Below are 49987 nucleotides of genomic sequence, written 5' to 3' on the forward strand. Positions count from 1 at the left end.
GCGGTGACGACGCCGGAGGTGGTGACGGTGCTGCCGACGAGCGGCGACGCGTCGCCGCTCGTCGGCAGCACCGTCACCACCTCCGGCGTCGTCACCGCGCGCTACCCGTCCGGCGGCTACAACGGCTACGTCATCCAGACCCCCGGCACCGGCGGCGAGAGCTCGCGCACGGCCTCCGACGCCGTCTTCGTCTTCTCCTCCGCCTCCGTCGGGTCGGTCGCGATCGGCGACCACCTGCGCATCACCGGCGTGGTGAGCGAGTACAACGGCCTGACCGAGCTCACCCCGACCTCGGCCGCGACCGTCGTGAAGCTCGACGACGCCGCCGCAGCGCCGGTCCCGGCCGCTGTCGCGCTCCCCCGCACCGCCGCCGAGCGCGAGGTGCTCGAGAGCATGCTGATCGCTCCGCAGGGCGCCTACACGGTCACCGACACCTTCGACCTGAACAGCTTCGGCTCGGTCGGCCTCGCCGCCGGCACGTCCCCGCTGCTCACGCCGACCGAGGTCGCCCGCCCCGGCTCGCCGGAGCTCGCGGCCGTCGTCGCCGACAACGCCGCCCGCGCGATCACCCTCGACGACGGCGCCTCGATCAACTTCCTCGGCGCCGCCGCGAACAAGGCGATCCCGCTGCCCTACCTCACCACCACCGCGCCGATCCGCGTGGGTGCTCCGGCGACCTTCACCCGCCCCGTCGTCCTCGACTACCGCAACGGCGGCTGGGCCTTCCAGCCCACCACGCAGCTGACCGTCGAGAACGCCGGCGACGTGCAGCCCGCGACCTTCGCGAACACCCGGACCGCGAAGCCCGAGGCCGTCGGCGGCGACCTCTCGATCGCGTCCTTCAACGTGCTCAACTACTTCTCCACCACCGGCGACTCGATCACCGGCTGCACCTTCTACACCGACCGCGACGGCGACCCCGTCACGGTCAACAGCGGCTGCGACGCCCGCGGAGCGGCGAACGCCGATGACCTCGAGCGCCAGCAGGCCAAGATCGTGACCGCGATCAACACCCTCGGCGCGGGCGTCGTCTCGCTCGAGGAGATCGAGAACTCGGCCAAGTTCGGCAAGCCGCGCGACGAGGCCCTCGCCAACCTGACCGCCGCGCTGAACACGGCGGCCGGCTCCGAGGTCTGGGCCTACGTACCCTCCCCCGCAGCGCTCCCCGCGCTCGCGGACGAGGACGTCATCCGCACCGCCTTCATCTACAAGAAGGCAGTCATCGAGCCGGTCGGCGAGTCCGTCGTGCTCAACGACACGGTGAACTTCTCGAACGCCCGCAAGCCCCTCGCCCAGGAGTTCCGCCTCCTCGGCGACAGCGCCAGCGAGTTCGTCGCGATCGTGAACCACTTCAAGTCGAAGGGCTCCGGATCCGGCGCCGACGCCGACCAGGGCGACGGCCAGGGCGCCTCGAACGCCTCGCGCGTGAAGCAGGCGACCGCCCTCGTCGCCTTCGCCGACCGCCTCCGCACCGAGAAGGCCACCGAGCTCGTCTACCTGCTGGGCGACTTCAACGCCTACTCGAAGGAGGACCCGGTGAAGGTGATCACCGACGCCGGCTACATCGACCAGGGTGCGAAGGACGGCAAGTACTCGTACTCGTTCGACGGCGCGGTCGGCTCGCTGGATCACGTCTTCGCCTCGCCCGCGGCCGACAGGACGGTCACCGGGGTCGACACCTGGAACATCAACAGCGGCGAGTCCGTGGCACTGGAGTACAGCCGCTACGACTACAACGCGACGATCTTCTACGACACCTCGGCGTACCGCTCCAGCGACCACGACCCGGTCGTCGTCGGCCTCGACCTGCCCGAGACCCAGACGGACCCGGAGCCCGAGCCCGTCACGGTCATCGACGTCGCGACCACCGCCTCCACCAAGCGCCTCGCCGTCGTGCGGACGCTGACGGTGTCGGCGGTGAACAACGGCGACGAGACGGTCTCGATCGAGATCACGACGGCGTACGGCAGCAAGACGAAGCAGACGGTCAAGCCCGGCCAGTCGTTCACGGTGAAGACCGTGACCGTCTTCACGCCCATCAAGGCCGGCACGGCGACCATCGAGGTCACCGCGCCCGACGGCACCGAGCGCGTCTACAAGCAGGCGTACCGCGGCGCCTGATCCCGCGCGACCCCTGACCTCGACGAGCTCCGGCTCCTAGAGTTCGGGGATGCCCGAGGGAGACAGTGTGCACCGTCTCGCCGCCCGCCTCAGGCGGGCGGCGGACGGTCGCACCGTCCTCGAGGGCGAGCTGCGCTCCGGGGACGCGGCCGGCACCTCCCTCGCCGGGCTGAGGATCCTCGAGCACGACACCCACGGCAAGCACCTCCTCACCCGCTTCTCCGGCGGAACGACCCTGCACACCCACCTGCGGATGCAGGGCTCCTGGACCGTGACCGCTCCCGGCCGAGCGGTCCCCCGCTCGGTGCAGAAGGACGTCCGCGTCCGCCTCCGCCTCGACGACGACTCGACCGTGTGGGGCATCGACCTCCCGGTCGTCGAGCTCCTCGCCACCCGCGACGAGCCGCGCGCCGTCGGGCACCTCGGGCCCGACCCGCTCCGCGCGGACTGGGACGCCGACGAGGCCGTCCGGCGCCTCTCCCGCCTCCCGGACCGGCCCGTCGTCGCCGCACTCCTCGACCAGCGCTGCCTCGCGGGCCTCGGCAACCTCTGGGCCAACGAGGCCTGCTTCCTCCGCGGGGTCTGGCCCTGGCGGCCGATCGGCTCCCTCGACGTCCGCGCCCTCGTGGCGACCGCGGCGAGAGGCCTCCGCGCCTCCGGCACGATCCCGGGGATGTTCCAGACCACCACCGGTGACACCCGCCGCGGCGAGCGGCACTGGGTCGCGGGGCGCGCCGGGCGCCCGTGCCTGCGCTGCGGCACGACGGTGCTCGTCCGCGACGAGGTCCGCGACGACCCCGAGCAGCGCCGCACCTGGTGGTGCCCGCACTGCCAGCCGGAGCAGGCGGCCGCCCCCTGAAGCCCGCGTACCGCTGCCGACGGCCCGTGCGTAGGCTGGCCGCATGACGAACGAGTGGGGAACTCCGGACCCGTCCGCCCGGCGAGACCGGTCCGCGGAGGTCGTCCCGGCGGACGCCTCCGGCGAGGAGGTGGAGACCGCCCGCGTCGAGGACGCCGAGCGCGCGCTCGCTGTGCGCGAGGTCAAGCGGCGCCGCGACTTCCTGGGATCGGTCGGCGGATGGGCGAGCGTCTCGGCGATCACGACCGCCGTCTGGGTCGGCACAGGGGCCGACGGCTACTTCTGGCCGATCTGGCCGATGATCGGGATCGGGATCGGCGTCGTCGGCCAGGCCGCGTCGATCTGGGGTCCCGCCCGCAAGGAGATCACCGAGGCGGACATCGCCGCCGAGATGCAGCGCCGGGAGAAGCGCGGCCGCTGATCAGTCCAGGCGGCCGACCGAGGTGACGCGGACGACGGCCGCACCCTGCTCGTCCGACTCGGCGAGGTCGACGGTCGCCGAGATCCCCCAGTCGTGGTCGCCGGCCGGATCGTCGAAGATCTGCCGCACGAGCCACTGCGTCGGCTCCTCCGTGACGAGCAGCATCTTCGGCCCCCGGGCGTCGGGCCCGATGCCGATGCTGTCGTGCTCGTCGTAGTAGTCGTCCAGCGCGGCGCCCCACGCGTCGGCGTCGAAGCCGGCGGCGGCGTCGAGCTCGCCGAGCGCCTCGTGGTCGTCGAGGGCGGCGAGGGTCACCCGGCGGAACATCTCGTTGCGCACCAGCACGCGGAAGGCGCGGTGGTTCGCGGTGAGGCGGCGCGGAGCGGGCGGCACGATCGCCTGGTCCGCCGCGTGGAGCGCCGGATTGACCAGCTCCTCCCACTCGTCGACCAGCGAGGAGTCGACCTGGCGCACGAGCTCGCCCAGCCACTCGATCAGGTCGTGCAGCTCCTCGTTCTTCAGCTCGTCGGGGATGGTCTGCCGGGCCGCGCGGAACGCGTCGGACAGGTAGCGCAGCACCAGTCCCTCCGAGCGGGAGAGCTTGTAGAAGGCGGTGTACTCGCCGAAGGACATCGCCCGCTCGTACATGTCGCGCACGACCGACTTCGGCGAGAGCTCGAAGTCCTTCACCCACGGCTGCGCCGCGGTGTAGGTCTCGAAGGTCGCGTCGAGGAGCTCCTCGAGCGGCTTGGGGTGCGTGACGGACTCGAGCAGCTCCATCCGCTCCTCGTACTCGATCCCGTCGGCCTTCATCGCGGCGACGGCCTCCCCGCGGGCCTGGAACTGCTGGGCCCCCAGGATCGGGCGCGGGTCGTCGAGGGTCGCCTCGAGCACCGAGATCACGTCGAGCGCGAAGCTCGGCGACTCCGGGTCGAGAACGTCGAACACGGCCAGCGCGAACGGCGAGAGCGGCTGGTTGAGCGCGAAGTTCGGCTGCAGATCGACGGTCAGGCGGATGCGGGTCACGCCGTCGGCGCCGACGCTCTGCTCGACCACTCCTGCCTCCCGCAGCGTCCGGTAGATACCGAGCGCCCGGCGGGCGAGCTGCAGCTGCCGCTTCCACGGCTCGTGGTTGTCGAAGATCAGGGCGTGCACGTTCGCGTAGGCGTCGCCGCCGCGGGCGATCACGTTCAGCAGCATCGCCGAGGTGATCGTCATGTGCGAGGTCAGCGTCTCGGGCTCCGCGTCGACGAGCTTGCGGAAGCTCGGCTCCCCCCAGCTGACGAAGCCCTGCGGCGCGCGCTTGGCGACCCACTTCCTCCGCTTCTTCGGGTCGTCGCCCATCTTGTCGAGAGCCTTCCGGTTCTCGGACTCGTGCTCGGGGGCCTGCACGACCACGGTCCCGGCGGTGTCGTACCCGGCGCGACCGGCGCGGCCGGCGATCTGGTGGAACTCGCGGGCCGAGAGCTGGCGGGTCCGGGTGCCGTCGTACTTGGTCAGCGCGGTGAGCAGCACGGTACGGATGGGGACGTTGATGCCGACGCCGAGGGTGTCCGTGCCGCAGATCACGCGCAGCATGCCCTGCTGGGCGAGCTGCTCGACCAGGCGGCGGTACTTCGGCAGCATGCCCGCGTGGTGCACGCCGATCCCCAGCCGGAGCAGCCGGGAGAGGGTCTTGCCGAACGCGGTGGTGAAGCGGAAGCCGCCGATCACCTCGGCGATGCGGTCGCGGTGCTCGCGGGTGGCGATGTTCGCGCTGGTGAGCGCCTGCGCGCGCTCGAGAGCGGCCGCCTGCGAGAAGTGCACGACGTAGACCGGCGACTGGTTCGTCGAGAGCAGCTCCTCGATGGAGTCGTGGATCGGCGCGATCTCGTAGAAGTAGTGCAGCGGCACCGGGCGCTCCACGCCGGTGACCCGGGCGGTCTCCCGGCCCGTACGGCGGCTGAGGTCGGCGGCGAGCGCCGTCACGTCGCCGAGGGTGGCCGACATCAGCACGAACTGCACGTGCGGGAGGGTGAGCAGCGGCACCTGCCAGGCCCAGCCGCGCGCCGGGTCCGCGTAGAAGTGGAACTCGTCCATCACGACCTGGTCGACCGGGGTGTCCTCGCCGTGCCGGAGCGCGAGGTTCGCGAGGATCTCGGCCGTGCAGCAGATGATCGGCGCGTCGGCGTTCACCGAGGAGTCGCCGGTGACCATCCCGACGTTGGAGGCGCCGAAGACGTCGACCAGCGCGAAGAACTTCTCGGAGACGAGCGCCTTGATCGGCGCCGTGTAGAAGCTGCGGCGTCCGGAGGCGAGCGCCGCGGCGTGCGCGCCGATCGCGACGAGCGACTTCCCGGTGCCGGTGGGCGTCGAGAGGATCAGGTTGGAGCCGGAGGCGATCTCGAGCATGGACTCGTCCTGCGCCGGGTAGAGCGGGAGGCCGCGCGACTCCGCCCACTCGGTGAAGGCCAGGTAGACCGCGTCGTCGTCGACGCGCCCGTCCGCGTCGGGCGTCGGCATGCGGTCGAGCAGCGTCGAGGTCATCCCCCCATCCTCCCAGCCCGCGGCCCGTCGCTCGGGTGCGATCCGTCACGGACGGCCCGTGCGCCCCCGCCTCACGGGCCGCGGGTGACGGATCGGTCCGCCGGAGCGAGGGCCCCGTCGACGAGTCCGACGACGCGGTCGGCGTCGGCCAGCACGGCGGGGTCGTGCGAGACGCAGACCACCGTCGCGCCGCGGTCCGCCTCCGCGCGCAGGACCGACCGGATCCGCTCCGCACTCGCCGAGTCGAGGCCGGTGGTGGGCTCGTCCAGGAGCAGCAGGCCGGCCCCGCGGGCGAGCTCCTGGGCGAGGAGCGCCCGCTGCCGCTGACCGCCGGAGAGCACCGCGAAGGGCTCCCGGGCGAGCGCGGCGATCTCCATCCGCTCGAGCGCGGTGGCGATCGCGTCCGCCGCGCGCGCGTCGCTGCGGCGGAGGCGGCCGAGCCGACCCCAGGTGCCCACCGCGACCACGTCGCGCACCGTCACCGGGAGGCGGTCCGGGATCGACGCCCGCTGCGGCACGAAGGCGATCGCTCCGGTGACGTCCCGCGTGCCGGACGTCAGTGGACGCACTCCCGCGATCACCTCCAGGAGCGTCGACTTGCCGGCGCCGTTCGGCCCGGCGATCACGGTCAGCGAGCGCGCGGCGACGTCGAGATCGACCCCCGCGAGAGCGCGGCGGGAGCCGAAGTCGACGTGAGCGCCTCGGAGGCGGACCGGGGGCTCGGGCAGGGGTGAGACGTCCATCCCGACGAGCGTACAGGTGTGATAACTGTTCTCATTATCGTGTACGGTCGGGCACCATGCCCAGCCTCCTCGCCGGAATCCTCGAGCCGTTCGCTCTCGACTTCCTCCAGCGCGCCCTCCTCGGCGGCGTCCTCGTCGCGGTCCTCTGCGGCGTCGTCGGCACCTGGGTGGTCCTCCGCGGGATGGCCTTCCTCGGCGAGGCGCTCGCCCACGGGATGCTCCCCGGCGTCGCCCTCGCGACGGTGCTCGGCGCGCCCGTCCTCGTGGGCGGCGCAGCCAGCGCGGTGCTGATGAGCCTCGGCATCGCGGCCCTGCAGCGGCGCGGACGACTGTCCTACGACACCAGCATCGGCCTGCTCTTCGTCGCCATGCTGGCGCTGGGGGTCATCGTGATCTCGCACTCGGGCAGCTTCGCCACGGACGCGACCTCGATCCTCTTCGGCGACATCCTCGCGATCACTCCCGTCGACATCGGGCTGCTCGCCGCCGCCGCCGGAGTCGGCCTCCTCGTCGCAGCGGCCTTCCACCGCCCGCTCGTCGCCCTGGCGCTGGATCCGCGCATCGCCGCGGTGCTCGGCCTCGGTCCGCGCTCGGCTCAGGCCGCGCTGGTCGGCCTGGTGACTCTCGCCGTCGTCGCCTCCTACCAGGCGGTCGGCTCGCTCCTCGTCGTCGGGCTCCTGCTGGCTCCCGCGGTGGCCGCCGGTCACTGGACCACGCGCATCCCGACCCGGATGCTGCTCGCGTCGATCCTCGGCGCGGCCTCCGTGCTCGTCGGCCTGCTCGTCTCCTGGCACGCGGCCACGGCGGCGGGCGCCTCGGTCGCCGGCACGGCCATCGCGGTCGCCGCGGTGTCCTGGGCGGTCCGCTCGGCCGCGTCGGCCCTCGCGTCCCGGTCGGGCCCTCAGCCGGTCGCCGCATGAGGCCCTGCCGGCACCGCTCCTCCCCCGCTCACCCTCGAAAGGACTCCGTGCACTCCCGAACCACCGCCTCCACCGTCCTCCTGGGCGCTCTCGCGCTGGGCCTGGCCGCCTGCTCGACCGATGCCTCCGCGCCGGCCGCGGACGACACGGGTTCCGGCCACGGCGCCGTCGCGAATGCCGCCGAGCTCGCCGAGCCGCGCCTGGGGCTGACGTCGATCGACCCGTCGGGCGCCGTGTCGCACCTCGACCTCCTCGACGAGACGGTCACCGGCCTCGGCACCATCGGCGCACCCAGCGCGATGACGACCGACGGCCGCTACCTCTTCGCCCAGACCGATGCGGGCGTCGAGATCGTCGACAGCGGCGTGTGGACCTGGGACCACGTCGACCACTTCCACTACTACCGCGCGGACCCCCGCCTGATCGGCACGGTCGAGGGCTCCGGGACGGCCGTCGTCGCCACGACGAACCTCTCGACCACCGGCGGAACCGGACTCTTCTTCCCCGACACCGGCGAGGCGGTCCTCCTCGACACCGAGGCGCTGTCGAAGGGCGCGATCGTCGAGCGGTTCCGGAAGGACGTCGAGCCCGGACCCGGGATGGTCGTGCCCGTCGGCTCGTGCGCACTGGTGACCGAGGGGTCCGGATCCGGAGCGGCCGTCGCCGGCTACGACTCGGACGGCGAGCCGACGGGCCTCCGCGAGGCCTGCCCCGACCCCGCCGGGACGATCACCACCCGCGTCGGCGCCGTCATCGGCTGCTCCGACGGCGCACTCCTGGCGTCGATCGAGGACGAGGAGCTCATCGTCGAGCGGATCCCCTACCCCGCCGGCACCACCGCGCCACCCGCCGCCTCCTTCGACAACCGTGAGGGCCGCCCCACGGTCGCCGGCCTCGCCGGGGACGCGGGCATCTGGCTCCTCGACACCCGGGAGCGCTCCTGGAGCCTCCTCCCCTCTCCCGCCCCGCTGGCGCAGGTCACCGCGGTGGACGACGCGGACGAGACCGTCCTCGCCCTCGCCGCCGACGGCCGCGTGCTGGTGCTCGACGGCTCCGACGGCGCGGTCCTCGCCGAGACCGCGCCCCTCGTCGCGGACACGACCGCGGACGGCTCGCGGCCCGTCCTGATCGCCGACCAGCAGCGGGCCTACCTCAGCGCGCCCGCCGAGCGGAAGCTGCACGAGATCGACTACGCGGACGGCGCGCGCCTCGCCCGCACCTTCGAGACCGCCACCGAGCCGGCCTTCATGGCGGAGACGGGCCGATGAGGCGCGGCTGGGCCCTCGCCTCCGCCGCGGCGGTCCTGTTCCTGTCGGGCTGCACGTCCGCGGAGGAGGACGAGAGGCCCCTCGTCATCGTCTCCACCAACATCCTCGGCGACGTCGTGGGCGAGCTCGTCGGCGACGAGGCGCAGGTCGTCACGCTGATGAAGCCCGACGCCGACCCGCACTCCTTCGAGATCTCGGCGCAGGAGGCGGCGCGCCTGCGCTCCGCCGACCTCGTCGTCTCGAACGGGCTCGGACTCGAGGAGGGCCTGCAGCAGCACCTCGACGAGGCCTCCGGTGAGGACGTCCCCGCGTTCGTCGCCGGCGACGCCGTCGACGTCCTCGACTACAGCGAGGGCGACGCGGAGGGGAGCCCGGACTCGCACTTCTGGACGGACCCCGGCCGGATGATCGACGTCGTCGACTCCCTCGGGCCCGTGCTCGCCGCGCTCGACGGCGTCGATCCGGCCGCCGTCCGGGACCGGACGGCCGGCTACCGCGCCGAGCTCGAGCGGCTCGACTCCGAGATGGCCGCGGCGTTCGCCGCGATCCCCGCCGAGCGCCGCGCCCTCGTCACCAACCACCACGTCTTCGGGTACCTCGCCGACCGCTTCGACTTCGACGTCGTCGGCGCCGTCATCCCCGGAGGCACGACCCTCGCGGCGCCGTCCGCCTCCGACCTCGCCGATCTCGTCGACGCGGTCGAGCAGACCGGCGTCCCCACGATCTTCGCGGAGTCCTCGTCTCCCGACCGCCTGGTCCAGGCGCTCGCGAGCGAGGCCGACATCCGCGTGGAGGTGGTCGAGCTGTTCACGGAGTCCCTGACGGCGCCCGAGGGCGGCGCTCCCGACTACCTCGCCATGATGCGCGTCAACACACAGCGCATCGCCACCGGGCTCTCCCCGTGAGCCCTCCGATCCACCACCAGGAAGAAGAAGCACCCATGCAGAATCCCCACGTCCGGCGGGCGGGCCTCGGCCTGATCGCCGCCTGCTCGATCACGGTCCTCGCGGCCTGCTCGTCGAGCTCGACCCCGGCCGCCGAGTCCTCGGCGTCCACCGCACCGGCCACCGAGGCCGCGGCGGCCGCCGGCGCCCGCGTCGCCGTCGCCTACGAGGGCGGCATCCTCGTCCTCGACGGCGAGACCCTCGAGACCGTCGCGGACATGGACTCCGAGGAGTTCACCCGCCTCAACCCCGCCGGCGACGACCGCCACGTCATGGTCACCATGAGCGAGGGGTTCCAGCTCCTCGACACCGCCGCCGGCACCAGCGGCGAGCCGGAGCTGACGGACATCGTCTTCCCCGCGGACACCCCGGGCCACGTCGTCCGGCACGCCGGGAAGACCGTCCTCTACGCCGACGGCACGAGCGACACGACCGTCCTCGAGACCGCCGACCTGGCGTCCTCGGACGGGATGCCCGAGACCGAGACCATCCCGGGCGTCGAGGCGCACCACGGCGTCTCGATCGTCCTCGAGGACGGCACCTTCCTCACCACGGTCGGTGACGCCGACGGGCGCAAGGGCATCGAGGTGCGCGACGCCTCCGGCGCCGTGACGGCCACGAACGACCAGTGCCCCGGTGTCCACGGAGAGGGCACGGCCGAGAACGAGGTCGTCGTCTTCGGCTGCGAGAACGGCGCCCTGGTCTACGACGGCGGCGAGATCACGAAGCTCGAGGCGCCGGACCAGCCGTACGGCCGCATGGGCAACGCCTGGGTCAGCGAGACCAGCCCGATCATCGTCGGCGACTACAAGGACGACCGCGACGCCGAGGGCTACCTCCTGCACCGCGTGGCGCTGATCGACACCGAGGCGAAGACCCTCGACGTCGTCGACCTGCCCGAGGGCGTCGAGTACACCTTCCGCGGCGTCGCCCGCGGCCCCGACGACCTGGCGTACATGATCGCCTCGGACGGCGCGATCCACGTCCTCGACCCCGGGACCGGCGAGCTGACCGCCTCCTACCCCGTCGTCGACGCCTGGGAGAGCCCGGTCGAGTGGCAGGACCCGCACCCCGCGATCACGGTCGCCGGAGACATCGCCTACGTGACCGACCCGGCCGCCGACAGCATCCACGCCGTCGACCTCACCACGGGAGAGGTCGTCGCCACGGGCGAGCTCGACGTCACGCCGAACGAGATCGCCGTCGCCGCGAGCTGACCATCGGCACGGAGGAGGGGCGCGGGGCCGTGGGCTCCGCGCCCCTCCTGTTCACCTGGAGGGGCCAGGATCTCCGCATGACGACCGACTTCGATCTCGACCAGGTGGTGCGCGACGTGACCGCGAACGTGCGCAAGAAGTTCCCCGACCACTCCGAGGAGCAGGTCGCGCCGCTCGTGCGCGAGGAGCTCGCGGACCTGCAGGACCGGCCCGTGCAGGACTACCTGACGGTGCTGACGGAGCGAGCGGTCAAGCGCCGCCTCAAGCGCGAGGCGCGCGGGGAGTAGACCGGGTCAGGCGAGCGCCCGCTCGATCGACGCCCGCAGCGCCGGAGCCGGCCGGAGCGCACCCGCCTCCTCCGCTTCGAGGAGCGCCTGCGCGTCCGCCGGGCTGTGCTCGCGGTACCAGCGGTCGACCGGGACGCCGTGCCCGGGCCGGCTCAGCACCTCGACGGCGTCGCCCGCCTCCACCGATCCGCGGTGCAGCACCCGCAGGTACGCGCCGGTACGCCCCTCGTCGGCGAAGCGCTTCACCCACTGGGGCTCTCCGAGGGCCCGCTGGAACGTCGCACACGGCGTCCGCGGCATCGTCACCTCGACCTCGACCGCCTCGCCGATCCGCCAGCGCTCGCCGATCACGGCTCCGCTCACGTCGAGGCCCGCGATCCGCAGGTTCTCGCCGAACATCCCCGCGGCCACCGGCCGCCCCAGGCGCTCCGCCCACCAGACCGCGTCCTCGTCGGAGTAGGCGTAGAGCGCCTTGTCGAGGCCGCCGTGGTGCGCGCGATCGGCCTGCACGTCGCCGTAGAGGCCCAGGTCGCGCACTCCGACGGGACCCTCGACCGGCCGCTTGTCGATCGCGGTCACGCCGACCGTGCCGGAGTCGGGCAGGAGGCGGGCGACGCGGCACACGGCGAGCAGGCGGGGCATGCCGCCATGGTGCCAGCACTAGGCTCGCCGCGTGCGCGACGCGACCGCTCCTCCCCGGCTCGACCCCCTCCTCCTCGACGGCCTCGCCGAGGGGTACGCCGGGGACACGGGCGCCCGGGAGCACGCCGAAGGGCTGCGCTTCGCCGGCACCGACCTCACCGGCGCCGATCTCACCGCGGCCTCCTTCAGCGAGTGCGTGCTGGAGGGAGTGGTCCTGGACGGCGCCCAGCTGCGGGCCGCGTCGATCGCGGAGTCGCGGCTCGAGCGGCTGGACGTCCCCGGGCTCTCGGCGCCGCGGAGCCGGCTCCGATCCGTCGAGCTGCTCGCCTCGCGGCTGGGCTCGGCCGAGCTCTACGAGAGCACCTGGGAGCAGGTGCGCGTGGCCGACTGCAAGCTCGGCTACCTGAACCTCCGCGGAGCCGCGGTGCGCGACGTGCTGCTCGAGCGCTGCACGATCGACGAGCTCGACCTGGCGGGTGCGACCGGCACGCGGCTGCGCCTGGTCGACTGCGACGTCCGCTCCCTCGATCTCTCCCGGGCCCGGATCGAGCACCTCGATCTGCGCGGCGCCGAGCTGCACGTGCTCACCGGGCTGGACGGCCTCCGCGGCGCCACCCTCTCCGAGCTGCAGCTCAGCCTCCTGCTGCCGCTGTTCGCGGAGCACTTCGGGGTGCGGGTGGGCTGAGCCGCCGGTCCGCCTAGCGCCGGCGGGCGATCAGCCGCGTCAGAGCGCGGCGGCCGAGGAGGAACACGGCCAGCACGACGGCCGTCACGATCACGAAGCTCCACTGCACGCCCTGCCCGGAGGCGATCCGCAGGAGCATCCCGCCCGCGACGGTCACCGCCCAGACGACGAGCCCGGCGGGCACGATCCGGTCCGGGGAGCGCCACGAGCGCGTGACGACCCAGCCGAGCAGGAGCGCCGCCAGGAACGGCCAGAGCGTGGTGAGCAGGCCGATCAGCGCCGACCCCTCGTCGTGGCTCCCGCGGCCGATCAGCACGAAGACCAGGACGAGCACGGCGTCGAGGGCGAGGCCGAGCCCCGCGTGCCGGGTCATGCGGGCTCCGTCACGAAGTCGATGAGCTGCTCGACCCGGCCCAGCAGCGCCGGCTCCAGGTCCTGGAAGGTGCGCACCCGGCCGAGGATGCGCTGCCAGGCGCGCGCGATGTCGGCCTGCTCCTCGTGCGGCCAGCCGAGCGCCTCGCAGATCCCGTGCTTCCACTCGGTGCCGCGCGGGATCTCGGGCCAGCGCTCCAGGCCGATCCGGCCGGGCTTCACGGCCTGCCAGACGTCGATGTAGGGGTGGCCGACGACGAGGACGTGGGCGCCGTGCGGACCGGCGGCGACCTGCTCGGCGATCCGCGACTCCTTCGAGCCGCGCACCAGGTGGTCGACGAGCACGCCGATGCGGCGGCCCGGACCGGGCCGGAACCCGCGCACCAGCTCGTCGAGGTTGTCGACGCCCTCGATGTACTCGACGACGACGCCCTCGACCCGCAGGTCGTGGCCCCAGACCTTCTCGACCAGCTCGGCGTCGTGCCGGCCCTCGACGTAGATGCGGCTGGGCAGGGCGACCCGCGCCTTCGCGTCGGCGACGTGGAAGGAGCCGGAGGCGGAGCGCGCGCGACCGAGGCCGGCGTCGCGCTTCAGCCCGGGCGCCTTGAGCGACACGGGCTTCCCCTCGAGGAGGAACCCGGGCCCCAGCGGGAACACGCGGACCTTGCCGAACCGGTCCTCCAGCCGCACCATCCGCAGCTCCACGCCGAGCACGGCGCCCACGAAGCCGGAGGCGACCTCCTCGACCACCAGATCGCGCTCGGCCTCGACCACCGCCACCTCGACCCTGCCGCGGGCGCGCCAGTCGCCGGCGAGCACGTCCTGCCCGTACCTGTCCTCGTCCATCGCACCGAGGGTAGTCGGAGGCGCGCGGGGCGCCGCGCGGACACGGCGCATGCACCTCTGCTTACATGAGCAGATGACCGAGGACCTCGAACCCGCCGCCGAGCTCTTCAAGGTGCTGTCCTCCTCCTCCCGGCTGCGCCTGCTCCGGGCCCTCGCCGAGGAGACGTCGACGGTCGGGCGGCTGGCCGAGGTGACCGGGCTCTCGCAGCCGCTGGTCTCGCAGCACCTGCGGATGCTCCGCACCGCCGGGCTGGTCGCGGTCGAGCGCGTAGGCCGTGAGGCGCACTACTCCGTCGCCGACACCCACGTCACGCACATCGTCGACGACGCTGTCCGGCACGCCCTGGAGGGGTGACCTCCGTCCCTGTCGGGAACGATGATCGCTCTCGATTAGGCGCATCCATTGCAATGCGTTTATGGATCTGGTCGACTGGAGCCCGTCGCGTCCGCGGCCCCCGCATCCGGAAAGGCAGCACCATGAGCACCACCGATCTCCACGCCGAGCACCCCGTCACCGAGCACGAGCACGGCGAGGGCTGCGGCCACCCGGCCGTGCAGCACGAGGACCACGTCGACTACGTCCACGGCACGCACCACCACGCCCTGCACGGCGACCACTACGACGAGCACGAGTCGGAGGCCGAGCACTCGACCGCCGACCACGAGCACGGCGACGCCTGCGGCCACGAGACCGTGCAGCACGACGACCACGTGGACTTCGTCCACGACGGCCACAAGCACGCCGCTCACGCCGGCCACTACGACGAGCACTGAGGCCGTGCGCGACGGGAGGGCTCGCACCCTCCCGTCGGCGCTCAGCCCTGACGGGCCTTGAAGCGCGGGTTCAGCTTGTTGATCACGAAGACGCGGCCCCGGCGGCGGACCACCTGCGAGCCGGGCTGCGCCTTCATCGACCTGAGGGAGTTGCGGACCTTCACGGATGCTCCTGTCGTTAATGAGAACTGTTATCGATAGAGTAGCGGTCCATGGAGCCCCACCACCCCGCACCCCCCGTCCTCGCCGTCACCCTCGTCAGCGCGACCGACCCCCGGGACGCCGGGCGGACCGCCGCGCTCCTCGCCGGCAGGCCCGAGTCCCGGATCGCCTTCGAGGTCGATCCGCCCGGCGCCGACGGTCCCGCTCTCGCCGAGGAGCTCCACCGGCGCCTCGCGGCCGACGCCGACGACGGCCACCGCGGTCACACGGTCGTCGCCCTCGATGGCCAGGCCGACCCGCTCGAGATCGGACTCGTGCTCGAGCACCTCTGCGCGCAGCGGCATCCCGCCGACACCCGCATCGCGATCCTCGACGTGGTCGCCGTGACGTCGACGGAGGAGATCCTGCGCGTGCTCTGCGGCGGCGCGGGCCCCTCCTTCGACTCGGCGGAGCGCCTCGCCGCCCGCCTGGAGTTCTCGAGCCTCATCGCCCTCGCCGAGCCCCTCTCCGAGAGCGACCCCGAGCGGACCGCACTCGTCCGCGACCTCCTGCGAGCACTCGCCCCCACCGCCGATCTCCTCCCCGCCGGTGAGCTCCCGGCGGCGCCACGGAGGCTCCACCCCCGGCGCGCGCACGCGATCGCCTCCTCGATGGGCTGGCAGTGCGCCCTCAACGGGACCTCGCGGCGCCGCGCCTCGGGCACGACCGTCGAGGAGTTCGTGTTCCGCGATCCGCTGCCCTTCCACCCCGGCCGCCTGAGCACGGCGGTCCACGGGGAGCTGGTGGCGGAGAAGGTGGGCCGCATCCTCCGCTCCCGCGGCCTGGTGCGCCTGGCGACGCGCGCCGACCGGGTCGGCTCGTGGTCCGTCGCCGGCGACGTGCTGACGCTGGACCCGACCAGCCTGCTCAGCTGGGACGAGGACGCGCCTCTCGGCCAGGAGCTCGCCTTCTTCGGGACGGGCCTGGACACCGGGAGGCTGACCGCCGTCCTGCAGAGCTGCCTGCTCACCCCCGAGGAGCTGCTGGCCGGCCCCGCCGCCTGGGCGGAGTACGCGGACCCCTTCCCGCGCTGGGTGGACGAGCACCGGCACTGAGCCGAGCGCCCTCCGCCGCGCGGGACTCGACGAGCGCGACCCGCCAAGGACACCATTAGGCGAATGGTCCTCCGAACGCGCCATCGGACTTCTGGAACCCGCCCGATCATTGATGATCTGCGATAACCCTGCAATTGTGACTGGTGTCAAAGATGACGTTGAGAGAAGGAGATGTTCTTGCCAGGCACCAGAAGATCGGTTCGAGCGCTGCTCATGGGCACCGTACTTGCTTTCACTTCATTGGTCGCGACACCTGCGACGGCCGATCCGGGAGTCGTCACAGCGACCCGAACAGCAGAATCGACAATGCAATCTTTCGGCTTGCTCACGCCTATCGCCGCCTCCAGTGAACGCGCCGCTCGACTAAGCTCCGAATAAGAGCACCTGGAGCCGAGCGGCTCCCTCTCGACGAAGTCCGGCCTCACGGTCGAATACAGGAACCACAGCGTCGGCATCACTCCAGGAACCGCTGTCCGATCGGCGAGCGTCGGGCCTTCAGGCGCGCTCGTCTACAACATGAGCGACTCCTACGATTACGCGTTCACAGGGGCAGGCCATGTTCTCAATGCGGGCTTTGCTCTCATCAAGGACCAGGCAGCCCCATCTGATTACAGATTCGACGTGACCGTGGATGGAGAACCCGCCATCCTTGAGTTCATCGACCACTCGGTTACGGTGAAGGATTCACACGGACGGACCGTCAACTTCATAAATCCGGCCTGGGCCTCAGATTCCACCGGCGCTCCTGTCAGGACCAGTTTCTCGATCGACGGCGGCACGCTGGTGCAGAGAGTGCATCACACGGGCGCATCCTATCCCGTGGTCGCCGACCCCAGCCTCGCCTGTGACATCGCATTCTGTACAATCATGATCAACAGAACCGAGACGAAAACCGCGTCGCAATCTACCGCAGCAGCGGCAGGATTACTGTGCGGATCAATGACGGCCGCATTCGCCCCCCTCGGAGCGGTGTGCGGCGCTTACGGCGCCGTATTCCACGTCGCCGCAGTTCAAGCGAACAACTCTGGCCAGTGCCTCGGCGCACGCTACCTCACTATAGGTGGCTCTCTGCACCCGGTCATCCAGCGCTGTTAGAGCGCGCGAAGAACAGCGAAGGAGATTCAATGGCCTCTGATCACGATCTCAGTCGGGCGATGCGCCGAGAATTGCGCAATCCCATCCTTGGAGGATTGGCGCTTCTGCTGTTCGGCGGTACAGCGGTTCTATTGCTTCTGTTTTGGTTCACCGATGCACGCGCCGTTCTCACGCCCTTCGTCGGGCCTGGAACGGGACTGGTCCTCACTGCTTTTACCGTGGAGGTAGCTCGACGCGCTAGGAGGCGCATGCGCGCGGAGGAGCGGGAGAGCTGACCTCGGAGCCTCGATCGACGGAGATTCTCGTCGCGCCATTGAGCGGCGAAAATCTCCGTCTCCGGTGGAGGACATTCCGTGTCTGACCAGCCCGGCCGGTATACGCCAACCGGAGTCGAACGATCGGACTATCCAATTTGGGATGCAACCGACATCTACGGCAAACGAAGAGTGATCGACGGAGGGGACGCAGCGCGGCCGTCCACCGTGCGGAGACGACGGGCGACCGCAGCGCCGACGGGCTCCGGGACGCACGGAGCCGACCGTGCGCCGGGAGTGTGACGCGCGGAGGCTCCCGCCGGGCGGCGGGTGGGTAGGCTGACCGGACAGCACGTGCTCCGGGGTCGGTGGGAATTCCGAACCGGCGGTCACAGTCCGCGAGCCGCAGCCCCTCGAGAGGGGCGGCGGTTGACCTGGTGGAACTCCAGGACCGACGGTGAAAGTCCGGAGGAGAGGCAGCACGAGCGTCGCGCATCACCGCGCGATGCTGAGCGACGGTGCCCGCGCACCGTCGATCGAGACCCCGGAGTTCGGCGACGAACGGAAGAACCGGGAATGACGATCGACTACGAGCACGCGATGCGCCGGGCGCTGGCGCTCGCCGAGCGCGGGCCCGCCCGCGGACCCAACCCGCGCGTGGGCTGCGTGATCCTCGCGCCCGACGGCACCGTCCTCGGCGAGGGCTGGCACCACGGAGCCGGCACCGCGCACGCCGAGGTCGACGCCCTGTCGCACGTCGCGGCGGGCGCCGCCGAGGGCGCGACGGCCGTCGTCTCGCTCGAGCCGTGCGACCACACCGGGCGCACGGGTCCCTGCAGCCGCGCCCTGATCGAGGCGGGCGTCTCCCGCGTCGTCTACGCCGTGCCGGACCCGGGCGAGCGCTCGGCCGGCGGCGGTCGCACCCTCCGCGAGGCCGGCGTCGAGGTGATCGAGGGCGTGCTCGCCGAGGAGGGAGAGCAGTTCCTCCACCCGTGGCTCACCGCGACCCGCCTGCACCGCCCCTTCGTCACACTCAAGTGGGCCTCGACCCTCGACGGCCGCACCGCGGCGGCGGACGGCAGCAGCCGCTGGATCACCGGAGCGGCGGCCCGGCAGCGCGTGCACGAGCAGCGTGCCGCGCACGACGCGATCCTCGTCGGCACCGGGACCGTCCTCGCCGACGATCCCGCGCTCACCGCCCGCGGCGACGGAGGCGAGCTCCTCGCCCACCAGCCGGTGCCCGTCGTCGTCGGCACGCGCCCCGTGCCGCCGGGCGCCCGCCTGCACGAGCACCCCCGCGCCGTCGTGGTCGAGCGCACCCGCGACCTCGCCGCGGTCCTCGCGCACCTCTACTCCGCCGAGATCCGCAGCGTCTACGTCGAGGCCGGACCGACCCTCGCCTCCGCGCTCGTCGCCGCCGGACTGGTCGACGAGTACCTCGTGTTCCTCGCGCCCGCGCTCCTCGGCGGCCCCCGCCTCGCGCTCGGCGACCTCGGCGTGGAGAGCATCGGCGGGGCCCGGCGCCTCTCCCTCCGCTCGGTCGAGATCCTCGGCGACGACCTCCTCGTGACCGCGCGCCCCGACGTCCTCCCCGCGGGCGGTGCCGGCACCCCGGCCCGCCTCCCCCACGCCCTGCAGATGGAGACCCACTGATGTTCACCGGAATCATCGAGGAGAAGGGCGTCGTGACCGCCGTCGAGGCGGGCGCCGACGCGATCCGCCTCAGCATCCGCGGGCCCCTCGCCGTCGAGGGCGTGCGGCACGGCGACTCGATCGCGGTCTCGGGCGTCTGCCTCACCGTGGTCGAGCACACCGACCAGGGCTTCACCGCCGACGTCATGGCGCAGACCCTGCGGATGTCGACCCTCGACACCGTGGGCGTCGGCGACCCCGTGAACCTCGAGCGCGCCGCGCTGGTCGGCGACCGGCTCGGCGGCCACATCGTCCAGGGCCACATCGACGGCACGGCGACGCTGCTCGCCATCGCACCGGGCGAGGCGTGGCGGGTGCTGCGGTTCTCGCTGCCGACCGGCATCGCTCCGCTCGTCGTCGACAAGGGCTCGATCGCGGTGGACGGCGTCTCGCTGACCGTCTCGGCGATCAGCCCCGCCGCCGAGCCGGAGCAGTGGTTCGAGGTCTCGCTGATCCCCGAGACGCTCGCCGTCACCACGCTGGGCGCGCGCGCGATCGGCGATCAGGTCAACATCGAGACCGACGTCCTGGCCCGCCACGTCGAGCGGATGCTCGCGCTGCGCTCGATCGCGGAGGCCCGCTCATGAGCCTCGCCACCATCCCCGAGGCCGTCGAGGCGCTGCGCGCCGGGCGCCCGATCATCGTCGCGGACGACGAGGGCCGCGAGAACGAGGGCGACGTCATCGTCTCGGCCCAGCTCGCCAGCCAGGAGACGATCGCCTGGATGGTCCGCCACTCCTCCGGGTTCATCTGCGCGCCGATGACCAACGAGATCGCCGACCGCCTCGCCCTGCCGCTGATGGTGGTCGAGAACGAGGACCCGCGCGGCACCGCCTACACGCTGTCCGTCGACGCGGCCGACCGGCTCTCCACCGGCATCAGCGCCTCCGACCGCGCGCACACCCTCCGCGTGCTGGCCGACCCCGAGGCGACCCCGTCCCGCCTGAACCGCCCCGGCCACATCCTGCCGCTGCGCGCCGTCGACGGCGGCGTGCGCGAGCGCGACGGGCACACGGAGGCGGCGGTCGACCTGATGAAGCTCGCCGGCCTGTACCCCGTGGGCGCGATCTCCGAGATCGTCGCCGAGGACGGCGAGATGATGCGGCTGCCCGGACTGATCGCTCTCGGCGAGCGCGAGGGCGTGCCGGTGACCACGGTCGCGGCCCTCATCGCGTACCTGCAGGAGTTCCACTGCGACGCGGAGGTGCCCGTCACGGTCGCGGTCCCGGAGAGCGCGCGGGTGAGCTTCGAGGTCGAGACCACGGTGCCGACCACCCACGGCCCGTTCCGCATCCGCGCCTACCGCGACCGGCAGACCGGAGCGGATCACGTCGCGATCCTCGCGGGAGAGGTCGCCGCGGGGCGGCCCGCACTGGTGCGCGTGCACTCCGAGTGCCTGACCGGCGAGGCGTTCGGCTCGCTGAAGTGCGAGTGCGGACCCCAGCTCGACGCCGCCCTCGACACGATCCAGCGGGACGGCGGCGTCGTCGTCTACCTCCGCGGGCACGAGGGCCGGGGCATCGGCCTGATCAACAAGCTGCGCGCTTACCGCCTGCAGGAGGACGGACTCGACACCCTCGACGCGAACCTCGCCCTCGGGCTCCCCGCCGACGCGCGGGACTACGGAGCGGCGGTCGGGATCCTCGAGGACCTCGGCCTCACCGAGGTGCGCCTGCTCACCAACAACCCCGAGAAGGTCCGCCAGCTCACCGACCGCGGCATCGTCGTCGCCGAGCGCGTGCCGCTCGTCGTCGGGGTCGGCGCCTTCAACGAGGGCTACCTCGAGACCAAGCGCGACCGCATGGGCCACACCCTCGACAGCGTCCTCGACCACGACCCCCTCGACGCCGGGATCTCCGGCCTCGCCCTCGACGCCGGGATCGCCGGCGCCACCACGAAGGAGTAGCAATGGCCGGTAGCGGCGCCCCCACCACCTCCCCTCTCGACGGCGCGGGACTGCGCGTCGTCGTCATCGCGGGCACCTGGCACGAGCAGATCAGCGACGGCCTGATCGCCGGAGCGAGCCGAGCCCTCGACGAGGCCGGAGCATCCTGGTCGCTCGTGCGCGTGCCCGGCTCGTTCGAGCTGCCCGTCGCCTCGAAGGCGGCCCTGGAGGCGGGGGCCGACGCGGTCGTCGCCCTCGGCGTGATCATCCGCGGCGGCACCCCGCACTTCGAGTACGTCTCGGACGCCGCCACCTCCGGGCTCACCACCGTCTCGATCCTGACGGGCAAGCCGGTCGGCTTCGGCGTGCTCACCCTCGACACCGAGCAGCAGGGCATCGATCGCGCGGGCCTTCCCGGCTCGAAGGAGGACAAGGGGCGCGAGGCGGCCGAGGCGGCGGTCTCGACCGCTCTGCTCCTCCGCTCGCTGCGCAGCTGAACCACTGCGGGCGGCCCCCGTCCTGGGGCCGCCCGCACACGAACCTGGGAGAACACGGAGTAAAGTGGTCGGGTCGTCACGAGCGACCCCTCTCTCCTCCCCCTCGCCCCAGCGGTCCGCGACGCCCGATCGACGCCCCGCCCCGCCGGCTCGGGGGGAGTCGCCGTCCACACGGAGCCCCTCCCTCATGTCTTCTCCCGCCGTCTCCGACGCGCCAGCAGCCGCCCCGCAGAACTCCCGCGGCCGCGTCATCCTCGCCAGCCTCATCGGCACCTCGATCGAGTTCTACGACTTCTACGCCTACGCGACCGCCGCCGTCCTGGTCTTCCCGTCGCTCTTCTTCGTCAACGAGGACCCGGCCACGGCCCTCCTCGCCTCCTTCGCCGTCTTCGGCGTCGCGTTCATCGCGCGCCCGATCGGGTCGATCATCTTCGGCCACTTCGGCGACCGCGTCGGCCGCAAGGGCACCCTCGTCGCCTCACTGCTCACCATGGGCGTCGCGACCTTCCTGATCGGCTGCCTGCCCACCGCGCTCACGCCCGGCTGGGAGTTCCTCGCTCCGTTCCTGCTCGTGGTGATGCGCTTCTGCCAGGGCCTCGGCCTCGGCGGCGAGTGGTCCGGAGCCGCGCTGCTCGCGACCGAGAACGCACCGGCCGGCAAGCGCGCCATCTACGGCACCTTCCCGCAGCTGGGCGCACCGATCGGCTTCATCGTCGCCAACGTCCTGTTCCTGGTGCTCGCGAGCACGATGAGCGACGAGACGTTCGCGGCCTGGGGCTGGCGCGTGCCGTTCCTGGCGAGCGCCGTGCTCGTGATCATCGGGCTCTACGTGCGGTTCAAGCTCGTCGAGACGCCCGCGTTCCAGAAGGTCGTCGAGAAGGGCGAGGTCGCCAAGCTGCCCCTCGCCCGCGTCTTCGTCACCAGCTGGCGCCCGCTCATCCTGGGCACCTTCATCATGCTGGCGACCTACGTGCTCTTCTACCTCATGACCACGTTCACGCTGACCTACGGCACCTCGCCCGTCGACGGCGCGGTCCCGGGCCTCGGCTACACGCGCAACGACTTCCTCGTCATGCTGATCGTCGGCGTCGTGTTCTTCGGGATCTTCACGCTCGTCTCCGGCCCGCTCGCGGAGCGCTTCGGCCGCCGGCGGACGCTGCTCGTGGTGACCGCGGCGATCCTCGTGTTCGGCCTGCTCTTCGTGCCCCTGTTCAGCGCCGGCTTCGCGGGCGTCATGGCGGTCCTGATCCTCGGCTTCACGCTGATGGGCCTGACCTTCGGCCCGATGGGCGCCGTCCTCCCCGAGCTGTTCCCGACCAACGTCCGCTACACCGGCTCGGCGATGGCGTACAACCTCGCGTCGATCCTCGGAGCGGCCCTCGCGCCGATCATCGCGGTCGCGCTCTGGAGGGCGGCGGGCGGCAGCACCGTGCTGGTCGGCCTCTACCTCAGCGCCGCGGCCGTGCTGACGCTGATCGCGCTCCTGCTCTCCAAGGAGACGAAGAACGCGTCGTACCACGACAACGTCTCGTAGGACTCCCTGCGGAGGACGGCCCGTCGGGATCCCCCGGCGGGCCGTCCGCGTCTCCGCTGCCTCCCTGAGCACCGGGCCCGCCCTCTGGCGGCCTGCTCGCAGCGACGACGGGGCAGAATGGACGGCGATGAGCACCACCACCTCCCGGCGCGGCGGACGACGACCCTCCCGCGACGACGGACCCCGCGCCTCCTTCTCGCAGCTCGTGCCCTACCTGCTCGAGCACCGCGGCATCCTCTCGGTCGTCGTGGTCCTCAGCCTGTTCGGAGCGGCGGCGAGCCTCGGCCAGCCCCTGCTCGTCGGCCAGGTCATCACCCGGGTCCAGTCCGGTCTCGATCTCGGCCCGCTCGTGTGGGCCCTCGTCGGCCTGGTCGTGGCCTCCGGGCTCATCTCGGGCTTCGCGCACTACCTGCTCCAGCGCACCGGCGAGGGGATCGTGCTCTCGAGCCGCCGCCGCATCGTCGCGCGGCTGCTGCGCCTCCCCATCCGGGAGTTCGACGCCCGCCGCACCGGCGACCTCGTCTCGCGCGTCGGCTCCGACTCCACGCTCCTGCGCGCCGTGCTGACCCAGGGGCTCGTCGACTCGATCGCGGGCTCCCTCGTCTTCGTCGGCGCGATCATCGCGATGGCCGTCATCGACTGGGTGCTGCTGCTGATCATCGTGGCGGTGGTGGCGGTGGCCCTCGGGCTCGCGCTGGCCCTCGGCCGCGGCATCCGCACCGCCAGCCGCAAGGCCCAGGAGAAGGTCGGCGATCTGGCCGCGGCAGTCGAGCGCGCCATCAGTGCCGTCCGGACGATCCGTGCCGCCGGAGCCACCGACCGCGAGATCGCGGTCGTCGACCAGCACGCGACGGAGGCGTACCGCCTCGGGATCCGCGTCGCACACGTCTCGGCCCTCGTGGTGCCGGTGGCCGGGATCGCCATGCAGGTCGCCTTCCTCGCCGTCCTCGGCGTCGGCGGCTACCGCGTCGCGTCCGGCGCGATCGACATCGCCCAGCTGGTCTCGTTCATCCTCTTCCTCTTCATGATGGTGATGCCGCTCGGCAACTTCATCGGCGCCATCACCTCGGTGAACTCGGCGCTGGGCGCCCTCGGCCGCATCCAGGAGATCATCGACCTGCCGATCGAGGGCGACGGCGACGCCTCCGCGGGCGGCCTCGGCGCCGGCGTGGCGGAGGAGGCCATCTCCTTCGAGGACGTGGTGTTCTCCTACGAGGAGGGCGCCGTGCCCGACGCGGCGGCCGTGGCGGACGAGCGCGACCGCACTGTCCTGCGCGGCGTCTCCTTCACCGTGCCGCGCGGCAAGCGCACCGCCCTGGTCGGGCCGTCGGGAGCGGGCAAGAGCACGATCCTCGCCCTCATCGAGCGGTTCTACGACCCGGAGGCCGGCGTCGTCCGACTCGGCGGTGTCGACATCACGGCCATCGACCGCGACGCGCTCCGCGCGCAGATCGGCTACGTCGAGCAGGACGCCCCGGTCCTGGCCGGCACCATCCGCGAGAACCTCGTCCTCGGCCGCCCCGACGCCGACGACGCCGACTGCCTCCGGGTGCTCGAGGCGGTGAACCTGACCGACGTGCTCGAGCGCAACCCGCTCGGCCTGCACTCGCCGGTGGGCGAGAGCGGAGTGATGCTCTCGGGCGGTGAGCGTCAGCGCCTCGCGATCGGCCGCGCGCTCCTGGCGGCCCCGCCGATCCTGCTGCTGGACGAGTCCACGTCGAGCCTCGACGGACTCAACGAGCAGCGCTTGCGCCTGGCGATCGACGCGGTCGCCGAGAACCGGACCCTGCTGGTGATCGCGCACCGCCTGTCGACCGTGGTCGACTCCGACCGCATCGTCGTGCTGCAGAAGGGCGAGGTCGTGGGAGTCGGCACCCACTCCGAGCTCGTCGAGTCGACGCCGCTCTACCGGGACCTCGCCAAGCACCAGCTGCTCGTCTGACGGACGCCGCAGCGGCGTCTCGCGACCGCCGCTGCCTCATGCCGGTCGACCAGCCGCGCAGCGGCGTGTCGAGACGCCCGCACGTCTCGACCGGCAGCCTGCGCCCGCTCGTCCCTCAGCGCGGCGGCAGCCGCAGAGCCCCGTCGAGCCGGATGGTCTCGCCGTTGATCATGGGGTTCTCGACGATGTGCCGCACCAGGGCCGCGAACTCCTCGGGGCGTCCGAGGCGAGCAGGATGCGGCGTCGCCGAGCCGAGCGCCTCGCGGGCCCTGTCCGGCAGCCCGGCGAGCAGGGGCGTGTCGAACGTGCCCGGTGCGATCGACACCACGCGCACGAGCCGGGCCGCGAGCTCGCGCGCGAGCGGCAGGGTCATCGCCGCCACGGCTCCCTTCGACGCGGCGTAGGCCGCCTGTCCGATCTGCCCCTCGAAGGCGGCGACGGAGGCGGTCGTGACCAGGACTCCCCGCTCCCCGTCGACCGGCTCCCGCTCGGCGATCGACGCCGCGGCGAGGCGCAGCACGTTGAGCGTCCCGGTCGTGTTGATCCGCAGCACCCGGTCGAACTGCTCGAGCGGCAGTGGCCCGTCGCGTCCGAGCAGCCGCCCGGGTGTGGCCACGCCCGCACAGCTCACGGCGACGCGCAGCTCCCCCGCCGCCTCCACGGCGCGCGAGACGGCGTCCGGATCGAGGACGTCCCCGGCGATCAGCTGCACGGAGGCGGGCAGACGCGCGGCCTCCACCGCGTGCGGCAGGTCGAGCACGACCACGTGCGCTCCTGCGGCGTCGAGCGCCGTCGCCGTCGCGGCTCCCAGTCCGGATGCTCCCCCCGCGATCAGCGCGGACGTCCCCTCGAGTCGCACGGTCAGCCCGCCGGAGCGGGGGTGGAGTCGGCGTCGGGCTCGTCGGTCGGCTCGCTGCCGGGCTCCCCCGTCGGATCACTGCTCGGCTCCCCGGACGCGAGCGCCTGCGCCGAGCAGTCGGTCAGGGTGGCGTCGTACGCGTCCCGGGCGCGCTGCGCCGCCAGGCGGACCTCCTCCTCCGCGAGCGGGCTCGCGAGCGGCGGCCGGTCGCTCAGGCCGTAGCGGGCGAGGCAGTCGCTGATCAGGCGGGTCATGCGCGCGCCGCTCTCGGGATCGGCTGTGCCGGTGGGCGCCGGGGCGGCGGTCGCGACGGAGCCGGAGTCGCGGACGGTCCCGTCCGGCACCTCCGCGGCGGGACCGGAGCAGGCGGTGAGGCTCAGTGCGAGCGCGACTCCGACGAGCAGCGCGACGGGCGGGCGGAGCGTCGTGCGCAGGAGCATGGACGACCTCGTTCGTGACGGCTGCGGGCAGGAGTGCGGCCACGGTAGCGCAGTCGATGCTTCCGGCGAGCGCTGGGCGCGCTCTCAGGTCTCAGTGGCACCCCCAACGGGGCACAGGCGCACCTCTCAGGAGGGCTCGGCGAGCGCCCACATCGCGACCGCCGACGCCGCAGCGACGTTGAGCGAGTCGATCCCGTGCCGCATCGGGATCTGGACGGCGACATCGGCGGCGGCGAGCGCTTCGGCGGTGAGACCCTGCCCCTCGGTGCCGAGCACGAGGGCGACGCGCTCCGGAGCGCGGGCGGCGAAGTCCCGCAGGGGCACCGCCTCCGGGGTCAGAGCCATCGCCGCGATCGTGAAGCCCGCTCCGCGCAGGAGCCGCTGCGTCGACGGCCAGTCGCCGACGCGCGTCCAGGGCACCTGGAGGACCGTTCCCATGCTCACGCGGATGGCGCGACGGTAGTACGGATCGGAGCAGCGCGGCGTCACCAGCACGGCATCGGCTCCGATGGCCCCGACGGAGCGGAAGATCGCGCCGACGTTGGTCGGGTCGACCACGTCCTCGAGCACGACGACGCGGCGCGCTCCCGCGAGCAGGCCGGCCGGGTCGGGCAGCACGGGCCGGTCCATCGCCGCGATCAGGCCGCGGTGCAGGGTGTACCCGGTGAGCTCGGCCAGGAGCTCACCCGGGCCCGTGAAGACGGGCACGTCGAAGCGGCCGACCAGGCGCTCGGCCTCGCCGGCCGAACCGCCGAGGGCGAGCACCGAGCGCGGCCGGTGCCCGGCGGCGATCGCGCGCTCGAGCACGAGCGCCGACTCCGCGATGTACAGGCCGTGCGGGCCGCGGGCGTTCTTCAGCGCGACGTCGGTCGCGTGCGCGTAGTCGCGCAGCCGCGGGTCGTCGAGCGCGGTGACCTCGATCCGCTCCACCGGATCAGGCGAAGGGGTCGGGGGTGAGCGTGTACTTGGTGCTGAGGTACTCGTGGATCCCCTCGAGTCCGCCCTCGCGGCCGAGGCCCGACTGCTTCACCCCGCCGAAGGGCGCCGCCGCGTTCGACACCACGCCGACGTTGAGGCCCATCATCCCGGTGGCGAGCCGCTCGATCATCCGCTGACCGCGGGCGAGATCGCGCGTGAAGACGTAGGACACCAGTCCGTACTCGGTGTCGTTGGCGAGCGCGACGGCGTCGTCCTCGTCGGTGAACGGCACGATCGCGAGGACCGGGCCGAAGATCTCGGTGCGCAGGATCTCGCTCTCCCGGTCGACCCCCGCGAGCACGGTCGGCCGGTAGAAGTGGCCGGCCCCCTCGATCCGATCGCCGCCGGTGAGCAGGCGCGCGCCGCGGGAGATTGCGTCCTCCACCAGCGCGGACGCCTTCTCGACCGCGCGCTCGTCGATCAGCGGGCCGATGGTCACTCCGTCCTCGGTGCCGCGGCCGACGCGCAGAGCGCGCACGCGCTCCACGATCCGCGCCGCGAACTCCTCGGCGATCGACTCGTGCACGAAGAAGCGGTTGGCGGCCGTGCAGGCCTGGCCGATGTTGCGGAACTTCGCGAGCATCGCGCCCTCGACCGCCCGGTCGAGGTCGGCGTCCTCGAACACGACGAAGGGCGCGTTGCCGCCCAGCTCCATCGAGGTCCGCAGCACGTTCTCGGAGGCCTGCTGCAGCAGCGTGCGCCCGACGGGAGTGGAGCCGGTGAAGGACACCTTCCGCAGGCGGGGATCCGACAGGATCGGAGCCGACACGGCTCCCGCCGAGGACGTGGTGACCACGTTGAGCACGCCGTCGGGGAGCCCCGCCTCGGCGAGCAGCGCCGCGAAGGCGAGCGTGGTGAGCGGAGTGAGCTCGGCCGGCTTCACGACGACGGTGCAGCCCGCCGCCAGCGCCGGAGCGATCTTCCGCGTCGCCATCGCGAGCGGGAAGTTCCAGGGGGTGATCAGGTAGCAGGGGCCCACCGGGTGCTGCGAGACGATCATCCGGCCACTGCCCTCGGGCGAGACGCCGTAGCGTCCGCTGATGCGCACCGCCTCCTCGCTGAACCAGCGGAGGAACTCGCCGCCGTACACGACCTCGCCCCTCGCCTCCGCGACCGGCTTGCCCATCTCGAGCGCCATCAGGAGCGCGAACTCCTCGGTGCGCTCCTGCAGGAGGTCGAACGCCCGCCGGAGGATCTCGCCCCGCTTCCGCGGCGCCGTCGCGGCCCACGACGGACCGGCGGCGACGGCGGCGTCGAGCGCCCGGACCCCGTCCTCCGGAGTCGCGTCGGCGATCGAGACCAGGACCGCTCCGGTGGCCGGGTCCTCGACGTCGATCGAGCCGCCGCCGGAGGCGTCCACCCACTCACCGCCGATCAGCAGCTGCGTGGGGATGCGGGCGAGCAGAGCGGTCTCGGCGGCGCGGGACGCGACGGAATCAGTCACAGGAGGGAACCACTTCTTCGGATCGGAGCGCGCAGACCGCGCCGGGAGGAGCTTCTCGTCCTCCCAGTGTAGGACGGGCGATCGCTCCGGGGGCGTGGTCGCCGGGAGCCGCGAGGACCTGCGCCTCCCTGAGCCCTGTGGAGGGACGAGCGCTCAGACGGACCGCTCGACGCGGACTCCCGCCTCCGTCAGCTCGCGCAGCGCCGCGGCACTCGCCTCCTCGGAGACGCCTGCGACCAGGTCCTGGAGCACGCGGACCTCGAGCCCCGCCCGTCGCGCGTCGAGCGCCGAGGCGCGCACGCAGTGGTCGGTCGCGAGTCCCACGACGTCGAGCGCAGTGACGCCCCGCTCCGCGAGCACGGCGCCGAGCTCCTCGCCCGCCTCCGTCGTGCCCTCGAAGGCCGAGTAGGAGGGGCGGCCCTGCCCCTTGAGGATCTGCACGTCGATCAGAGCGGTGTCCAGGGCCGGGTGGAACCGCGCGCCGTCCGTGCCGGCGACGCAGTGGACGGGCCAGCTGTCGACGAAGTCCGGCTCCACCGCGAAGTGGCCGCCGTTGTCGGAGTCGCCCTCGTGCCAGTCGCGGGAGGCCAGCACCGCGGAGTAGCGGTCGGCGTGCGCCGCCAGATGCGCGGTGATTCCCCGGGCGACGGCCGCGCCGCCTGTGACGGCGAGCGCGCCGCCCTCGGTGAAGTCGTTCTGCACGTCGACGATCAGGAGTGCGGTGGTCATCGTGGGCCTTCCGGGAGGAGGTGGCGAGGAGGAGCGGGAGGTCGACCCGCCCGGGTCAGGAGTCGGAGAGCGAGGATCCGCAGCGGTAGACACCCGTCACGAGAGTGTCGATCGCGGTCTTCGCCGAGTCGGAGACGTCGCCGAGAGCGTAGACCGCGAAGGTCAGCTCGGTGCCGTCCGCCGCGGTGACCACGCCGGCCAGTGTGTAGCCGGTGTCGATCCAGCCCGTCTTCGCGCGCACCGCGCCGTCGGCCGCGGCGTTGTCGCCGGCGAAGCGGTCGGAGTAGGAGAGCGAGCCCGTCCGGCCCGACACCGGCAGGCCGTCCAGGAGGATCCCCAGCTGCCCCTCGCGGGCCTGCACCTTCCGGAGCAGCTCGGTGAAGTACGCCGGCGCGACCGCGTTGTCGTCGCTCAGGCCGGAGCCGTCGACGATCGCGATCCCGGACGTGTCGACGCCGTAACCGGCGAGCCCCTGCAGCACACCGGCCTGCTCGGCAGCGAAGTCGCTGCCCGCGCCGGTGCGGATCGCGACGAGCCGCGCGAGCATCTCGGCGATCGCATTGTCGGAGACGAGCAGCATCTGCTGCACGAGCGTGCCGACCGGAGCCGACTCCACCGTGCCGAGAACCGCGGCGCCCGCGGGAGCGGTCCCGGTGGAGACCACGGGCGAGCCGTCCAACTCGTCGGCGAACGCCTCTCCGGCCCGGCCGACCGGATCCGTGCCGCGCTCGGACGTCGAGGCCGTGGGGTCCTCGCGATCGCCGTCCACCTGGAGCGCCGTGATCTCGGGCATGTAGCCGTCGACCTGCTCCTTGCGGTTCCAGCTCGGCTGCCAGGTCTCGCCCGAGTAGAGGGAGGAGTCGAGCACCAGCGACGTGATCGGCGTCCCGGCGGTGGACGGGTCCGCCTCCCAGGCGCTCTCGACCTGCGCCGCGAGGTCGTCGAGGTGGGCCGCTCCGGCGTAGGTCGACTCCCGGCCGGTCGGGAGCCGGGTCAGGGTGAGGTCTCCCCCGCCGACGAGGACGACGCTTCCGGGCTCGCTCCCGCGGACCACGGTGGTGGCGATGCGCGTGTCCGGGCCGAGGACCGCGAGCGCCGACGCGGCCGTGAGGATCTTGAGGGCGGAGGCGGTGCGGGACGCGGTCCCGCCCCCGCGGTCGAACAGGACCTCGCCCGTCGCGGCGTCGACCACACGCGCCTGCATCGAGCCCAGGCGCGGGTCGGCGGCGAGCCCCGCCACCGAGCAGGTGCGGAGCGCCTCGGCCGCCGCTTCGGCGATGGGCCGCGCCGTGGCCGTCGGCGTCGGTGTGGGAGTCGCGGTGGCGGTCGGTGTCGAGACGACGGGCAGCGCCCCGGGCTCCGCGGCGCTGCCGAGGGCCGTCCCCACGCCGAAGGCGCCGCCACCGAGCACGGCGGCCACCAGCACCGCGGCGACCACGAGAGTGCGGCGACGGGGAGAAGGCGTGTCGGTCATCCGCAACAGGGTAGCGACGCGAGTTCGACGCGACCTGGACGCCGCGGATCCGGCCGGGAACTCACGGATCCGGCTTGGACGTCGAGGATGACGGGAGAGGGAGCCGCCTGTGGGAATCGAACCCACGACCTTCTCATTACGAGTGAGACGCTCTGCCGACTGAGCTAAGGCGGCGTGCACGCGGGGCCTGAGCCCCCGACACGATTACACAGCATAGCCTGCTCGCGCCCCCGGGCGTGAATCAGGACGGCGCGGTCGAGCAGAGGCTCCGCGACGGCGGCGTCGACCGCCGCGCTCGGCTCAGGCGAGCGCGCCGCGGAGCTCCTCGAAGGAGCGGGCGATGCGTCCGGGCAGGGCCTCCCGGCCGTCGTGATCGACCCAGGCCGCCCAGGCGTGGCGGACGGCGGCGAGCCCGAGGAGCGTCAGCATCCGCGCCCGGCTGCGCACCCGCTCCGCGTCGTCGTCCTCCTGGCCGAGACGCTCGGCGACGAGCCCCTCGACCGCGAGCTCGAACTCGCGCATGCCCGCGATCTTCAGACCGACCAGATGCGGGTGCTCGCGGAAGAGCGCGCGGCGGAGGACGTGCAGCTCCCGATCCTCCTCGAGCGGCTCCTCCATCGCGGCGACGAAGACCCGCTGCAGGTCCTCGAGCACGGCGCCCCGGCCCGCGACGAACGCCGCCGCCGTCTCGTCGGCGATGACCGGGAGCCCGCCGACCAGCGCGTCCTCCTTCGAGGCGAAGTAGTTGAAGAAGGTGCGCGTGGAGACGTCGGCGGCGCGCGAGACGTCGTCGATGGTCACGCGCTCCGGCCCGCGCTCGCTAGCGAGGCGGAGGACGGCGATCTCGATCGCCCGCCGCGTGGCCAGGCGCTTGCGCTCGCGGAGCCCGGGCTGCTGCTCGCGGGACCGCTCCTGCTCGGTCAGCACTTCGGGTCCACCTCCGGGACGGTCCCCTCGAGCAGGTACGCGTCGACCGCGTCGTTCACGCAGGACGTCGACTTGTTGTAGGCCGTGTGGCCCTCGCCGTCGTAGGTGACCAGGTGACCGGCGGAGAGCTCGCCCGCGAGCGCCTGCGCCCACACGTAGGGCGTCGCGGGATCGTTCGTGGTGCCCACGACCAGGATGGGCGCCGAGCCCTCCGCGGTGATCGGCTCGCGGGAGCCCTCGAACGCCGCCGGCCACTCGCTGCAGAGGATGTCGCCGTAGGCCATGTAGCGGCCGATCGTCGGCGCGGCCTGCTCGAGAGCGGCCTCGTCGGCGCGCATTGAGGCGGTGTCGGCGTCGTAGGAGTAGTCGACGCAGTTGATCGCGAGGAACGCCTCGGTGGTGTTGTCCGCGTACCGGCCGTCCGCGTCGCGCCCGTTGTAGGCGTCCGCGTACTGGAACGCGACCGCGGGGTCGCCCCGGCGGACGTCGGCCAGCATCTCGCTCAGCGCTCCCCACGCCGTGGCGTCGTAGAGCGGATAGACGATCGCGGTGAACAGCGTGCTCGCGCCGAGCTCACGGCCATCGGCGGCCCGGATCGGCGAGGCGTCCACGTCCTCGAGCATGCGCTTCAGCTGGGCCATCCCCGCGTCGACGGTGCCGGTGAACGGGCAGTCGTCCGAGCGGAGGCAGTCGGCGAGGTAGGCGCGCAGTGCGCTCTCGAACCCCTTCGCCTGCTCGCGCACCACGTCGAACGAGGTGGCCGCCGGATCGATCGCGCCGTCGAGGACGAGGCGGCCGACCCGGTCCGGGAACAGCCCGGCGTAGGTCGCTCCGAGGAACGTGCCGTAGGAGTAGCCGAGGTAGTGCAGCGTCTCGTCGCCGAGCGCCGCGCGCAGCACGTCGAGATCACGGGCGGCGCTCGGGGTGCCGACCTCGGGCAGCAGCGGCCCGCTGCGCTCCTGGCAGGCGGCGGCGAACGCAGCGGCGGACGTGCGCTGCGCCTGGATCCACTCGTCGCTGCCCCGCTCCCCGGGCGTGATGTCGTAGAGGTAGGAGTCGAGGCCCGCGGCGTCGAGACAGGAGACCGCGGTGGAGGCGCCCACTCCGCGCGGATCGAAGCCGACGACGTCGTACCGGGCGGCGAGCGCGGAGTCGACCGCGTAGTCGGCGCTGTCGCGGATGAAGTCGACGCCCGACGCTCCCGGCCCGCCCGGATTCACGAGCAGGGACCCGATCGCCGGGCCCTTCGTCGCGGGTCGGCGCACCAGAGCGATCGACGCGGTCTCCCCCGAGGGGTCGTCCCAGTCGAGCGGGACGGTCGCGTCGGTGCAGAGAGCGCCGTCACCGCAGTCGTCCCAGACCAGCACCTGCGAGTAGTAGCGCTCCAGGGAGTCGTCGACGGTCTGCGGGTAGGGGGTGGAGGTCCGGTCGACGCTCGGGCCGGGCGCGAAGCAGCCGGTCAGGAGGGACGCGGCCGCGACGAGCGCGAGGACGACGGCCGTCCGGCGCCCCCGCCTCACGCGGCCACCGGACGGCGCGCCGCGACGACGAGCAGCGCCTCGAGAGCGAGGACCGGGGAGACGTTCGCGTCGATCCGCTGCCGGGCGGTCGCGATCGCGTCGAGGACGGCGAGCGTGCGGTCGGGCGGAGTCGCGTCGGCGAGCGCGGTCATCTCGGTCCGGACCTCCTCGTTGATGACGCCTCCGGGCGCTCCGAGCTGGAGGCGCACCACGTCGCGGTAGAGGGAGAGCAGGTCGACGAGGATCCGGTCGAGGCCGTCGCGGAGGCTCCGCGTCGCGCGTCGCTTCTGGTCCTCCTCGAGCGCCCGCAGCTGCGAGCGGAGCTGCGCGGGCACGGTGCCCCCGGGCTCGACGCCGAGCGAGCGCAGCGCCTGCTGCCGCTCGGCCTCGTCGCGCTCGAGGGTGATCGCCTTGGCGTCCTCGGTCGCGACCTCGATCATCCGCGCAGCGCCGAGCACCGCGTCCGAGACGCCGCGGAGGCGCAGGGCGATGCGGAGCGTCTCCTCGCGCCGCTCGCGCGCGTTCGCGTCGGTCGCCAGGCGGTGCGCCATCCCGATGTGGCTCTGAGCCTGGCGGGCGGCGCGCTCGGCGGTCTCGGGGTCGACCCCGTCGCGGCGCTCGAGGAGACCGGCGACGTCCTCGACGCTCGGCACGCGGAGCCGCACGGAGCGGACGCGGGAGCGAATGGTGGGGAGCAGATCGGCCTCGCTCGGGGCGCACAGGATCCAGACCGTGCGCTCCGGCGGCTCCTCGAGCGCCTTCAGCAGCACGTTGGACGTGCGCTCGCTCATCCGGTCGGCGTCCTCGATGACCATGACGCGGTAGCGCGACACCGAGGGCGAGTACTGCGAGCTGCTGACCAGCCGCCGCACCTCGTCGATCGAGATGATCACGCGCTCGGTCGTCAGCACGGCGAGGTCGGGATGGGAGCGGGCGGCGACCTGGCGGCAGTCGGGGCACTCCCCGCAGCCGCCGCGGCGGCAGAGCAGTGCGGAGGCGAACGCGTAGGCGAGGTTCGAGCGGCCGGACCCGGGAGGGCCGGTGATGAGCCAGGAGTGCGTCATCGACGACGATTCCCGGCCACGGTCGTCACGGGGCGTCGAGGCGTCCTGCAGGGCGCCGATGGCGTGCTCCTGCCCGACGAGCTGGCTCCAGACGGTCATGCCACCAGGCTAACCGCGAGCACCGACAGCCGACGCGCCGTCGAGGAGGACGGCGACCCGCTCCCGCACCGCGGCCGCGATCTCCTCGACGGGGAGAGCGGCGTCCACGACGAGGAAGCGCTCGGCGTCCGTCTCGGCGATCGCCAGGAACGCCTCGCGCACGCGCCCGTGGAACTCCGCCTTCTCGGCCTCCAGCCGGTCGAAGCGGGTGCGGGCCGCGTCGAGCCGGCCCCGCGCGACGGCGGGGTCGAGGTCGAGCAGGACGGTGAGGTCTGGCCTCAGGTCGTGGGTGGCCCACTCCGAGAGCCGCCGGACCTCGACGGCGTCGAGGACCCGCCCGGCTCCCTGGTAGGCGACGGAGGAGTCGATGTAGCGGTCCTGCACGACGACCTCGCCGCGCTCGAGCGCCGGTCGCACGAGCGTCCCGATGTGCTGGGCGCGGTCCGCCGCGTAGAGCAGGGCCTCGGCCCGCGGGTCGATCTCGCCGCGGTGGTGCAGAACGATCTCGCGGATCTGCAGGCCCACCTCGGTGCCTCCGGGCTCGCGGGTGCGGACGACGGTCTCGCCCCGCGTGCCCAGCCACTCCTCGAGCAGCCGGGCCTGCGTGGTCTTGCCCGCGCCGTCCCCGCCCTCGAGGGTGACGAACAGCCCGGTCACGACTCCGTCGCGTCCGACGTCTCGGCGGCGGCCGCCTCGGCCGCGCGGCTCGCGGCGGTGGCGCGGGGCGCGGCGGGCTTCTTCGCTGCGGTCGTCTTCTTGGCGGCCGCGGCCGTCTTAGCCGCCGTCGTCTTAGCCGCCGTCGTCTTAGCCGCTGTCGTCTTGGCCGCCGTCGTCTTGGCCGCCGTGGTCTTCGCCGCGGGCTTCTTGGCCGGCGCGCGCTTGGCCGGAGCCTTCTTGGCCGGGCCCTTCGCGCGCTTGTCGGCGAGCATCTGGACCGCCTGCTCGAAGTCGATCTCCTCGATCGTGAGGCCCTTGGAGATCGTGACGTTGGTCTCGCCGTCGGTCACATAGGCGCCGAAGCGTCCGTCGCGGATCCGGATCGGCTTGCCGCTGACGGGGTCCGCCTCGAACTCCTTCAGCGCGCTCGACGCGCGTCGCGCCCCGTACTTCGGCTGAGCGAAGATCTCGAGCGCCGTCGGCAGGTCGACCTCGAAGATCTGGTCCTCGCTGGTGAGCGACCGGCTGTCGGTGCCCTTCTTGATGTACGGGCCGTACCGGCCGTTCTGAGCCGTGATCGGCTCGCCGCTCTCGGGGTCGTCACCGACCGTGCGCGGCAGGTCGAGCAGGCGCAGCGCCGTCGCCAGGTCGATCGACGCGACGTCCATGGACTTGAAGAGGGAGGAGGTGCGCGGCTTCACGACAGCGGGCTTCTTCGCGCCGCGCTTCGCGGGCACGGGCTCGACGACCTCCCCGGTGGCGGGATCCGCCGCGGTTTCCGGCTCCGGATCGACCTCGGTCACGTAGGGGCCGAAGCGCCCGTCCTTGACGACGACGGTCTTGCCCGAGTCGGGGTTGCTTCCCAGCACGCGGTCGGTCTGCACCGGGGCGTCGACGAGCTCCTGCGCCTTGGCGGGCGTGAGCTCGTCGGGAGCCAGCTCGAGCGGCAGGTTGACGCGACGCGGCGTCTCCTGCCCCTCCTCCTGGGCCACCTCGAGGTAGGGGCCGTACTTGCCGATGCGCAGGGTGATGTCGTCCGTGATCCGGACGGAGTTGATGCTCTTCGCATCGATCTCGCCGAGGTTGTCCACGACGTGTCGGAGCCCGGGGTGCGTGCCTCCGCCGAAGTAGAAGCGGTTGAGCCAGGCGACGCGGTCCTCCTCGCCGCCGGCGATGCGGTCGAGGTCGCCCTCCATCTCGGCGGTGAAGTCGTACTCCACCAGGTCGGAGAAGAAGTCCTCGAGCAGCCGGACCACCGAGAAGGCGATCCAGTTGGGCACGAGGGCGGTCCCGCGCGGAGTGACGTAGCCGCGGTCGACGATGGTGGAGATGATCGACGCGTAGGTCGAGGGCCGGCCGATTCCGAGCTCCTCGAGCGCCTTGACCAGGCTCGCCTCCGTGTAGCGCGGGGGCGGCGAGGTCTCGTGGCCCTTGGCCTCGACCTCGGCGACGACCAGGCTCTGGCCGACCTCGAGCACCGGCAGCTTGGCGTCCTTCTCGTCGCGGGCGCCGTGACGCTCCTCGTCGCGCCCCTCCTCGTAGGCGAGCAGGAATCCGCGGAAGGTGATGACGGTTCCGGAGGCGGTGAACTCGGCGGTCTTCGCGACGTCGCCGGCCGGCTCGGCGAGCAGCGTCACGGTGGCGGTCGAGCCCTTGGCGTCGGCCATCTGCGAGGCGACGGTGCGCTTCCAGATGAGCTCGTAGAGGCGGAGGTCGTTGCCGCGGAGGGTGCCCGAGAGCTGGTCCGGGGTGCGGAAGGTCTCGCCCGCGGGCCGGATGGCCTCGTGCGCCTCCTGCGCGTTCTTGTTCTTGCCGGAGTACAGGCGGGGCTTGTCCGGGACGGTCTCGGCTCCGTAGAGGGACGCGGCCTGGGTGCGTGCCGCGTTCAGCGCCTGCTGCGAGAGCCCGGGCGAGTCGGTCCTCATGTAGGTGATGAAGCCGTTCTCGTAGAGCGACTGCGCGACGCTCATCGTCTGGCGCGCCGAGAAGCGGAGCTTGCGCGCCGCCTCCTGCTGGAGCGTGGACGTGGTGAACGGGGCGGCGGGGCGGCGCGAGTACGGCTTGGACTCGAGATTCGAGACCCGGACCGTGGTGGCGGGGTCGCGCAGCGCCTCGGCGAGGGCACCGGCGGTGGACTCGTCGAGGACGGTGACGTCGCCCTTCAGCTGACCGCGGTCGTCGAAGTCGCGGCCGCTTCCGATCCGCTTGCCGTCGAGCCGCGCCAGGCGGGCGTCGAAGCCCGCCGCGGCGTCCGACTCGGGTGCGAGCACGGTGGCGAGGTCCCAGTAGCTCGCCGACACGAACGCCAGGCGCTCCCGCTCGCGGTCGACCACCAGGCGGGTCGCGGCCGACTGCACCCGACCGGCCGAGAGCCCGGGGCCGACCTTGCGCCACAGCACGGGCGAGATCTCGTAGCCGTAGAGGCGGTCGAGGATGCGGCGGGTCTCCTGGGCGTCGACCAGGGAGGTGTCGATGTCCCGGGTGTTGTCGCGCGCCTTCTGGATCGCGTCCTTCGTGATCTCGTGGAAGACCATGCGGTGCACGGGGACCTTGGGCTTGAGCTCCTCGAGGAGGTGCCACGCGATGGCCTCGCCCTCGCGGTCCTCATCAGTGGCGAGGTAGAGCTCGTCGGCGTTCTTCAGCGCGCGCTTGAGGTCGGCGACCGTCTTCTTCTTCTGGTCGGACACGACGTAGTAGGGCTCGAAGCCGTTGTCGACGTCGACGGAGAACTTGCCCAGCGGGCCCTTCTTCAGCTCCGGGGGGAGGTTCTTCGGCTCGATGAGGTCGCGGATGTGCCCGACGGAGGCGAGCACCTCGTAGCCGTCGCCCAGGTACTGGGCGATGGTCTTGGCTTTCGCCGGCGACTCGACGATCACCAGCTTCTTCGTGCCGGACACAGTTCTCCTCGATTGGTGCTGTCGGGTCGGACGACCAGTGGTCCGACGTCCCCTGCTGCGGGGAGACGGTGCGCGGCGACGTGGTGCGGGGAACGGCGACGCGTCCCCATCGGCGGGGGCGCCCGACAGGCACACCATACACACTGACCCCGGACGTCCTGCCCCCTCCCGAGGACACGGGGACCTCGGGAGGACGCTGGACACGGCCTCGGAGCCGCCTGCCCGGCCTGCCGTCGGCGGGGGTGACGCGCGGCGCCGATCGGCGCATGATGAGGCATGGCAACGACGCACACCACCACGACTTCCGCCTACACGGCCAAGCTCCTCGACGGACCGCTGGAGGGCAAGACCCTCCGCCGGGGATACGGCGACGATCAGGCCCCCGCCGCACGCCTCGAGATCCCCGGGGCGAGGGCGGGCTCCCGCTACATCTACCTCCTCGCCGGGGGCCTCGAGCACGACGAGGGCGCGGGCGCCCTGCCGACCGCCGCCGCGTACCGGTACCAGCGACTCTCCTCCGACTGACGCGCTCCCGCGGCGTCGTCCGAACCTCGGTCCGGACGACGCCCGCTGCTGCCCCCGCCCTCAGGGCGGCGGGCCGGCCCTCGACCGCGCCGTGAGGGAGAGCGGACCCGCGGCGACGGCCGCCTCCGTTCTCGCGACGCCGCCGTCGACGTCGCAGAGGACGAGCTCGGCGCCGTTCGCGCGGGCCACGGCGGCGGCACGTCCGCACGGATCCCCGGCCAGCAGGCCGGAGGCGACGTCGGCCGCTGCCAGGGACGAGGCGTCCGCGGCGGCGACCGCTCGCTGGTGCCCGACGACTCCTGCGCAGCCGGCGAGGACGGCGGCCGTCACCAGGATCGTGCCCGCGACGACTCCGATCGCCACGACCGCGGCCGAGCCCTCCTCCCGGTCGCGGACAGCCCCGGGGAGTCGGCGGATCATCCGCCCCCGCCCAGCGCGCAGGACCGGACCGAGACCGGGAGCGACACCGCCGGGAGCGGGCGCAGCCGGGCCGCGACGTCGACGCAGACCAGTCCGTCCTGCTCCCCCGCCGTGAGCGACGCCCCCGCCACCCGGGCGAGCGGCGCGCGGGGGTCGTCGCCCCGGGCCGCGGACCGGGCCGCGTCGGCGGCCGCGTCGACGAGCCGGACGTACTGCGCCGAGGCCGCCACCGACCCCAGGCACAGCGCCAGCACCGCGACCACCGCCGGGAGCACGAGCGCGAGCTCGGCCGTGGCCGAGCCCTCCTCCTGGACGAGCCGCCCGCGCAGCAGCGGAAGGCCTCTCATCCCGCCGCGGTGAGCGCGCGGGTCACCAGGTCGGTCAGGATGCTCCGCACCTCGTCGCCCTTGAGGATGACCACCAGCAGCCCGGCGAAGCCGACCGCGGCCATCGTCGCGATCGCGTACTCCGCCGTCGCCGACCCCTCCTCGTCGCCCAGAGCGCCGAGACCTCCCCACCCGGGTCGGCGCCACTCGACGCGCCCCGCGGAGACGTCGATGCCCGTTCCTCCGCCGGACGCCGCACCTCCGCCGGACGCCGCACCTCCGCCGCTCCTCGAGCCCCGGCTCGTTCCGGGCACACCACTTCCCGCATCCCTCCTCCTACCGAGTCCTCGACTCCGGGAGACTCCCCCGCCGCTGATCGCCGTGTCACTGCTCATCCGTCCTGCTCCGTTCCGCCCCGCTCCGTGCCCCTCCTCCGAGGATCGCTGACTCCCGATCCCACCGATCGACCCTCCGGCCGATCCGTGGAGACGCCTCCCGATCCCGCCCCTGTGGAGGAGCGGTCGACCGCGTCACGCCGCCACCGAGAACGTCGAGAGCAGCACCGAGACGACCATCGGAGCCACTCCGAGCAGCAGGAACGCCGGCAGCACGCAGATCCCGAGCGGCAGCATCAGGGTCACGCCGAGCCGAGCGGCTCGCTCCCGCGCCCCGGAGGACGCCCGTGCCCGGACCAGAGCCGCCTCGCTCCGGAGCAGGCGTCCGGCCGGCACGCCCGCCGCCGCGGAGAGGGCGAGCACCGGGTCCGCGTCGGAGAGCACGCGCTCGCCCGAGTCGAGCCCGCACTCGGCGAGCGCCGCCACGACCCGGGCGCGCGACGACTCGATCGAGCCGCCACCGGCCAGCGCCACCGAGAGGAGGTCGAGCGCGAGCCCGGGCGCCGGATCGGCCGGGGCCGCGCTTCGGACGAGGCGCCGCGTCCACGCGTGCGCGGCCGCCATCAACCCGGCTCCCCCGACCAGGCAGACCGCACCGGGCACCGTCCCGAGGAGCACGCCGACCACGTCGAAGCCCAGCAGTGCCCCCAGACCCAGCGCCGCCAGCGGCAGCGCGCTCACGACCCTCCCGGTGGCGGAGGGACCGGCCAGAGCCACCTCGATGTCCCGGCGGGCGCGCGCCAGCTCGCGCAGGGACTCCGCCAGCTCGCCGAGAGCGGCGGCGACCGGCGCGCCGGAGTCGGCGGCCACCCGCCACGCGGCGGCCAGCGCCGCCCACGCGGTCGCCTCACCGGTGTCCGGCGCTCGCCGTCGCGGCCGCTTCCGCTCCGAGCCGCTCCGCCGCGAAACCGGCGTCCCGCGCAGCAGCGCCTCCGTCACGTCGCCCCCGCGGCCGGCCTCCTCCGACACCGCCCGGAGCAGCCGCCGCCGCCGCGCGTCCCCGCTGTCCGCCCCCTCCGCCCCCGCGAGATGCCCGAGGGCCGACGCGGGAGCCACTCCCGCCGCGAGGAGGACGGCCAGTCGGTGCACGACGGCCGCGACCTCGTCCAGCCCGTCGCGGCCCGTCACGCGCTCGACCTCGAGGCGCTCGGGAGCGACCCGTCCTCGACCCTCAGGCGGCCGGCCGCGTCGAGCGCGAACGTCCCGAATGCCGCCAGCCGCCGCCGCCCGTCGCGGCGCTCGAGGTGGAGCACCAGGTCGATCGCGCTGACCGTCTGGCGGGCGATCGCCTCGGGCCCGAGCCCCGCGAGGACCCCGAGCGCCTCGAGACGCGCGGGCACGTCCTCGAGGGAGTTCGCGTGGAGGGTCCCCGCACCGCCGTCGTGCCCGGTGTTCAACGCGGACAGCAGCTCGCGCAGCTCGACGCCGCGGCACTCGCCGAGGACCAGGCGGTCCGGACGCATCCGCAGCGCCTCCCGCACGAGCCGGTCCAGGCCCACGGCACCGGCGCCCTCGAGGTTGGGCTGCCGCGCCTCGAGCGAGACGACGTGCGGATGCGCGGGCCGGAGCTCGCCGACGTCCTCGATGGCGACGATCCGCTCGGTCGGCGCCGCGCACCCGAGCAGGGCGCCGAGCAAAGTGGTCTTGCCTGATCCACCGGCTCCCGTGATCAGCAGGTTCCACCGCTCGCGGACCGCCCGGCGCAGAAGCCGCACTCCGTCGTCGTCCAGCATCCCGGCCGCCTGCAGCTCCCCGAGCGTCCAGGAGTCCGACCGCGGCACCCGCACCGACACGAGCGCTCCCCCGGTCGCCACCGGCGGCAGCACGACGTGCACGCGGACCCCGTGGCGGAGCCTGACGTCCACGCACGGGCTCGCCTCGTCGACGTGCCGTCCACCGGCCGCGACCAGCGCGACGGCCAGCCGCCGTGCTCCGGCGGCGTCGAGCGTCCACTCCGGCACCCGCTCCGCACCACCGCCCCGGTCGATCCAGAGGCCCGCGCCGCCGTTCACGAAGAGGTCGGTCACCGCGGGATCCGCGGCGTGCGGCGCGAGCAGCCCGAGACCGGCGGCGGCGGGCCGCACCGGCAGCGGGTCGCGGCGGTGCTCGGCGGGGACGAGGGGGACGAAGTCGCGGGTCATCCCGGCACGCTAGGAGCCCGTTCCGCGCGCCGGGGCGCTCCCTGCCCGATCGGAGGAGAGACGCCCGCGTCGGCGCCTGTGGAGGAACGACCCGGGCCGGACGCGCGCGCAGGGGCGGCTCGGGGCTCTCGGCAGGGAGCCGCTCCGAGGAGGGGCCCCACGGCGCAGAGAAGCCCGGTCGACGAGGAGGCGTCCCGCGACCCGAGACGTCCCGGCGACGCGGAAACGCCCCCGCGAGCAGGGCTCGAGCGGGGGCGTCCCTCCGCCGGATCCGGCGGGAAGAAGGGGGCGGCACCCATTGGGGGGAACAGGTGCCGCCTCGGCGGCGCTGGATTGGGGGGAATCACTTGCGCCGCTGGGCCGAAGTTCATTCGGCCGTATGCAACTGTAGGGGACGGATCGCGATTCGCCAAGCCCGGATCCTGTTCTCTGCGGACTCTTATCCGACACCCGCCCCGCACCCAGCTTGCGGCGCTCGGCGATCCCCGCTGGAGGCGGGCGCTACGGTGGTGCGACGCCGACCGCGCGGGCCGGCGAACGTCTCACTCGCGAAGGAGCGAATCGCAGATGTCCACTCCCCCCGACGCCCCGGCCGCCGACCGGAACGCCATCGACAACCTCCTCCACGAGACCCGCCGGTTCCCGCCGCCGGCCGATCTCGCCGCCGGAGCGGTCGCGACCGCCGCGCTCTACGACGAGGCCGCGGCCGACCGCCTCGCCTTCTGGGCCGACCGGAGCCGCGAGCTCCTGCACTGGCACCGGCCGTTCACGCGCACGCTCGACTGGAGCGAGCCCCCGTTCGCGAAGTGGTTCGACGACGGCGAGCTGAACGTGGCCTACAACTGCCTCGACCGCCACGTCCTGGCCGGCCACGGCGACCGTGTCGCCCTGCACTGGGAGGGCGAGCCCGGCGACTCCCGCTCGATCACCTACGCCGAGCTCACCGCCGAGGTGAAGCGCGCCGCGAACCTGCTCACGAGCCTCGGCGTCCGCGCCGGCGACCGCATCGCGATCTACCTGCCCATGATCCCGGAGGCGGTCATCGCGATGCTGGCCGTCGCCCGGCTGGGGGCGGTCCACTCCGTCGTCTTCGGCGGCTTCAGCGCCGAGAGCCTCCGCGCGCGGATCGACGACGCGGAGGCGACACTCGTCATCACCGCCGACGGCGGCTGGCGCAAGGGCGCCGTCTCGCCCCTGAAGCCGGCGGTCGACGCCGCGCTCGCCCTCGGCGGCGAGTCCAGCGTCCAGCACGTCCTGGTCGTGCGCCGCGGAGGCAACGAGGTCGCCTGGCACGAGGGGCGCGACCTCTGGTGGCACGAGGAGATCGTGGCGGTCGACGCCGACCACGTCGCGAAGCCGTTCCCCGCCGAGCAGCCCCTCTTCATCCTCTACACCAGTGGCACCACGGGTAAGCCCAAGGGCATCCTCCACACCAGCGGCGGATACCTCACCCAGGTCGCCTTCACGCACCGCGCGGTCTTCGACCTGCACCCCGAGTCGGACGTCTACTGGTCGACCGCGGACGTGGGCTGGATCACCGGGCACAGCTACGTCGTCTACGGCCCACTCGCCAACGGCGCCACCCAGGTGATGTACGAGGGCACTCCCGACAGCCCGCATCCCGGCCGCTGGTGGGAGATCGTCGAGAAGCACGGCGTGACGATCCTCTACGCGGCTCCCACGGCGATCCGCTCCTTCATGAAGCTCGGCCGGCAGATCCCGCAGCGCTTCGACCTCTCGAGCCTGCGCCTGCTCGGATCGGTCGGCGAGCCGATCAACCCGGAGGCGTGGGTCTGGTACCGCGACGTCATCGGCGGCGGCCGCACCCCCATCGTCGACACGTGGTGGCAGACCGAGACCGGCGGGATGATGGTGTCCCCTCTGCCCGGGGTGACGACTCTCAAGCCCGGGTCCGCGCAGGTCGCTCTGCCGGGGATCTCGATCGACGTGGTCGACGACGCCGGGACGCCGGTCGGCGCCGACGAGGGCGGACTGCTCGTGATCACCGAGCCCTGGCCGGCGATGCTGCGCGGCATCTGGGGCGACCCGGAGCGCTACGTCGAGACCTACTGGTCGAAGTTCGGCGACCGCTACTTCGCGGGCGACGGAGCGCGTCGCGACCAGGACGGCGACCTCTGGCTCCTGGGGCGCGTGGACGACGTGATGAACGTCTCCGGCCACCGCCTCTCGACGGCCGAGATCGAGTCGGCCCTCGTCTCGCACCCGGTCGTCGCCGAGGCGGCCGTCGTGGGAGCCGCGGACGAGACCACCGGCCAGGCCGTGGTCGCGTTCGTGATCGCGAAGGCGAGCCAGGCCGAGGCGCTGGCCCACGGACACGACGAGCTCGAGGCCACCCTGAAGGCGCACGTCGCCGAGCACATCGGCGCGATCGCCCGCCCGAAGCGGATCTTCGTGGTGCAGGAGCTGCCCAAGACCCGCTCGGGGAAGATCATGCGCCGGCTGCTGCGCGACGTGGCGGAGGGACGTGCCGTGGGCGACACGACGACGCTCGCGGACACGCAGGTGATGGCGGTGATCTCCTCCGCGATCGCCGCGGACTGACCGGGCGCCGCCCCCTCCCGCCGCGTGGGCCGGAGGGGGCGGTGCGTCAGTCGAAGGCGACGATCAGCTCGACCTCGACGGGAGCGCCGAGGGGCAGCTCCGCCACCCCGACGGCCGAGCGCGCGTGACGGCCGGGCTCGCCGAACACGTCGCCGAGCAGCTCCGAGGCGCCGTTGATCACGCCGGGCTGCCCGGTGAAGCCGGAGGCGGACGCGACGAAGCCGGTGAGCTTCACGATCCGCGTCACCCGGTCGAGCGATCCGATCGCGTCGGCGACGGCCGCGAGCGCGTTGAGGGCGCAGGTGCGGGCCAGGTCCTTCGCCTGCTCGGGCGACACCTCGTCGCCGACCTTGCCGACCATCGGCAGAGAGCCGTCGACGAAGGGGATCTGCCCGGCCGTGTAGACGAGGCCGCCGTGCACGACGGCGGGGACGTAGGCGCCGGCGGGGACCGCGACCGCCGGCAGCTCGACGCCGAGCTCCGCGAGACGCTCGGCGATCACGCGCCGGCCTCGGCGACGGGGCGCTTGAGGTACGCGACGAGGCCGCCCTCGGGACCGGTCACGATCTGGACCAGCTCCCAGCCCTCGGATCCCCAGGTGTTCAGGATCGCCGTGGTGTTGTGGATCATCAGCGGGGTGGTGATGTACTCCCAGCGCGGGACGGACATGGCTCTCCTCGAGTGCGGCCGGTGCGGGACGACTGCTGAGCGCCGCGCGTCGGCGGGATGAGCGCCGCGGCTCGTCCGAGCGCGGCGACTACGCTGATTCTATGTCGGGGCAGGGCGGGACCAGAGTCGTGAAGACCATCGGGGGCGCCGTCGGCGGTCTGATCGGCATCGTCGCCATGAGCGTCGTCGCGGGAGTCCTGGTGGCCGCCTCGGTGACGCCGGCGATCGCGCTGAGCGGCATGGCCGCCGGCAACACGGTGGAGATGTTCGACAACCTCCCCGAGTACCTCGAGATCGGCACGCTCGCCGAGAAGAGCGACGTGTACGCGAAGGACTCCTCCGGCGGCGACGTGCTGCTCGCCTCCTTCTACGCCCAGAACCGCGTCGAGGTGGGCTGGGACGAGATCTCGCCGTTCGTGAAGGACGCCGTGGTCGCCTCCGAGGACCCCCGCTTCTACGAGCACGGCGGCATCGATCTGCTCGGCACCGTCCGCGCGGCCGCCACCACGGCCATGGGCGGGGACGTCCAGGGCGGCTCCTCCATCACGCAGCAGTACGTCAAGAACGTGCTCGTGCAGAAGGCGGAGGCGCTCAGCGATCCGATCGAGCGCGACGCGGCCTACCGCGAGGCCACGGAGACCACTCCGGAGCGCAAGGTCGCCGAGATGCGGCTCGCCATCGGGCTCGAGAAGGAGTATCCGAAGAACGACATCCTGCTGGGCTACCTCAACATCGCCCTGTTCGGCGGCACCGTCTACGGCGTCGAGGCGGCCGCCCGCTACTACTTCGGAGTGAGCGCGAAGGACCTCTCGCTCGCGCAGTCCGCCGCGCTCGTCGCGATCGTGAACAACCCCGAGAAGTTCCGCTTCGACCGGCCCGGCGACCCGGCGAACCCCGCCGCGGAGGGCTACCCGCAGACCCGGGACCGGCGCGACTACATCGTGACCCGCATGGACCTCGAGTCGAAGGTGACGTCCGAGCAGGCGCAGGCGGCCGTCGCCGAGCCCGTGACGCCGAACATCACCGAGCCGAGCACCGGCTGCCAGACGGCCGGAATCGCGGCCTTCTTCTGCGACTACGTCACCTGGGTCATCAAGAACGACGACGCGTTCGGTGCGAGTCAGGACGAGCGCGACGCCACCTTCAAGCGCGGCGGCTACCGGATCTACACGACCCTCGACTCCGACTTGCAGCAGGCCGCCGTCTCGGCCACCGACGACTGGGTGCCCAAGTCGATGGCGAACGTGAACATCGGCAGCGCGAGCGTCTCGGTCGAGGTCGGCACCGGCCGCATCCTCGCGATGACCCAGAACAAGGACTACTCCAACGATCCGGACCTGACGGGCCCCAACTACACGAGCGTCAACTACAACACCGACTTCGGGTACGGCGGCTCCTCGGGATTCCAGGTCGGCTCGACCTACAAGGTGTTCACCCTCGCGGAGTGGCTGCAGGAGGGGCACTCGCTCGGCGAGAGCGTCGACGGCACCCGCCGGGCCTACACGACCTTCCGTGACAGCTGCGAGCCCGACGGCGTCTACTACGGCGAGTCCTGGAACCCCGGGAACGACGAGGGCGGCAACGGAGGAGTGACCACGGCCCTGCAGGCCACGACCGGCTCGATCAACACCTCGTTCGCCGCCATGGCCCAGCAGCTGGACCTCTGCGGCATCCGCAACACGGCGCTGGCGATGGGCGTGCACCGTGCCGACGGGACCGAGCTGCAGAAGCTCGCGCCGACCATCCTCGGCACCAACGAGATCGCTCCGCTCACGATGGCCACGGCCTTCGCCGGCTTCGCGAACAAGGGCACCGTCTGCACGCCCATCGCGATCGACCGCATCGTCGACCGCACGGGCGCCGACGTCGCGCCGCCCGCCTCCGAGTGCAGCCAGGGGATGTCCGAGGAGGTTGCCGCGACCGCCGGCTACGCCCTGCAGCAGGTGGTGACGGGCGGCACCGGCGCCCCCTCCAACCCCCGCACCGGGGTGCCGCACATCGGCAAGACCGGCACCACGGACGACGCGCTGCACACGTGGATGGTCGGCGCGAGCACCGAGGTCGCCACCGCCACCTGGGTCGGCAACGTGACCGGCTTCACCTCCATGCGCGGATTCAGTCTCAACCGGGTGAACGCCGGGCAGGTGCGCCACCAGATCTGGCCGCGCATCATGCGCGTCGCCGACGCGAAGTACGGCGGGACGGCGTTCCCGGCTCCCGTCCGCTCGCTCGTCGACGCTCCGCAGGAGGCCGTGCCCCAGGTCACCGGCCAGAGCCCCTCTGCGGCGGCCGCACGACTGCGCTCCGTCGGCTTCACGGTCCGCGTCGACACTTCTCCGGTCCCCTCCGACCGCCCGGCAGGGACGGTCGCGCAGACGAACCCGCCCGCCGGGTCGCGCGTCTCCCGGGGCGCGGAGATCACCCTGCAGATCAGCGCCGGACCGGGCGCCCCGCCCCGCGCGGGCTGAGCCCCTGCACCCCCGGCTGCTCCCGAGGGAGCGTCCGGCAGAATGAACGCGGCCGCGCTCGCGGCCGACGTGCGAGAGAAGGACCCATGACCGGACGCACCCGTCGCCCCCTCACCACCGCCCTCGCGACCGTCGCCGCGGCCGGAGCCGTCGCCGCGGCCTGGGGCATCGGCGTCGAGCGGACGCTGTTCACCGTCCGGCGCACGTCGTTCCCGGTGCTGCCCGCCGGTTCCGAGCCGATCCGCGTCCTGCACGTGTCGGACCTGCACATGGCCCCGTGGCAGAGCAAGAAGCAGGAGTGGATCCGCTCGCTCCTCGCCCTGGCGCCCGACGTCGTGGTCGACACCGGCGACAACCTCGGCCACCGCGACGGCGTGCTCGGCATCCGCCGGGCCCTGGAGCCCTTCGCCGGGATCCCCGGCGCCTTCGTCAACGGATCCAACGACTACTTCGGCCCTCGGATCAAGAACCCGCTCCGCTACTTCGTCGGCCCCTCCAAGAACCCCAAGCAGCACGAGGCCGATCTCGACACCGACGGGCTGACCGGCTTCTTCTCGGACGGGCTCGGCTGGGTGGACCTCAACAACCGCGCCGAGAGCATCACGGTGAAGGGGACGCGCATCGAGTTCTTCGGCGTCGACGACCCGCACATCGGCCTCGACCGCATCGACCTCGTCGCCGGAGCCGTGGACGAGCTGCGCGGGACGGAGGACGGTCCGGCCGGGGTCAGCATCGGCGTGGCGCACGCGCCCTACCAGCGCATCCTCGACGACTTCGTCGCCCGCGGCGCCGAGGTGATCCTCGCCGGGCACACGCACGGCGGGCAGGTCTGCGTCCCGGGCTTCGGCGCCCTCGTCACCAACTGCGACATCCCGCGCGACAAGGTCGCCGGCTCGACGACGTGGGACAACGGACTGCGCAGCTCGTACCTCAACGTGTCCGCCGGAGTCGGCACCTCGATCTACGCCCCGGTGCGCTTCGCCTGCCGACCCGAGGTGACCCTCGTCACGCTCACTCCGGCGGCCTGACGAGGGGTGTCCGACGGCGGTCCGGAAATCGGCTACTATTGTCGAGGCTCGTGAGCGGTTGTCCGTGATGAGCACACCGGGGTGTGGCGCAGCTTGGTAGCGCGCCTCGTTCGGGACGAGGAGGTCGTGGGTTCGAATCCCGCTACCCCGACCGGTGAGAAGCCCGGCCAGGATCGATGATCCGGCCGGGCTTCGTCGTTCCCGGGGCGTTCTCGGAATTCTGCTGTGGCGGGGCTCGCACGCAGGCGGATGCTCGCCCGGGCCGGAGCCCGGGCGACGACGGAGCCGGCGCGATCACCGCCCCGCGCTCTCCGGCTCGAGCACTCCTGTCGGCGTCCCAAGCGTCCTGCGCACGGGCGTGCCTCCAGCCCACTCCCCCGCGCCTCCCGGCCCGATCCCAGCAGCCGGGAGCGAGACTGTTCTTCCGCCGTCGTCGCCGCCCCCGCCCGACGACCGACGAGAGGAGCACCGTGACCCGGTCGCTCACCCGCCTCACCCTCGCCATCGGCGTGCCCTACGTGGTCGCGCTCGCAGCGATCGCCTTCTGGCCGACGCCCGTCGATGCGGGAGTGCGGGGGGATCTCGGCCGAGTGACCTCCTGGTTCGCCCGGCACGGCCTCCCGATGGTCGACTACGCGTTCATCGAGTCGACTGCCAACATCGCCCTGTTCGTGCCCCTGGGGCTGCTCCTGGCCCTCAACCTGCGGCTCCGGAGGGCGTGGGTCGCTGTGGCCGTCGGCGCCGTCGTGAGCTCGCTGATCGAGGCGGGCCAGCTGCTCTTCCTCTCCGCGCGCTTCGCGACCGTCGAGGACGTCGTGATGAACACCTCCGGCGCCCTCCTCGGCGCGGTCGCCGGCGTCCTGCTCCGGATGGTCGTCCGCGCACGACGACGCCGGAGGGCGGCGGAGTGGGACGACGCCTTCGCGCACATCCCCCTCCGCGGCACCTCCGGCGTCGTGGCGGATCAGCCGAGCCGCGTCCGCTGAGACGACGGCTCCGCCGCGTCAGCGGCCGAGGCCGCGGTACTCCCAGCCGGCCGCACGCCAGGCGGCGGGGTCGAGGCAGTTGCGACCGTCGACGAGGAAGGCGTTGGCCACCTTCGCCGCCGTGGCCGCGGGGTCGAGGGCGCGGAACTGCTTCCACTCCGTCACGACGACCACGGCGTCGGCACCGGCCAGCGCCTCGTCGACGTCGGTCGTGTAGGTGATCTCGGGGTAGCGGCGGCGCGAGTTCTCGATCGCCTCGGGGTCGGTCGCGACCACGGTCGCACCGAGGTCGTGCAGGCGCGCGGCGACGTCGAGCGACGGCGAGTCGCGGATGTCGTCCGACTCCGGCTTGAATGCCAGACCGAGCACCGCGATGCGGCGGCCCGCGACGGAGCCGCCGAGGCCCTCGGTGACGAGGTCGACGACGCGCTGGCGGCGACGCAGGTTGATCGCGTCGACCTCTTTGAGGAAGGCGACGGACTCGCCGACGCCGAGCTCGTCGGCGCGGGCCGAGAAGGCGCGGATGTCCTTCGGGAGGCAGCCGCCTCCGAAGCCGATGCCCGCGTTCAGGAAGCGGCGGCCGATCCGCACGTCGTAGC

49 protein-coding genes, 2 tRNA genes and 1 riboswitch are annotated in these 49987 nt (G+C 72.8%); of the genes, 25 read left to right on the top strand and 26 right to left on the bottom strand.

Annotated features, from left to right (window positions below; all coding sequences use genetic code 11):
- The first annotated feature begins 3 nt into the window (after positions 1-3).
- Genes C5C82_RS10150 through C5C82_RS10160 form a run of 3 tightly spaced genes read left to right on the top strand, consistent with a single transcriptional unit; the run spans position 4 to position 3401 of the window.
- Positions 4-2121, top strand: coding sequence for an ExeM/NucH family extracellular endonuclease (locus C5C82_RS10150; protein ID WP_146085977.1), 2118 nt, complete (start codon positions 4-6; stop codon positions 2119-2121).
- 49 nt (positions 2122-2170) lie between these two features.
- Positions 2171-2980 carry a DNA-formamidopyrimidine glycosylase family protein gene (locus tag C5C82_RS10155; protein WP_104292293.1) on the top strand — a complete coding sequence of 270 codons (810 nt, stop codon included), beginning with the start codon at positions 2171-2173 and terminating at the stop codon, positions 2978-2980.
- 43 nt (positions 2981-3023) lie between these two features.
- Positions 3024-3401, top strand: coding sequence for a 2TM domain-containing protein (locus tag C5C82_RS10160; protein ID WP_104325683.1), 378 nt, complete (start codon positions 3024-3026; stop codon positions 3399-3401).
- Here C5C82_RS10160 and C5C82_RS10165 read toward each other — a convergent pair whose 3' ends face one another.
- Positions 3402-5927: an RNA helicase gene (locus tag C5C82_RS10165; RefSeq protein ID WP_104355019.1), complete on the bottom strand. Its 2526-nt coding sequence runs from the start codon at positions 5925-5927 to the stop codon at positions 3402-3404.
- Positions 5928-5998: 71 nt separating this feature from the next.
- The gene (gene aztA, locus C5C82_RS10170) at positions 5999-6670 is read right to left on the bottom strand and encodes a zinc ABC transporter ATP-binding protein AztA (RefSeq protein WP_104355020.1); all 672 of its coding nucleotides are present in this window, start codon (positions 6668-6670) and stop codon (positions 5999-6001) included.
- A gap of 56 nt (positions 6671-6726) precedes the next feature.
- On the opposite strand from aztA, the gene aztB reads away from it, so the two are divergent.
- The 5 genes from aztB (at position 6727) to C5C82_RS10195 (ending at position 11306) form a co-directional block, all read left to right on the top strand.
- Entirely contained in the window at positions 6727-7590 is an 864-nt protein-coding gene (aztB, locus tag C5C82_RS10175) for a zinc ABC transporter permease AztB (protein ID WP_104283876.1), read from the top strand.
- A gap of 47 nt (positions 7591-7637) precedes the next feature.
- Positions 7638-8858, top strand: coding sequence for an ABC transporter (locus C5C82_RS10180; protein WP_104355021.1), 1221 nt, complete (start codon positions 7638-7640; stop codon positions 8856-8858).
- Entirely contained in the window at positions 8855-9763 is a 909-nt protein-coding gene (gene aztC / locus C5C82_RS10185) for a zinc ABC transporter substrate-binding protein AztC (RefSeq protein WP_104295514.1), read from the top strand. Before C5C82_RS10180 ends, aztC begins: the two co-directional genes overlap by 4 nt.
- A gap of 35 nt (positions 9764-9798) precedes the next feature.
- Complete coding sequence (aztD, locus tag C5C82_RS10190; protein WP_104295515.1) at positions 9799-11019, top strand: zinc metallochaperone AztD; 1221 nt, start codon at positions 9799-9801, stop codon at positions 11017-11019.
- A 77-nt stretch (positions 11020-11096) separates the two neighbouring features.
- On the top strand, positions 11097-11306 hold the full coding sequence (locus C5C82_RS10195; protein WP_104262881.1) for a three-helix bundle dimerization domain-containing protein: 210 nt from the start codon (positions 11097-11099) through the stop codon (positions 11304-11306).
- Between the two features lie 6 nt (positions 11307-11312).
- On the opposite strand, the gene C5C82_RS10200 is transcribed toward C5C82_RS10195, so the two are convergent.
- Positions 11313-11948, bottom strand: coding sequence for an MOSC domain-containing protein (locus C5C82_RS10200; RefSeq protein ID WP_104255826.1), 636 nt, complete (start codon positions 11946-11948; stop codon positions 11313-11315).
- Between the two features lie 31 nt (positions 11949-11979).
- Here C5C82_RS10200 and C5C82_RS10205 point away from each other — a divergent pair, with 31 nt between their 5' ends.
- Positions 11980-12633: a pentapeptide repeat-containing protein gene (locus C5C82_RS10205; protein WP_104233714.1), complete on the top strand. Its 654-nt coding sequence runs from the start codon at positions 11980-11982 to the stop codon at positions 12631-12633.
- 13 nt (positions 12634-12646) lie between these two features.
- Here C5C82_RS10205 and C5C82_RS10210 read toward each other — a convergent pair whose 3' ends face one another.
- Positions 12647-13006 carry a DUF3054 domain-containing protein gene (locus C5C82_RS10210; protein WP_104233715.1) on the bottom strand — a complete coding sequence of 120 codons (360 nt, stop codon included), beginning with the start codon at positions 13004-13006 and terminating at the stop codon, positions 12647-12649.
- Positions 13003-13851, bottom strand: a complete 849-nt coding sequence (locus C5C82_RS10215; RefSeq protein WP_104319393.1) for a DUF3097 domain-containing protein — start codon at positions 13849-13851, stop codon at positions 13003-13005. Before C5C82_RS10215 ends, C5C82_RS10210 begins: the two co-directional genes overlap by 4 nt.
- Before the next feature lie 73 nt (positions 13852-13924).
- Between C5C82_RS10215 and C5C82_RS10220 the strand changes: the two genes are divergently transcribed.
- Both C5C82_RS10220 and C5C82_RS18050 read left to right on the top strand, forming a co-directional pair.
- Positions 13925-14206, top strand: coding sequence for a helix-turn-helix transcriptional regulator (locus C5C82_RS10220; protein WP_104222235.1), 282 nt, complete (start codon positions 13925-13927; stop codon positions 14204-14206).
- A gap of 122 nt (positions 14207-14328) precedes the next feature.
- Positions 14329-14625 (top strand): hypothetical protein, encoded by a 297-nt coding sequence (locus C5C82_RS18050; protein ID WP_104222233.1) that lies wholly within the window; start codon positions 14329-14331, stop codon positions 14623-14625.
- A gap of 41 nt (positions 14626-14666) precedes the next feature.
- Here the strand turns inward: C5C82_RS18050 and ykgO are convergent, their stop codons facing one another.
- A complete protein-coding gene (ykgO, locus tag C5C82_RS10230; RefSeq protein WP_104226896.1) occupies positions 14667-14789 on the bottom strand; it encodes a type B 50S ribosomal protein L36 in 123 nt (40 codons plus the stop codon).
- 48 nt (positions 14790-14837) lie between these two features.
- On the opposite strand from ykgO, the gene C5C82_RS10235 reads away from it, so the two are divergent.
- From C5C82_RS10235 to C5C82_RS10265, 8 genes are all read left to right on the top strand, one after another.
- Positions 14838-15881 (top strand): GTP-binding protein, encoded by a 1044-nt coding sequence (locus C5C82_RS10235; protein ID WP_104355022.1) that lies wholly within the window; start codon positions 14838-14840, stop codon positions 15879-15881.
- 516 nt (positions 15882-16397) lie between these two features.
- Positions 16398-16976: a hypothetical protein gene (locus tag C5C82_RS17300; RefSeq protein WP_146085975.1), complete on the top strand. Its 579-nt coding sequence runs from the start codon at positions 16398-16400 to the stop codon at positions 16974-16976.
- Between the two features lie 606 nt (positions 16977-17582).
- Positions 17583-17715: riboswitch (FMN riboswitch) on the top strand.
- A gap of 91 nt (positions 17716-17806) precedes the next feature.
- On the top strand, positions 17807-18883 hold the full coding sequence (ribD, locus tag C5C82_RS10240; RefSeq protein ID WP_258062884.1) for a bifunctional diaminohydroxyphosphoribosylaminopyrimidine deaminase/5-amino-6-(5-phosphoribosylamino)uracil reductase RibD: 1077 nt from the start codon (positions 17807-17809) through the stop codon (positions 18881-18883).
- Entirely contained in the window at positions 18883-19509 is a 627-nt protein-coding gene (locus C5C82_RS10245) for a riboflavin synthase (protein ID WP_104233719.1), read from the top strand. Before ribD ends, C5C82_RS10245 begins: the two co-directional genes overlap by 1 nt.
- Complete coding sequence (ribA, locus tag C5C82_RS10250; RefSeq protein ID WP_104222225.1) at positions 19506-20828, top strand: GTP cyclohydrolase II; 1323 nt, start codon at positions 19506-19508, stop codon at positions 20826-20828. The genes C5C82_RS10245 and ribA overlap by 4 nt, the downstream gene beginning before the upstream one ends.
- Before the next feature lie 2 nt (positions 20829-20830).
- Positions 20831-21304 carry a 6,7-dimethyl-8-ribityllumazine synthase gene (gene ribH / locus C5C82_RS10255; RefSeq protein ID WP_104250609.1) on the top strand — a complete coding sequence of 158 codons (474 nt, stop codon included), beginning with the start codon at positions 20831-20833 and terminating at the stop codon, positions 21302-21304.
- Between the two features lie 187 nt (positions 21305-21491).
- The gene (locus tag C5C82_RS10260; RefSeq protein ID WP_104222221.1) at positions 21492-22838 is read left to right on the top strand and encodes an MFS transporter; all 1347 of its coding nucleotides are present in this window, start codon (positions 21492-21494) and stop codon (positions 22836-22838) included.
- Between the two features lie 127 nt (positions 22839-22965).
- A complete protein-coding gene (locus tag C5C82_RS10265) occupies positions 22966-24780 on the top strand; it encodes an ABC transporter ATP-binding protein (RefSeq protein ID WP_104355023.1) in 1815 nt (604 codons plus the stop codon).
- Positions 24781-24895: 115 nt separating this feature from the next.
- Here C5C82_RS10265 and C5C82_RS10270 read toward each other — a convergent pair whose 3' ends face one another.
- From C5C82_RS10270 to topA, 12 genes are all read right to left on the bottom strand, one after another.
- The gene (locus C5C82_RS10270; protein WP_104352916.1) at positions 24896-25639 is read right to left on the bottom strand and encodes an SDR family NAD(P)-dependent oxidoreductase; all 744 of its coding nucleotides are present in this window, start codon (positions 25637-25639) and stop codon (positions 24896-24898) included.
- A gap of 2 nt (positions 25640-25641) precedes the next feature.
- A complete protein-coding gene (locus C5C82_RS10275) occupies positions 25642-26079 on the bottom strand; it encodes a hypothetical protein (protein WP_104352915.1) in 438 nt (145 codons plus the stop codon).
- Between the two features lie 126 nt (positions 26080-26205).
- Positions 26206-27009, bottom strand: coding sequence for an RNA methyltransferase (locus tag C5C82_RS10280; protein WP_104352914.1), 804 nt, complete (start codon positions 27007-27009; stop codon positions 26206-26208).
- Between the two features lie 4 nt (positions 27010-27013).
- Positions 27014-28501: an NAD-dependent succinate-semialdehyde dehydrogenase gene (locus tag C5C82_RS10285; protein WP_104327797.1), complete on the bottom strand. Its 1488-nt coding sequence runs from the start codon at positions 28499-28501 to the stop codon at positions 27014-27016.
- A gap of 153 nt (positions 28502-28654) precedes the next feature.
- Positions 28655-29230, bottom strand: a complete 576-nt coding sequence (locus C5C82_RS10290; RefSeq protein WP_104352913.1) for an isochorismatase family protein — start codon at positions 29228-29230, stop codon at positions 28655-28657.
- Between the two features lie 55 nt (positions 29231-29285).
- Positions 29286-30704 carry a D-alanyl-D-alanine carboxypeptidase/D-alanyl-D-alanine-endopeptidase gene (dacB, locus tag C5C82_RS10295; RefSeq protein ID WP_104355024.1) on the bottom strand — a complete coding sequence of 473 codons (1419 nt, stop codon included), beginning with the start codon at positions 30702-30704 and terminating at the stop codon, positions 29286-29288.
- 101 nt (positions 30705-30805) lie between these two features.
- Positions 30806-30878: transfer RNA gene (locus C5C82_RS10300), tRNA-Thr, on the bottom strand.
- Between the two features lie 126 nt (positions 30879-31004).
- A complete protein-coding gene (locus C5C82_RS17565) occupies positions 31005-31631 on the bottom strand; it encodes a TetR/AcrR family transcriptional regulator (protein WP_181027157.1) in 627 nt (208 codons plus the stop codon).
- Entirely contained in the window at positions 31625-33151 is a 1527-nt protein-coding gene (locus C5C82_RS10310; RefSeq protein ID WP_104355025.1) for an alpha/beta hydrolase, read from the bottom strand. Before C5C82_RS10310 ends, C5C82_RS17565 begins: the two co-directional genes overlap by 7 nt.
- Positions 33148-34314 (bottom strand): DNA polymerase III subunit delta', encoded by a 1167-nt coding sequence (locus C5C82_RS10315; RefSeq protein WP_104355026.1) that lies wholly within the window; start codon positions 34312-34314, stop codon positions 33148-33150. Before C5C82_RS10315 ends, C5C82_RS10310 begins: the two co-directional genes overlap by 4 nt.
- Before the next feature lie 9 nt (positions 34315-34323).
- Positions 34324-34971 (bottom strand): dTMP kinase, encoded by a 648-nt coding sequence (gene tmk, locus C5C82_RS10320; RefSeq protein WP_104267511.1) that lies wholly within the window; start codon positions 34969-34971, stop codon positions 34324-34326.
- The gene (gene topA, locus C5C82_RS10325; RefSeq protein WP_104355027.1) at positions 34968-37868 is read right to left on the bottom strand and encodes a type I DNA topoisomerase; all 2901 of its coding nucleotides are present in this window, start codon (positions 37866-37868) and stop codon (positions 34968-34970) included. The genes tmk and topA overlap by 4 nt, the downstream gene beginning before the upstream one ends.
- Positions 37869-38144: 276 nt before the next feature.
- Here topA and C5C82_RS10330 point away from each other — a divergent pair, with 276 nt between their 5' ends.
- Entirely contained in the window at positions 38145-38393 is a 249-nt protein-coding gene (locus C5C82_RS10330) for a hypothetical protein (protein WP_104222197.1), read from the top strand.
- Positions 38394-38453: 60 nt separating this feature from the next.
- Here the strand turns inward: C5C82_RS10330 and C5C82_RS10335 are convergent, their stop codons facing one another.
- The 5 genes from C5C82_RS10335 to C5C82_RS10355 all read right to left on the bottom strand — a co-directional run bounded on the left by C5C82_RS10335 (position 38454) and on the right by C5C82_RS10355 (position 41675).
- On the bottom strand, positions 38454-38813 hold the full coding sequence (locus tag C5C82_RS10335) for an Rv3654c family TadE-like protein (protein WP_104222195.1): 360 nt from the start codon (positions 38811-38813) through the stop codon (positions 38454-38456).
- Positions 38810-39160, bottom strand: a complete 351-nt coding sequence (locus tag C5C82_RS10340) for a TadE family type IV pilus minor pilin (protein ID WP_104292274.1) — start codon at positions 39158-39160, stop codon at positions 38810-38812. The genes C5C82_RS10335 and C5C82_RS10340 overlap by 4 nt, the downstream gene beginning before the upstream one ends.
- The gene (locus C5C82_RS17835) at positions 39157-39453 is read right to left on the bottom strand and encodes a DUF4244 domain-containing protein (protein ID WP_258066067.1); all 297 of its coding nucleotides are present in this window, start codon (positions 39451-39453) and stop codon (positions 39157-39159) included. The genes C5C82_RS10340 and C5C82_RS17835 overlap by 4 nt, the downstream gene beginning before the upstream one ends.
- A 216-nt stretch (positions 39454-39669) precedes the next feature.
- Positions 39670-40662 (bottom strand): type II secretion system F family protein, encoded by a 993-nt coding sequence (locus tag C5C82_RS10350; protein WP_104227249.1) that lies wholly within the window; start codon positions 40660-40662, stop codon positions 39670-39672.
- Positions 40659-41675, bottom strand: a complete 1017-nt coding sequence (locus C5C82_RS10355) for a TadA family conjugal transfer-associated ATPase (protein WP_104262896.1) — start codon at positions 41673-41675, stop codon at positions 40659-40661. The genes C5C82_RS10350 and C5C82_RS10355 overlap by 4 nt, the downstream gene beginning before the upstream one ends.
- Positions 41676-42242: 567 nt before the next feature.
- On the opposite strand from C5C82_RS10355, the gene acs reads away from it, so the two are divergent.
- Complete coding sequence (gene acs, locus C5C82_RS10360) at positions 42243-44237, top strand: acetate--CoA ligase (protein ID WP_104355028.1); 1995 nt, start codon at positions 42243-42245, stop codon at positions 44235-44237.
- Between the two features lie 46 nt (positions 44238-44283).
- Here acs and C5C82_RS10365 read toward each other — a convergent pair whose 3' ends face one another.
- Positions 44284-44739 (bottom strand): RidA family protein, encoded by a 456-nt coding sequence (locus tag C5C82_RS10365; protein ID WP_208543619.1) that lies wholly within the window; start codon positions 44737-44739, stop codon positions 44284-44286.
- Complete coding sequence (locus tag C5C82_RS17570) at positions 44736-44906, bottom strand: hypothetical protein (protein WP_164861113.1); 171 nt, start codon at positions 44904-44906, stop codon at positions 44736-44738. Before C5C82_RS17570 ends, C5C82_RS10365 begins: the two co-directional genes overlap by 4 nt.
- Positions 44907-45007: 101 nt before the next feature.
- On the opposite strand from C5C82_RS17570, the gene C5C82_RS10370 reads away from it, so the two are divergent.
- From C5C82_RS10370 to C5C82_RS18055, 4 genes are all read left to right on the top strand, one after another.
- Positions 45008-47374 (top strand): transglycosylase domain-containing protein, encoded by a 2367-nt coding sequence (locus C5C82_RS10370; RefSeq protein ID WP_104355029.1) that lies wholly within the window; start codon positions 45008-45010, stop codon positions 47372-47374.
- Between the two features lie 86 nt (positions 47375-47460).
- Positions 47461-48402, top strand: coding sequence for a metallophosphoesterase (locus C5C82_RS10375; protein ID WP_104355030.1), 942 nt, complete (start codon positions 47461-47463; stop codon positions 48400-48402).
- Positions 48403-48479: 77 nt separating this feature from the next.
- Positions 48480-48553, top strand: a tRNA-Pro gene (locus C5C82_RS10380).
- Positions 48554-48872: 319 nt separating this feature from the next.
- The gene (locus tag C5C82_RS18055; protein ID WP_258061301.1) at positions 48873-49388 is read left to right on the top strand and encodes a VanZ family protein; all 516 of its coding nucleotides are present in this window, start codon (positions 48873-48875) and stop codon (positions 49386-49388) included.
- Positions 49389-49406: 18 nt separating this feature from the next.
- Here the strand turns inward: C5C82_RS18055 and C5C82_RS10390 are convergent.
- On the bottom strand, positions 49407-49987 hold a 581-nt coding region (locus C5C82_RS10390; RefSeq protein ID WP_146085976.1), incomplete at its 5' end, for a UDP binding domain-containing protein.

Origin of the sequence: Rathayibacter sp. AY1D5 (assembly GCF_002932515.1) — a bacterium.
GTDB lineage: Bacteria > Actinomycetota > Actinomycetes > Actinomycetales > Microbacteriaceae > Rathayibacter.

Coding starts and splice junctions, on each gene's coding strand:
- C5C82_RS10155 (WP_104292293.1), top strand. CDS start 2,171: ATGCCCGAGGGAGACAGTGTGCACCGTCTCGCCGCCCGCCTCAGGCGG.
- C5C82_RS10160 (WP_104325683.1), top strand. CDS start 3,024: ATGACGAACGAGTGGGGAACTCCGGACCCGTCCGCCCGGCGAGACCGG.
- C5C82_RS10165 (WP_104355019.1), bottom strand. CDS start 5,927: ATGACCTCGACGCTGCTCGACCGCATGCCGACGCCCGACGCGGACGGG.
- aztA (WP_104355020.1), bottom strand. CDS start 6,670: ATGGACGTCTCACCCCTGCCCGAGCCCCCGGTCCGCCTCCGAGGCGCT.
- aztB (WP_104283876.1), top strand. CDS start 6,727: ATGCCCAGCCTCCTCGCCGGAATCCTCGAGCCGTTCGCTCTCGACTTC.
- aztC (WP_104295514.1), top strand. CDS start 8,855: ATGAGGCGCGGCTGGGCCCTCGCCTCCGCCGCGGCGGTCCTGTTCCTG.
- aztD (WP_104295515.1), top strand. CDS start 9,799: ATGCAGAATCCCCACGTCCGGCGGGCGGGCCTCGGCCTGATCGCCGCC.
- C5C82_RS10195 (WP_104262881.1), top strand. CDS start 11,097: ATGACGACCGACTTCGATCTCGACCAGGTGGTGCGCGACGTGACCGCG.
- C5C82_RS10200 (WP_104255826.1), bottom strand. CDS start 11,948: ATGCCCCGCCTGCTCGCCGTGTGCCGCGTCGCCCGCCTCCTGCCCGAC.
- C5C82_RS10210 (WP_104233715.1), bottom strand. CDS start 13,006: ATGACCCGGCACGCGGGGCTCGGCCTCGCCCTCGACGCCGTGCTCGTC.
- C5C82_RS10215 (WP_104319393.1), bottom strand. CDS start 13,851: ATGGACGAGGACAGGTACGGGCAGGACGTGCTCGCCGGCGACTGGCGC.
- C5C82_RS10220 (WP_104222235.1), top strand. CDS start 13,925: ATGACCGAGGACCTCGAACCCGCCGCCGAGCTCTTCAAGGTGCTGTCC.
- C5C82_RS18050 (WP_104222233.1), top strand. CDS start 14,329: ATGAGCACCACCGATCTCCACGCCGAGCACCCCGTCACCGAGCACGAG.
- C5C82_RS10235 (WP_104355022.1), top strand. CDS start 14,838: ATGGAGCCCCACCACCCCGCACCCCCCGTCCTCGCCGTCACCCTCGTC.
- C5C82_RS17300 (WP_146085975.1), top strand. CDS start 16,398: ATGAGCGACTCCTACGATTACGCGTTCACAGGGGCAGGCCATGTTCTC.
- ribD (WP_258062884.1), top strand. CDS start 17,807: ATGACGATCGACTACGAGCACGCGATGCGCCGGGCGCTGGCGCTCGCC.
- C5C82_RS10245 (WP_104233719.1), top strand. CDS start 18,883: ATGTTCACCGGAATCATCGAGGAGAAGGGCGTCGTGACCGCCGTCGAG.
- ribA (WP_104222225.1), top strand. CDS start 19,506: ATGAGCCTCGCCACCATCCCCGAGGCCGTCGAGGCGCTGCGCGCCGGG.
- ribH (WP_104250609.1), top strand. CDS start 20,831: ATGGCCGGTAGCGGCGCCCCCACCACCTCCCCTCTCGACGGCGCGGGA.
- C5C82_RS10260 (WP_104222221.1), top strand. CDS start 21,492: ATGTCTTCTCCCGCCGTCTCCGACGCGCCAGCAGCCGCCCCGCAGAAC.
- C5C82_RS10265 (WP_104355023.1), top strand. CDS start 22,966: ATGAGCACCACCACCTCCCGGCGCGGCGGACGACGACCCTCCCGCGAC.
- C5C82_RS10275 (WP_104352915.1), bottom strand. CDS start 26,079: ATGCTCCTGCGCACGACGCTCCGCCCGCCCGTCGCGCTGCTCGTCGGA.
- C5C82_RS10290 (WP_104352913.1), bottom strand. CDS start 29,230: ATGACCACCGCACTCCTGATCGTCGACGTGCAGAACGACTTCACCGAG.
- dacB (WP_104355024.1), bottom strand. CDS start 30,704: ATGACCGACACGCCTTCTCCCCGTCGCCGCACTCTCGTGGTCGCCGCG.
- C5C82_RS10315 (WP_104355026.1), bottom strand. CDS start 34,314: ATGACCGTCTGGAGCCAGCTCGTCGGGCAGGAGCACGCCATCGGCGCC.
- C5C82_RS10330 (WP_104222197.1), top strand. CDS start 38,145: ATGGCAACGACGCACACCACCACGACTTCCGCCTACACGGCCAAGCTC.
- C5C82_RS10335 (WP_104222195.1), bottom strand. CDS start 38,813: ATGATCCGCCGACTCCCCGGGGCTGTCCGCGACCGGGAGGAGGGCTCG.
- C5C82_RS10340 (WP_104292274.1), bottom strand. CDS start 39,160: ATGAGAGGCCTTCCGCTGCTGCGCGGGCGGCTCGTCCAGGAGGAGGGC.
- C5C82_RS10355 (WP_104262896.1), bottom strand. CDS start 41,675: ATGACCCGCGACTTCGTCCCCCTCGTCCCCGCCGAGCACCGCCGCGAC.
- acs (WP_104355028.1), top strand. CDS start 42,243: ATGTCCACTCCCCCCGACGCCCCGGCCGCCGACCGGAACGCCATCGAC.
- C5C82_RS17570 (WP_164861113.1), bottom strand. CDS start 44,906: ATGTCCGTCCCGCGCTGGGAGTACATCACCACCCCGCTGATGATCCAC.
- C5C82_RS10370 (WP_104355029.1), top strand. CDS start 45,008: ATGTCGGGGCAGGGCGGGACCAGAGTCGTGAAGACCATCGGGGGCGCC.
- C5C82_RS10375 (WP_104355030.1), top strand. CDS start 47,461: ATGACCGGACGCACCCGTCGCCCCCTCACCACCGCCCTCGCGACCGTC.